Origin of the sequence: Streptomyces sp. NPDC094147 (genome assembly GCF_044764265.1) — a bacterium.
Lineage (GTDB): Bacteria > Actinomycetota > Actinomycetes > Streptomycetales > Streptomycetaceae > Streptomyces.
The window spans coordinates 112,045-159,077 of the sequence record NZ_JBIWHT010000016.1; the positions used below are offsets into that span (position 1 = coordinate 112,045).

Genomic DNA, 47,033 nt, shown 5'->3' on the forward strand with positions numbered 1-47,033 from the left:
GGGCCGAGCAACCGGCCTTGGAACGCTCGGAGTTGACCAGCGCGAGCACGTCCTGCGCGACGGACGCCTCCCCGCTGTCCGTGCTCGCCACCGTCCGGAGCGCGGGCGGGCTGGGCTTCGGCGGGGCGGGGTGGGAGGACGGCGTGGCGGCGGGCGAGGCGTGCTTCTCCGCCGCCTTGCTGGGTGAACTGCTGGGCGCGGGGCGGGAGTTGGTGGCCGAGGGAGTGGGCGGTACGGGCTTGGTGCCGAAGCCGTCGGCGGCCGTCTCGGTGGTGGTCCCGGCGGCGTCCGCGACGGTACGGGCCGGTTCCTGCCCGGTGCCGGTCATGAAGTGCAGGGCCCCGCCGAGGGCGCCGACCACGGCCAGGGCGGCTATGACGGCGGCGGCCCGGCGCCGCTTGCGCGCTTGCCGGTCCCGCCGCAGGTCACCCCGGGAGCCGGGGGCGCGGCCGGTGCGGGAAGCGCGGTGGGAGCGGGGGGCCGGGGGGGTGGCGGGGGCGTCGGTGGCATGCGCGGCACTCTGCATGCTCTGGCCGTGCAATGTGGCGAAGAGGCCCGCGGTGGCCGCGCCGGCCGCGACCGGGACGAGGGCGAGGCCGACGAGGAGGCCTTCCGCGGGTATGAGCCCGCTCCAGTGCCCGGAGCAGACCGCGCAGGTACGCGCGTGCCGGGCCATTCGCTTGCGCCACAGCGCGGAGGGCACGCCGTCCCAGGAGTGCGCGAGCCCGGAGAGCTCGCCGCAGTGCTGGGCGCCGGCCAGCGCGCGCACCACGACCCGGGCCGTCTCCAGCTGGCCCTTCATCCGCTGGATGCGTACCGCCGCGTGCTCCGGCGACAGGTCGAGCGCCGAGGCGACCTCGCCGCGGGTGAGGACACCGGCCGCCTCCAGCCACCACAGCGAGAGCAGCGCGCGGTCCTCGGTCTCCAGCCAGCGGGTGGCCTCGGTGACCTCCTTGCGCTGTCCGGAGAGCCCGAGCCGCACGATGGTGAGGTCCACGAAGTCGGCGCCGGGGTCGGCGACGTCGTACGCGTCCTGGAGCCCGCCGTCGACCGGGGTGCGGCGGTGGCCCTGCCAGTACCGGCGGATCTCGTTCATGGTGATGGCGACCAGCCAGGACCGGAAGCGCTCCGGGTCGCGCAGGGAGCCGAGGCCGTCGAGCATCCGCAGCAGGCTCTCCTGCACGACGTCGTCGACGTCTGCGTGCCCGTTCAGCGCCCTGCCGACGATGTTGTAGACGAGCGGCAGATACCCGGCGATGAGCTCGTCCCGGGCCCGCTCGTCCCCGGACCGGGCCGCGGTGACCACCGCGGTCGCCTGTTCACCTATCACGCCTCGTCCACTCTCCCCAGCACCGACCGAACCTAACTGACCCGACGCAGTGGAGAACACCCTGGCCGCTGTCGGATAACAGAAATCGGATGACAGAAATCGGATCCAACGGATGAGAGACATCGGACCACAGGAGCCGGACACCGGAAACCGGACAGCGTCCGCTCGGGTCACGCGTCCCCCGTTCCCTCAGCCGGGGGCGTGCCCGACGGCCAGCATGTGAGAGCTGGCCGCCAGCAGCTCGGGGTACGGCTCGGCGAGCCGGGCGGCCGCGAGCGCGGCGCGGAACATCGCCGAGTCCCGCAACGACTCCTTGGTGTGCACCTCGGCCGCCTTCAGCGCACCCCAGGACGGGCCCTCGATCCCGGTCACCGTCACGCCGGTCACGCCGGCCTGGGTGAGTTCCTCGGCCAGGGACTCGGCGGTGTGGAAGTAAGCGGCGGTGAACCCCTTGCGACCGGGTTCGTGGCGCCCCGTCCTGAGGATGTCGAAGACGGCATCGTGGACGCGCTCGACATCGAGCAGCGTGGTGGCGACGTGCTCGAAGAGGGAGGCGTAGCGGCCGATCGCGGCGGCCGCGACGAGGCCGCCCGGCTTCACGACGCGCAGGGCCTCGGCGAGGGCCCGGTCCCGTTCCTCGCGCTCCAGGAGGTGGTAGAGCGGGCCGAGCAGAAGAACGACGTCCTGCGAGTGGCCGGGGGCGGACAGCTTGCGGGCATCGCCGACCTCCGCCGTGACACCGGCGGGCGCCTGGTCCACATGGCGGGGGACCGGATCCACGATGTGGACCGAGTATCCGGCCTCGGTCAGCCACTGGGCGTGGATCCCGGGCCCGCCGCCGACATCGAGAACCCTGGCCGGCGCGGGCGGCAGGTGCCGCCGCAGGATCTCCTGGGTGCGGATCAGCTCCAGTACGCCATCGGCGCTGGACGTCAGGCGTACCGACTCGTCGATGGTCTCGGTGTAGAAGGCCAGGACTTCCGGGGCGACTACGGGGTCTGATGTCATGAGGGCATCCCTACGCCTTGTGCGCGGCGACGTCCCGCGCTCGGGCCATCAGGTCGCGCACGGCGCGGGCCTTCGTGTACGGGGCGAGTCGGTTGCGCAGGGTGTCGAAGTGCTCGTCCCCGCGCGCGGTCGACAGATCCTGGTAGTCGTCGAGGAAGCGGTCCCATGTCGAGCACGCCTGCTCGACGTGCCCGAGCTCGAACTGCCGTTGCGCGAGTACGCCGTTGGCGTGGACCCGGCCCTGCCGCTCCTGCGGAGGCTGCACGCGCAGCGAGTGCTGCATCGCCTTGATCGAGCCCTTCAGGTCCTTGAACTCGTACAGGACGTGGGCGACGTGGAACTGGTAGGCGGCCTGGTCGTATCCGCCGATGGCGTCCCTGTGGTCGTCGGCCCTGGCCAGCGCGGCCTCGGCCTCCCGCAACCGGTTCATGGCCTGCCGCTTGTCGCCGACCATCGAGGCAGCGTGGGCCTGCTGGCCCCGCAGGAACGCGGTCAGGCGGGGCCCGGCCGAAGGGGCCGCCTCGGCGGCGCTGTCGGCGTATTCCAGGGCCTTGGAGCCGTAGCGCAGGTTCGAGGCCTGGAGGCTCATTCCGCGCAGGGTGCGGCAGTACGTGACGTGGTCCTCGGCCTCGCGGGCCAGGTCGAGGGCGCGCAGGTAGTAGGTCTGACCGGTGCCGTGCTCGCGCTCGTACATCGCCATCCACCCGGTCAGGTAGGTGAGGTCGGAGGCGGCCGAGAGCAGGTCGGCGTGGACCTTCCCGGTGGCCGAGGCCTTCAGGTAAGGGCCGACGGTGTTCACGAGGAACGCCGCTGCCATCGGGCGGGCGTGACCGGCGCCGAGCTCGTCGAGAATGTCGGCGATCTTCTCCGTCATCCTGCGGACGGTGGCAACTTGCCCTTGGCCGATACGAGTTGTCGGCCGGGCAGGGGTTTTCTCCGTGGCTTTCGCAGGCGTCGCCGCTGCGAATGCGGGGACGGTCAACGCGGCCGAGTACAGGCCACCGGCGAGAACGCCCCTGCGGGACGGGTTCATATCGGCCGTTCCCAGATCCACCAGGTCTTCGACCGTGTCACCCTCGGTCGCTCCCCGCACGCTCGGAACGGGCGTCAGTCCAGCCTCGGCGTGCGTGACCGGCCGTTTCAGTTTGCGCGCCAGGACCTCGACAATGACCGCCCTGACCTGCGGTTTCGGCTGCGTGCCGGCAAGCCAGTGCGTCACCGCCGAATGGTCGTATCGCAGGTCGAGCCCGGCTGCGACGCCCGCGTGATTCACCGCATTCGCGAACTGGGACTGCGTGTATTTCGCCTGTTCGAGCAGGCTCGACAGGCCGGTATTCGGTGTCTTGGGGCTGATCCTCGCCATCTCAACTCCCAACCAACTGCCGGGGTTTCCCAGGTTTCACATTCCCGGAGAGCTTCAACGGTACCCGTGGGCCTGCCATCGGGGGTTACCTCTTCACATCACCCCCGCTGGAAGGGGTGAATCAGGAAGGGGCGCAGTCAGTGAGGAGCGTGAGCACGATAGACGCGAGGCAGTTGACAGCCACCGAGCGGGAGTTGGCCGCGCTGGACTGCGACCGGGTGCTGGTCGCGTTCCAGTTCAAGCCGAGCCCGCTGGAGATCGGCCGGTTGACCGTGACGGTCCGGAACCACGGTGAGCACATGCACGCCTTGGTGCAGGCCCTGCCGGTGAACGACCGGCCCCGGCGGTCGGACGCGGCGCTGCGCGACTGGGCCGACCTGCTGGCACAGGGCCCCCAGCCCGTCCCGCTGGGCGCGTGGACCTATCTCCGGGCCCTGGCCCGGACGGTGCGGGTGTTCCTGGAAGTCCTGGACGTCATCGACGCCGCGAAGGGCCGCGGCCGGTGACCGGCGCGGAGGAGTCGTGGCCGGCCAGTTCGGGCCGTCGGTCCCCTGGTCCGGCACCTGCGCCTGGAGTGTGACCACCCAACTGCTCCCCGGAGGTCACCGGGGGGGGCATCCAAAGGCGCCCCCGCGCGGAGCGCCCCAGTGAGAAGGGAAGACGCCATGGCTGGAAAGCACGGCGGCGAGACGGATGACAAGCCGTGGACGCCCCCGCCGGAGCCGCCGAGTCCTGACGGGCAGCGGCCGAAGCAGGCGACGACGTGAGCCACCGTGAAGTGTGTCGCCGAGCGCTCGCGGCCAAGGGCGTGTTCAGTGAGCCCTGGCTCATGGACGCATTCGACGCGGTCGACCGGGAGAGTTTCGTTCCCGTCCGGGCCTGGGTGCCCGAGCTGGACGGAAGGGGCCGGTACCGATTCGTCGACCGGGATGCCGACCGGGAGGCGTGGCGGCGGGCCGTGTGGGACCACCACCGGTCCGTCATCACGCAGATGGACGACGGGAAGACCCTGCCGACCGGACCGGCCTCGGGCGACTTCAGCTCGTCGGTGTCCGCCCCGGACATCGTCTTCGAGAAGCTGGGGCACCTCGAACTCGGCCCGCGCCACACGGTTCTCGACGTCGGGTACGGGTCCGGCTGCCACACCGCGTACCTGTGTGAGCGCGTGGGCGGCGAGCGGGTCACCGGGGTCGAGATCGATCACGATCTCGCGGACTGGGGCGCCGCGAACCTCAAACGGGCCGGGTACGCCCCGCATCTCGTCTGCGGGGACGGTCTCCTCGGGGTGCCCGAGCGGGCTCCGTTCGACCGGATCATCAACACCGCATCGCTGCGCACGGTGCCGCGCGCGTGGATTGAACAGGTCGGCGAAGGCGGCCTGATCCTCACGCCGTTCGGCACTGCCTATGAGAACGCCGGACTGCTGAAACTCCGTGTCGGACGCGGCAGAGCAGAGGGACGGTTCGTGGGCGCGGCGTCGTACATGTGGATTCGCGGTGAACGCCCCGGACGGGCGCTGAACGTGCCCGATGAGTCCGGTCGCAGGTCATCACCGATCGACCCGTACGAAGTGCTGCGAGGGCCCTACGTGCAGGACTTCGCGATCGGCCTTCAGATGCCCGACGTGTCGTACTCCCATCGCGGTGAAGGAAACGACCGGAAGGTCCAGTTCGTGGACCAGTCCGGTACGTCCGTCGCGATCGTCCGGTACGCCGACTGGTGGGAGGAGGATGCCGTGCGGCTCTGGGGTCCGCGTGACTTGTGGGGCGAAGTGGTGCGGTCGTTCACCTGGTACCAGAGGCAACGGCGGCCGGACATCACGCGGTTCGGCGTGACCGTCGACGCGGAGGGGCAGCGTTTCTGGCTGGATGAGCCGAGCCGGCCGGTCGCTTCGTGACCTGCGAGCGACGCAACGGGCCCCCGCGCACGCGTCATGGTGGGGGCCCGCGGGCGCCAGGCCATATCGGGCAGGCCGAGCTGCGTGTGGCCCACGGAGGTCGCCACTCACCCCAGCCGCCCACCCCGGCACGAGACGGCGCGCAGGGCCGAGGCAACCCCGCCACCCAGCGCCGCAGGTGTATCGTGCGCACCACCTCCCTCACGAAATGCACCGTTTTGTACGAAGAATCGAGTGCCCCCGGGACCGGCTCCCCCGGGGTCGGCCGCCGCGCCGTCCTGGCCGGCCTCCCCCTGGCCGTGGCCCTGACGGCATGCGACCCCGCCCCCCGGCGCGAACGGCGCCCCGCCAAGGGTGCGCCCCCCGGCCCCGCCCGTCAGCCGGGCATCACCGAACCGCAGCAGCCGCACGCGCTGGTGGTCTCCTACGACCTGACGCCGGGCACCCGCGGCCCCGCGGGCCGGGACGCGGTGCGCCGCCTCCTCGCCCGCTGGACCGAGCTTCTCGCCGGAGCCGGAGCCGGAGCCGGAGCCGGAGCCGGAGCCGGAGCCGGAACCGGCCCCACCGTGACCGTCGGAATCGGTCCCGCCCTCCCGCCGCGGCTCGGCGCCGGTGCCCCCGAGGGGCTGCGCGAACTGCCCGCTTTCCCCGGCGAGCACCTGGACGCGGCGGCGGGCGGCGGTGAGCTCGGCGTACAGATCTGCGCGCAGGAACCGCGGGAGTGCGAGCGGATGGCCGCGCTGCTCGCGGGCGCGGGCGCCGGAGTGCTGCGGCCCCGCTGGCGCCAGGCCGGTTTCCTGCCGCCGCAGCGCCCCGGCCCGCACTCGGGCCTGTTCACCCCGGTACGGGACGGCGAGACCCCGCGCGACCTCCTCGGGTTCAAGAACGGCACGTCCAACCCCACCCCGGTGGACAGTGAGCGCTGGGTGTGGCTGGGCGGCCGGAACCCGTACGCGGACGGCACCTTCCTCGTCGTACGCCGGGTGCGGCTGCGCGCCGAGGAGTTCGGCCGGCTGCCGGTGTCCCGGCAGGAGCAGATCATCGGGCGGCGCAAGAACGGCGGCGAGCCGCTCAGCGGCGGTACCGAGTACGACGAGGTCGACCTGCACGCGAAGACGCCGGAGGGCGGCGACGTCCTGCCCGCCGACGCGCACGTACGGCTCGCGCATCCCCGGCTCGACGGCGGTGCGCGGATGCTGCGGCGCGGCTACTCCTACGAGAGCAGCCCCCTTGACCGGGGGCTGCTCTTCCTGGCGTACATGAAGGATCCCGCGCTCTTCGTCCGCGTACAGCAGCGCCTTGCGGCGGGCGATGCCCTCAACTCCTTCGCCGAGCACTACGGTTCGGCCCTCTTCTATGTGCTGCCGGGCGCCCTCCCGGGCCGGCCGCTCGGCAGCACCGTGCTCTGAGCGTCCCTCGGGTGGCCGGTCGCATAAGTTCCCCGCGCCCCTGGAGTGCGACCCATCAGGCCGTCTCGGGCGTCAGCCCCTCCCCCGGGAAGTGGCAAGCCACCTCCCGTCGCTCGCCCGGTACGGCGGTCCGCAGCAGCGGGGTCTCCGTGCGGCAGATCGCCTCGGCTCGGGGGCAGCGTGGGTGGAAGGCGCAGCCGGGTGGGGGTGCGGCCGGGCTCGGGGGGTCGCCGAGCAGGGTGATCCGCTCCCGGCTCCGCTCGGCCACCGGGTCCGGCAGCGGTACGGCGGAGAGCAGCGCCCGGGTGTAGGGGTGGGCCGGGGCCGCGTAGACGCGCTCCTTGGTGCCGATCTCCACGATGCGGCCGAGATACATCACGGCGACCCGGTCGCAGACCCGCTTCACCACGGACAGGTCGTGCGCGATGAAGAGGTAGGCGAGGCCGAGTTCCTTCTGGAGGCGCTCCATCAGGTTGACGATCTGGGCCTGTACGGAGACGTCGAGGGCGGAGACCGGCTCGTCCGCGACGACCAGCTTCGGGTTGAGGGCGAGCGCGCGGGCGATGCCGATGCGCTGGGCCTGGCCGCCGGAGAACTCGTGCGGATAGCGGTCGATGTGCTCGGGGATGAGCCCCACGAGGTCCATCAGCTCGACCGCGCGGGCCCGCGCGTCGGCGGCCGAACTCCCGTGGGCCAGCAGGGGATCGGAGATGATCCGGGCCACCGTCTGGCGCGGGTTGAGGGAGGAGTGCGGGTCCTGGAAGACCATTTGGAGGTCCTTGCGGACCGGCCTCAGTTCGCGCCGGCCCAGGCGGCTGATGTCGCGGCCGTCGTACGCGATCGTGCCCGAGGTCGGTTCCAGGAGCCGCACGATCATGCGGCCGGTGGTCGACTTGCCGCAGCCGGACTCCCCGACCAGGCCGAGGGTCTCGCCCGCCGCCACGTCGAAGCTGACGCCGCCGACGGCCCGCACGGGTGCGGAGCGGCTGCGGCGGCCGGGGAAGGACATCGTCAAGTCCCGTACGGAGAGCAGGGGTTGGGCACTCGTGGTCATGAGGCGACGCCTTCGTGCGCGGGGAGGTGGCAGGCGACCGGATGGCCAAAGGGGCCGCCGAGCAGCGGCCGCTCGCTGGTGCAGCGCTCCCGCACCTCGGCGGACGCGGCGGCCGCCCGGGGGCAGCGGGGCGCGAACGCGCAGCCGGGGGCGGGGGTCAGCAGGGACGGGGGGCTGCCGGGGATCGCCCGCAGCGGTTCCTCGTCGCTGTCGTCGAGGCGGGGCAGCGAGTCGAGCAGGCCGCGGGTGTACGGATGGGCGGGCACGGCGAACAGCTCGTCCACCGGGGCCTGTTCGGCCGCCCGGCCGCCGTACATCACCAGGACGTCGTGGGCGACCCGGGCGACCACCCCCAGATCGTGGGTGATCATGACGACGGCGAGTCCGCGCTCCTGTTGGAGCCGGGCGAGCAGTTCCAGGATCTGGGCCTGCACGGTGACGTCGAGGGCGGTGGTCGGCTCGTCGGCGATGAGCAGTTCGGGCTCGCAGGCGAGCGCCATGGCGATCATCACGCGCTGGCGCATGCCGCCGGAGAACTGGTGCGGGTACTCGCCGGCCCGCCGCCCCGGCTCGGGAATGCCGACCTCGGCGAGCATCTCCACCGCGCGCCTGCGGGCCTCGGCGCGGCGGGAGTTGAAGTGCACCCGGTGGTGTTCGGCGATCTGCTCGCCGACCGTGTAGTACGGGTGGAGGCTGGACAGCGGGTCCTGGAAGATCATCGCCATGCGGCGGCCGCGCAGCCGGTTCAGCTCGCGTTCGGGCAGGCCCACCAGCTCCTGTCCGTCCAGGCTGATGGAGCCGGTGACCTCGGCGCCGGTGTGCAGGCCGAGGACGGCCATCGAGGTGACGGACTTGCCGGAGCCGGACTCGCCGACGATGCCGAGGGTGCGGCCCCGGTGGACGTCGAAACTGAGCGCGTCGACGGCGCGTACCGGACCGCCTCCGGTCGGGAAGGTGACGCCCAAGTCCCGTACGGACAAAAGGGGTTGATGTCCAGTGACAGCAGCCATCAGAACCTCACTCGCGGGTCGACGACGGCGTAAAGGAGGTCGACGGCCAGGTTGGCGACGACGATGAAGGCGGCGGCGAGCAGGGTCACGCCGAGGATGACGGGCTGGTCGCCGGTGGACAGGGCGTTGTAGAAGAGCCGGCCGATGCCGGGGAGCCCGAAGATGGACTCGGTGATGACGGCGCCCGCGAGCAGCCCGCCCAGGTCCATGCCGAACAGGGTGAGGATCGGCGTCATCGCGGAGCGCAGCCCGTGTTTGACGACGACCGTGCGGCGCGGCAGGCCCTTGGCGCGGGCGGTGCGGATGTAGGGCTCCGCCATCGTCTCGATCATCGAACTGCGGCTCTGGCGCGCGTACATGGCGGCGTACAGGATGGCGAGCGCGATCCAGGGGAGCAGCAGGTTCGAGGCCCAGTGCACGGGGTCGGAGGCGAGGGAGACGTACTGCGGATAGGGGAGCAGACCGGCCACCCGGATCAGTCCGTAGATCAGCATCACCGAGGTGAAGTAGACCGGCAGCGAGGCGGCGGCGACCGCGCCGACCATCAGGGCCCGGTCGGTGAAGGTGTCCTTGCGCAGGGCGGCCACGACCCCGGCGGACAGGCCGAGCAGCAGCCAGAGCACGGCCGCGCCGAGGGCCAGCGAGGCCGAGACCGGCAGCCGGTTCATGAGCAGCGACCAGACGGATTCGCTGTTCTCGTACGAGTAGCCCAGGCACGGGAAGGCGCAGTGCAGCGTGTACTGGCCGGTGCCCATGGTGCGGCCGGTGAAGATCCCGGAGGCGAAGTCCCAGAACTGCCGCCAGACCGGCTGGTCCAGGCCCATGTGGGCGCGGATCGCTTCGAGCCGGTCGGCGCTGCACGACTTGCCGCAGGCCGCGGCGGCCGGGTCGGAGGGCAGGACGTAGAAGATGGTGAAGGTGACGGCGGCGATCGCGATGAGCACCCCGATCACCCCGAGGATCCTGCGGCCGAGGTAGCGGATCACGTGCGGCTCCCCCTCGGGTCGAGGACGTCGCGCAGCGCGTCGCCGAGCAGCGTGAACGCGAGCACCGTCAGGAACAGGCAGCTGCTCGGGATGATGAAGTACATCGGGTCGGTGTCGTAGAAGGAGACGCTCTCGGCGATCATCTGGCCCCAGGACGGGGTGGGCGGGCGGACGCCGACGCCGAGGTAGCTGAGCGCCGCCTCGGTGGCGATCATGCCGGGGACGATGAGCGTGGTGTACGCGATGACGGGCCCGGCGACCCCGGGCAGGATGTCCCGGCTCAGGATGCGCCAGGGGCCCGAGCCGCCGACGCGGGCGGCGTCCACGTACTCGCGGTGTTTGAGCGAGAGGGTCTGGCCGCGCACCACGCGGGCGATGCCGGGCCAGCCGAACAGGCCGATGACGGCGGTCATCAGGAGGATCCGGTTGACGTCCTTGGCCACCGACATCATCGCGATCATGAAGATGAGGGAGGGGAAGGACATGGTGAGGTCCATCAGGCGGGAGAGCACGGTGTCGGTGCGGCCGCCGAAGTAGCCGGCCGCGATCCCGGCCGCGGTGCCCGCGACCACGACGATCGCGGTGGCGGTGAGGGCGATGAGCAGGGAGACCTGGGCGCCGTACACGACGCGGGCGAACAGGTCGCGTCCGGTGACGGGTTCGACGCCGAGCCAGTGCCGGGCGGAGATCCCGCCGAGCGGCCCGAGCGGCTGGCCGCCCAGGTAGGGGTCGACGGCCGTCTTGTCGAAGGCGTCGGGCGACCAGCCGCCGAGCGCGCCGAGCAGCGGGGCGCCCGCCGCCATGAGGAGGAACAGGGCGACGACGGCGAGGGAGATCTTGACGGAGGTGCGGCGGCGCAGTTCCGCGCGGGCGAGCCGCCACGGCCCGCGCCCGGTCGCCGCCGCCGGTGTCCGAGCCGGTGTCTTCACGAGAGTGGTCATGACTGACGGGCCCTCAATTCCCGTTCTTTGACGGGTTCTTGAGCCCGACGGTGGCGTAGTCGAGCTGTCCGCCGAAGGACGTCTGGCCGTAGCCGCCCGCGATGTTGGTGCCGAGCACCAGCGGCCAGCGCCGGACCAGCACCGGGACGGCCGGGGCCTTGGCGAGGATCTCGCCGTCGAGCTGCTGCCAGGTCGCGGCGGCCGCCTTGACGTCGGTCATCGCCGCTATCTCGTCCATCCGCTTCATGGTCGCCTCGTCGCGGAAGAGCGAGTGGTTGCCGGAGTTGCCCCGGTCCTTGATGAAGCGCCCGTCGAAGACGAACGGCAGGAACGTGGAGCCGGACGGGTAGTCCGGGCACCAGCCCGTGTACACGATGTCCGTGCGGTTCTTGGTGTCGCCGATGGTGGCGTAGAACGCCGACGGGTCGACGGTCTCGATGGTGAGCTTGATGCCGGCCTTGGCGAGCGCCTGCTGGATCGCCTCGGCGCGCCCCTTGTCGCCGGTGGAGACGGTCATCTTCGTCGTGAACCCGTCGGGCTTGCCCGCCTCCTTGAGCAGCTCCTTCGCCTTGGCGACGTCGCCGGTCGCGGGGATCTTGAGGGTGTCGGGCTGCTTGCCGCCGAAGAGCGCGGCCGGCATGTACGCGGTGGAGGGGTCGTTGAACGCCGGCCCGCCGGAGGAGGTGAGCACCGCGTCCTTGTCGAGCGCGTACTCCACCGCCTGACGCACCTTCACATCGGTGAACGGGGCCCGCCCGGTGTCCATCTGCACCATGTCCGTGCAGTTGGTGGACTCGGCGAGCAGCCGCGAGCGCACCTCGGCGCTCGGCAGCACCTTGGCCGCGCTCTCCGGGCGCAGCGCCTCCCAGGAGACGCTGGAGGCGTCCGCGCCCTGGCTGGCGATCATCCGGTCGTCGATCTGGGTGGCCTTGAGCCCCATCGTCACCACGATCCGGTCCGGGTACGCCTTGCGCACCGTGTCGGTCGCGGGGTCCCAGTCGGCGTTGCGGACCAGGACCAGCTGCTTGTTCCGCTCGTACGACTCGACCTTGTACGGGCCGGACGAGAACGGTCTGTTGTCGTACTTGGGCCCGGTGTCCCGCGCCTTCGGTACGGGCGCGAACGTCGGCATGACGGTGGCGTTGGGGAACTCCGCGAAGGGTTTGCGGAGTTCGAAGACGATCGTGTGGTCGTCCGGCGTCGTGATGGAGTCGAGGTGCTTGCCGTCGGCGGGGCCCCGGTAGCCCTCGGCGCCCGCGAGGTAGCGGGCCGCGTAGTCGGCGCCGCCGGGCAGGTCGGGGGAGAAGGACCGCTCCACGTTGTACTTGACGTCCTGCGCGGTGATCGGCGTCCCGTCCTCGTACTTGACGCCCTGCTTCAGGTGGAACGTCCAGGTCTTGGCCCCGTTGGACGAGGTGCCGAGGTCGGTCGCGAGGTCGGGCACCAGCTCGGCGCCGCCGGTGCCGGGGGCCGCCTTGTAGGTGACCAGGGTGCGGTAGAGCAGCCGGGTGCCGAAGTCCATGTCGTCCATGACCCAGTTGCGGGCCGGGTCGAGGTGGGTGAAGTCCTGGTCGGACAGGACGGTGAGGGTGCCGCCCTTGACCGGCGTGCCGCCGATGACGTTGCCCACGTTGGCGGCGGCCGGGTTCTTGCCGCCCTCGCCCCCGGCCGCTTGCTGTCCCCCGGAGCAGCCGGCCGTGCCGAGGGCGAGCGTGGCCGCGAGGGCGACGGCGACGGCGGTGGAAGTGCGCTTGTTCATCAGTGGTCACTCCGCGAACGGTTCGGGCAGCCAGGGCGCTGGCTGGAATGTGACCCGTAACATAGTAATGTGAAATTGTACTGGCAAGGGATCGGGAGGAATCGGGGGAGCCTTTTATCTGGACTTGCCCGTAACGGAGTTGGCGGAGGAGGGGTGGAAGAGGGGCGGCGGGGGCTGCACGGAGAGGGAAGCCCGCCTCCCGAAGAAACGTGACATTGTACTCTGGGTCTCCGCTCGGTACGGAGGAACAGCATGGCTCACCTGAAGCAGAGCAAGGTCATCACCACCACCGAGCGGCTGCGCGACCAGGTCGCCCACGCCCTGCGCGCCGCCCTGATCTCCGGCGAGCTCCGCCCCGGCCAGGTCTACTCGGCGCCCGGCCTCGCCGAGGACTTCGGCATCTCCGCGACCCCCGTGCGCGAGGCCATGCTCGACCTCGCCAGGGAAGGCCTGGTGGAGCCGGTCCGCAACAAGGGGTTCCGGGTCACCGAGGTCAACGAGCGGGACCTCGACCAGTACACCGAGATCCGGGCACTGATCGAGGTCCCCATGATCGGCCGGGTCACCCGCACCGCCGACCGCGCCGACCTGGAGGCGCTGCGGCCGGTCGCCGAGGAGATCGTGCGCGCCGCCCGCGACCACGACCTCATCGGCTACCTGGAGGCGGACCGCCGCTTCCACCTGTCGCTGCTCGCGCTCTCCGGCAACGAGCGCCTGGTCGAGACCGTCGGCGATCTGCGCAAGCGCTCCCGCCTGTACGGTCTGACCGCCCTCGACCAGCGCGACGAGCTGATCCCCTCGGCCGAGGAGCACCTCGAACTCCTCGACCTGATGCTGTCCGGCGACGCGCGGGCCGCCGAGAAGTGCATGACCCGCCACCTGGGCCACGTCCGCTCCCTGTGGGCGCGGAGCGAGGCCGCCGACCCGAAGCCGAAGCGGCGGCTGGGCGCGGGCCGCTGAACCGTACGGTCCGCGAAGACCGGGCTCCCCGCGCCTGCGAGGGCCCGGCCTCCGCAAACCTGCGGGTCAGGCCCGCGCCGGGGTCCGCTCGATCGGGATCCACAGCTCGGCGTCCGTCTCCTCGGCGCCGGCCGCCGGCCGGGTGCGCAGGATCTCGGGCCCCGGCCGGTTCTGGTACGGATTGGACGGGAACCACTCCGTGTACACGTCGCGCCACATCTCCTGGAGCGCCCGCGGGAACGGCCCGGTGCTCTCGAAGACGGCCCAGGTGCCCGCGGGCACGACCATCGAGTCGAGGCCGTCGGGCGCGTCCGTGTCCGCCCGCGTCAACGAGGCGTGCCAGTAGTCCAGTTCGGTGCCTTCGGCCCGGCTCGGGTCGAGGTCGTCGCACACCGCGACGATGCCCTCCGGCAGCTGGTCGGACAGCTGGTGGATGCGCCGGGCCGTCTCCGGCCCGATGCCCTGGATGAATGCGGCGATCGCCGGGTTCACCCCCTCGTGCACGAGCGGCACCCGCGCCTTCTTCCCCACCAGCCGGAACTCTTCCTTCTCCACGACCCGGTACCGCATGCTGCTGCTCCCTTCGACGACGAGGCGGAAGGACATCCGGGGCTGGGACCGCAGGGCCGCGCCGGTCCGCCGGGCCTCGCCGGGGCCGACGCCGTGCACGGACTTGAACGCCCGCGCGAACGCCTCCCCGGACGTGTAGCCGTAGCGCACCGCGACATCGAGCAGCGTGCGCTCCCCGGCCAGCACCTCGGCGCCCGCGACGGTCAGCCGCCTGCGCCGCACGTACTCCGACAGCGGCATCCCGGCCAGCGCGGAGAACAGCCGTCGCAGGTGGTACTCCGACGTCATCGCGATGCGGGCGAGCTCGCCCACGTCGATCTCCCGGTCGAGACGGTCCTCGATGTGGTCCATCGCCTGATTGAGCCGCTTGAGCACTCCCGGCCCCCTTCCTTCTTCCTTACGAGCTCCACGCTAGGAGCGGCCCGCCCTGCCCGACCCGACATTCTGTGCCCGCCCCGATCGGGTCCCCGAACGCGCCCGCCGGGGCCGGTGCTGCCTATGTTGGGTGGGCCGCTGGACGCCGCTACGTGAGGGAAAGGCCCGATCCCATGCCCATGGACCCGGAGATCGCCGCCCTGCTGAAACAGTTCGGTGTCGACGGGCCGGGGCCCGACACCCCGCCCTCCGTCGCCGAGATGCGGGCGGGCAACCGCGCTCTCTCGCTCGCCGTGGCGCCCGACCCGCCCGTCGAGGTCGCCTCGGTCCGGGACGACCGGGTGGCCGGGGTGCCGGTGCGGGTCTACCGGCCGGCGGGCGGCGGCACGGCGGCGACCGTCGTGTTCTTCCACGGCGGGGGCTTTGTCGTCGGCGACCTCGACACGCACGACGGGGTGTGCCGAAGGCTCTGCCGCGACCTCGGCGCGGTGGTGGTCGCCGTCGCCTACCGGCTCGCCCCCGAGTTCCCCTTCCCCGCCGCGTTCGACGACTGCGTGGCCGTGACGAGCCATGTGTCCGACAGCATCGCCGACTACGGCGGCGGACGGCTCGCCGTGGCGGGCGACAGCGCGGGAGCGGGCCTGGCCGCCGGGGTGGCACTCGCCTTCCGCGACGAAGGCAGGCCGCTGGCCGCCCAGTTGCTCGCCTACCCGTGCACCGACCTCAGCGGCGACGGCGGACACCCGTCCCGGACCGAGAACGCGACCGGATACCTGCTGACCACCGCCGAGGCCGAGAACGACATCCTGCTCTACCTCGGCGACGACCCCACCGCGGGCGGCCGCGCCCCCGCCTCCCCGCTGCTCGCCGGGAACTTCGCGGGCCTGGCCCCGGCGGTCATCGGCTGCGGCGAGTGCGACCCGCTGCGCGACGAGGGCCTCGCCTACGCGGACGCGCTGAGCGCCGCGGGCGTACCGGTCAGGAAGCACCGGTACCCCGGCCTCATCCACGGCTTCCTCAACTTCGACACCAAGTCGGCGGCGGTCGACGCGGCCGTCACGGAGATGTACCGCGAGTTCCGCGAACTGCTCAACCCTTAGGGGACATACGGGGGTTAGCCCCCGCAGAGCCCCGCAGGGCAGCCGGATGGGCGTGATCGTCCGCGTCGACCAGGCTTGCCCGCATGACGACACACACCCAACGGGCCGCACTCCTCGCCCTCTGCGCCGCGGCCGTCGCCGCGAGCCTCGTGACACCGGCCGCGGCGGCCCCCGCGCCCCCCGCGCTCGACTGGCGCTCCTGCGCACAGCCCGACGGCCCCACCGGGCAGGAGTGCGCCGACCTTCCGGTGCCGGTCGACTACCGCGATCCGCAGGGTCCGCGGCTCACCCTCAAGGTGTCCCGGCTGCGCAGCGACCGGCCCGAGGCGCGGCGCGGCACCCTCCTGATGATCCCGGGCGGCCCCGGCGGCTCCGGGGTGCAGAGCCTGACGCAGAAGGGCGAGAGACTGCGCGGACAGCTGAACGGCGCGTACGACATCGTCTCGCTCGACCCGCGCGGAGTGGGCGGCAGCACCACGGCGAGCTGCCAACTCCCCCCGGATGACCGGAGGTTGGTGAACCTTCGGGGCTGGCCGGACCCGAACGGCCGGATAGCCGACAACGTCGCGCGGGCCCGCCGCACCGCCGAGGCGTGCGCCCGCAACGGCGGCGCCGTGCTGCGCAGCTTCACCACCGCCAACGAGGTGCGCGACCTCGACCGCTTCCGCGAGGCGCTCGGCGAGCGGAAGCTGTCGGCCTGGGGCGTGTCGTACGGGACGTACGTGGGCGCTCAGTACGCGCAGAAGTACCCGGACCGCACCGACCGCTGGGTGCTCGACAGCAGTGGCGACCCCGACCCGTCGCGCGTCGCGCGGGGCTGGCTGGCGAACATGTCGCAGGCCGCCGACGACCGCTTCCCCGACTTCGCGGCCTGGGCCTCGGACCCGGCGCGGGGCGAGCTGCGCCTGGCCCAACAGGCGCAGGACGTAAGGCCGTTGATGCTGGACCTGGCGGCCCGGCTCGACCGTGCGCCCAAGGAGTCGGCCACGCCGGGCGTCCCGCTCACCGGCAATCTGCTGCGCCAGGCCCTCCAGAACGCGCTGGAGTCCGACGAGGCCTTCCCGGAGCTGGCCCACCTCGTGAAGGCGGCCCAGGACCCCGGCGGGAAGCCGGTGCTGCCCGGGGCGCTGGCCGCCCCGCTCCCGGACCAGGGCGCGGCGGTCGCGGTCGCCGTCATCTGCAACGACGTGGCCTGGCCGGACTCGGTCCCGGCGTACGAGAAGGCGGTGGCCGCCGACCGGGCCCGGCACCCGCTGACGGCCGGGATGCCGGCGAACATCACGCCCTGCTCGTTCTGGAAGGACGGGCCCGTCGAGAAGCCCGCCCGGATCACCTCGGACGGCCCCTCCGACATCCTGATGATCCAGAACCTGCGGGACCCGGAGACGCCGTACTTCGGCGCCCTCAAGATGCGCCGTGCCCTCGGCGAGCGGGCCCGCCTGGTCACCGTCGACCACGGCGGCCACGGCGTCTACCTGGCCAGCGGCAACGCCTGCGGCGACCGTACGGTCACCGCGTTCCTGACGACGGGCGAGCGGCCGCGGCACGACACGTACTGCGCGGACTGATCAGGAGACTCCGGTCGCCTTCAGTCCCGGCGCTCGTGCGGGCCGGTGTTCCAGATGGACCAGCACTCCTCCAGGTCCATGGAGGCGGCGCCGGGCCGGGTTTCGAGGTGGGCGGCGGAGATCGCCGCGTGTAAGTGGTCGAGTTCGTGCAGGTAGGCCTCGGCGAAGAGGCCGGGCTCCGGCTCCGGCGGGGCGGGGGCCGCCTTCGGGCCGGGTCCGGCGCCGGTGAACAGCACGGAGAGGCAGATCGAGACCAGCCAGGCCAGGCCGGTGACCGCGGCGACGGAGGCTTCGAGGGTCATGTCGCGGCCGCCCCGCGGCCGCTCGCTGCCCGTGGTCCGGCTGGGCGCGTATCGGACCCGGCGGTCCCGAGGAGCGGGCGGGGGCCGACCCGGGCGGTCATGGCGGGGGAGGCGGACATGATCTGCTCCTTGAGGGGCTGGCCGGGCGCGGGTCTCGCAGGACAACCGCGGCGCCCTGCCGCAGGGCGGCACCCGCCCGGTTGATCATTCCGTCCGCCGCCGGGGCCCAGCTATCCCCGGAATAGGTGGTTCACCGCTCATACTCCTGACGCCCACCGGCCCGGGGGCGGATCGCGCCGGGAGGGGCTCAGCGAGCGGTGTCGTCCCTCTGGGCCTCGGCGGCGCGGCGGTACTCGGCGTTGATGCGCTGGGCCTCTTCGAGCTGGTCCTCCAGGATCACGATGCGGCACGCGGCCTCGACGGGCGTTCCCTGGTCGACGAGTTCACGGGCGCGGGCGGCGATCCGGAGCTGGTAGCGGGAGTAGCGGCGGTGCCCGCCCTCGGAGCGGAGCGGCGTGATCAGCCGGGCCTCACCGATGGCCCGCAGGAAGCCGGGGGTGGTGCCGAGCATTTCGGCGGCCCGGCCCATCGTGTAGGCGGGGTAGTCGTCGTCGTCCAGTCGGCCACTGAGCGGAGTGTCTGCTGTCATGTCACCTCTTTGTGCAACGCGTCGAGGGGCCCCCGCGCCGTACGGCACCAGGGCCCCGCGGGAAATTCAACACCATGGGCCCGCCCTGTGGCTGCGCCGACCTTCGGTACCGGGCCACGACAGACGACGAGGGCCCTTCCGGTGTGCGCCGGAAGGGCCCTCGTCGTGCGGTGCGTGCGGACTGCCGCCCGCCCTCTTCGCGGTTACGCGACCGCGGGCGCGCCGAGCAGCGCCGAGGCGGTCTCGACCGGGGTCAGGGCGGGGGCGGGTGCCGCCTCGCCGATCGCGCCGCACTTGAAGCCGAGCAGGGTCATGGCCCGTACGACTTCCTGGGCGCTGAAGTCGCGCCGGTCCTGCCGGGTGATGACCGAGCCCACCTGCTTGACGGGGTAGTGGCGGCGGCCGATGAGTACGGACTCACCCACGATGGGCTCGGGCTTGACGCCCTTCATGGACTCGACCACCCCGCTCTTGGTGAGGTCGAACGGGAAGCGGGCGATGACACAGCGCATGGTGCCTCACAGGGAGAGAGAACGGTCGACGGGGGAGGCCGGTTCGGCGGCGGCCGAGGAGCCGGGCTGTCGGTGGTACGTGAACTGCCTTACGCAGCCGTATTGTTGACGCCGGACGGCCGCTGGGCGGTGCCGGGCGCCGACTGGCCGGAGCGCCGGTCCCGGGCCGTACGGCCGCGGCGCCCGCGGGACGGGGCGGAAGGGGTGCGCCGGGGGCGTTCCACCACCGGCTCGCTGATGGTGACCGGGATGCCCGACGGCGTCCGGGCGCCCGTGATGCGGCTCAACTCGGCGTCTCCGGACCGTACTTGGGCGGTCTGCGGGACGATGCCGGCGGTGGCCATCAGGCGGCTCATCTCGCGGCGCTGGCCCGGCAGGACCAGGGTGACGACGCTGCCGGACTCGCCGGCGCGGGCGGTGCGGCCGCCGCGGTGCAGATAGTCCTTGTGGTCGCTGGGCGGGTCCACGTTGACGACCAGATCGAGGTTGTCGACGTGGATGCCGCGGGCGGCGACGTTGGTGGCCACGAGGACCGTCACATGACCGGTCTTGAACTGGGCCAGGGTCCGGGTGCGCTGCGGCTGGGACTTGCCGCCGTGCAGCGCGGCGGCCCGGACGCCGCTGTGGAGCAGGTGCTCGGTCAGGCGGTCGACGGCGTGCTTGGTGTCCAGGAACATGATCACCCGGCCGTCGCGGGCCGCGATCTCGGTGGTCGCCCGGTTCTTGTCGGCGCCGTGCACGTGGAGTACGTGGTGCTCCATCGTGGTGACCGCGCCCGCCGACGGGTCGACGGAGTGCACCACCGGGTCGGCCAGATAGCGGCGGACCAGCAGGTCGACGTTGCGGTCCAGGGTCGCCGAGAACAGCATCCGCTGCCCCTCGGGACGCACCTGGTCGAGCAGCGCGGTCACCTGCGGCATGAAGCCCATGTCGGCCATCTGGTCGGCCTCGTCGAGGACGGTGACGGAGACCTCGTCCAGCCGGCAGTCGCCCCGGTCGATGAGGTCCTTGAGACGCCCAGGGGTCGCGACGACGATCTCCACACCGGAGCGCAGCGCACCGGACTGCTTGCCGATCGACATGCCCCCGACCACCGTGGCCAGGCGCAGCCGCACGGAGCGGGCGTACGGCATGAGCGCCGCGGTGACCTGCTGGGCGAGCTCGCGGGTGGGGACGAGGACCAGCGCCAGGGGCTGTCGGGGCTCGGCCCGCCGGCCGGCCGTGCGGGCGAGCAGCGCGAGGCCGAAGGCGAGGGTCTTGCCCGAGCCGGTGCGGCCGCGGCCCAGGACGTCGCGGCCCGCCAGCGAGTTCGGCAGGGTGGCGCCCTGGATCGGGAACGGCACGGTCACGCCTTCCCGGCCAAGCGCGGCCAGCAGCTGGGCCGGCAGGGCGAGATCGGCGAACGCCTCGACGGCGGGGAGCGCGGGGGTGGTCGTCACCGGCAGCGCGAACTCCCCCTGCGGGGCGGGACGCCGACCGTGTCCACCGGGGCGGCCTCCGCCGCCCGAGCGGCCGGAGGAGGCCGCCCCGCCGAAGCGGCTGCCGCCCCTCGGGGCGCCGGTATTTCCGGAACGGGTACGGGAGAAGCGGTCATTGGAACGGGTGCGGTTCACGGGGAACCTTCCTTGATGCGGCACGTATCAAGGAATTCCCGGAAAGCGAATGGCACAGGGAATAGCGAGAACGAGCCGGGCGGATGCGAGGGCGGATCGGGCCGCGACGAAATGTTCGGGGCGCGCCGCCGCGTCGCTGAAAACGTATGCCCTGAAACGCAACGAGCTGGGGCCCGCACCCCATGGTGCGGGCCCCAGCTACGAAGTACGCGTCGGCTGTGACGTACGCGTCGGTGTCAGGCGGGAACGATGTTCTCGGCCGTCGGGCCCTTCTGGCCCTGCGCGATGTCGAAGTTCACCTTCTGGCCTTCCTGGAGCTCACGGAAGCCCTGGGCGGCGATGTTCGAGTAGTGGGCGAACACGTCGGGGCCGCCACCGTCCTGCTCGATGAAGCCGAAGCCCTTTTCAGCGTTGAACCACTTCACGGTACCAGCAGCCATGTCGATCTCCTTCGGGGCATTTCCCGGAGCCCGCACCGTGCGAACTCCGCGTCACTGCGATGATTACCCCGCCGGATCGGGCCCGGACATACAAAAGTGCGCTCACCGGCACGGATGGCGGGCAAGGGCACTTGAAGTTTTGGGAACCACAACTGCAACTGATATCGACAGTAGCACGCCACGATCGCCGGGGCCCGGTCAATAATTCCACTCCGCCCGTCACATGAAAAACCCTCACGGCGCCTTGCGTTAATTTCTCTCTTCGCGACCACAGATATGCGCCGCGAGGCTCCGGCCGGCCGGGCGCGGCCGAGCGGGCGGGCGCCCGGTGGGTGCCGCACGGGCTCCCGTTGACGATCGGCTGCCCGGCCGGTTGACCAAGGTTGTCGATCCGTCGCCGAGTCGACCGCGTTTTATCGCCGGTCGGACCGACTCGCGTCCATAGCATCGCCGGGCAGCAAGCAAGGAGACGGTCATCGGGCGGGAGTGGGAACTCGGGCCGGGCCGTCGCGTCCCGGAGGATATATGTCATCGGCTCAGTCCCTCAGCCTCTCGTCGCTGCGCCCTTTGCTGCCGCCCGCGGTGCCCCCGCGCCACTTGAGTGCCGCCTGGCGGCCGCTCGACCGCATCGTGCAGGAAACGATGCGCGCGGGGAGTCTCCGGGAGGCGCGCGCGGTCGTCGAAGAGCGCTGGAACGTCCCGCTCGCCGGGTGGGTGCCGAGCGCCTTCCTGCTCTCCGGGCGCCAGGCGGACGCGGTCGGGCTCCGGCTCGCGGCCATCAGCGTCAACTGCGGCTGGTGCGACGTCCTGACGGGCGGGGCAGAGCGCGCGGTCCCGGTTCCGGATCACTTCGCCCTCGTATGGCGGGCGGTGGCCAACCGGCTGGGCACGAGCGAGTTCGGCGCGGTGTCGCTGCTCGCCGGCGGCAATCACAGCCCCGAGGCCGTGTCGGCGGACGGCTGGCGGCCGGTGCTTCAGTGGTCCGACACGGAGCGGCCCAGCCGCCTCGACCTGCTGCTTGCGACGGCGGCCCGGATCGACGGACTGACCGCCCCGATTCTGTGGGAGAGCCATCTGCTGGCCCAGTCGGTCCTGCGGCCGTGGCCGGTGGTGCGGGCCCTGGACCGGATCACACGGATACAGGCGGCGGTGCAGGATCTGCTCGCCGGCCGGCTCGCCGCCGTGCCCTACCGGCCCGCTCCGGCGGCCAGTCAGCAGGCCGCGCGCACCCTGGTCGCCGAGCTGCCGCTGGCCCCGTACGGTGTGCCACCCCGCCTGTTCACCCCTGCTCAGCAGGGAGTGGACGCGCTGCTCGGGATGCCGTCGATCGGCGGCAGCTGGTACGGGCGGCGGCCGCGGCGGCATCTGTCCGATGCCCAGATGGTGGCGCTGCGCCCGCTCGACCGGGTGGGGGACGAGGTGCGCAAGCTGGTCGGCCGTGACGAGCAGGTCGCCCAGGCCTACCGGGCGGCGCTGATCCAGGTCCGGCAGAGCCACCTCGCCTATCGGCGCCTCATCGACGCGGTCACGGGGCCCGTGGCCGCGTTGCCCACGCGGCCGGCCGGTGTCGGGCGGTGCGATGAACAGGCGTAGCCGTTTCGGGGGGCGGCCTTGGCGCGGCGGCCTGACGAGGGCCGGGTGGTGCCGGTCGTGGCGGCCGGCGGGGCTCCTGCGGTTCGCCGCGGCGGCGGTCTCCGCGGCTCTGCTGGGGTGGGCGGCGTGGGGGCCGGGAGGCCCCGCGCATGAGCCCGTGCACAACACCCCTTACGTCCTCAAGGGTCCGCCTGCCGCACCGCCCGAGTCGGCCGCCGCGTCCGAGTCCAGTGCTGTGGAGGCGGCGCTGTCCCGCAGGATCCCCGCGGAGCAACAGCTCGCCCTGGGCGGCGAGTTCACGGCGGTGGACGGGCACGAGGCCCCCGGGAAGAGGAACGGGGCGGGCCGGACGCTGCGGTACCGGGTGGACTTCGAGAACGGGCTCGCCGAGCTCGGCTTCGACCCGCTTCTCTTCGCTTCGTTCGTCCAGCGGACCCTGAACGACCCGCGCGGCTGGCCCGATGAACAGGAAGGCGTCCTGTCCTTCGAGCGGGTCCCGGGCGGGGACGCCGATTTCGTCGTCACGCTCGCCAGTACGGGGACGGTGAACGCGTGGTGTGCGAAGTCCGGGCTGGATACCGGGGAGCAGACGGTGTCCTGCGACGCGTACGGCACGGAGCGCGTGATGATCAACGCGTACCGCTGGGCGCAGGGCGCGCCCACCTACGGGGACGACATGCTCGGCTACCGGCGGATGCTGGTGAACCACGAGGTCGGGCACCGGCTCGGCCACAACCACACGACGTGCGATGAGGACGGGGCGCCCGCACCCGTGATGATGCAGCAGACCAAGTCCCTGAGCACCGGCGCGGCCACCTGTCTGCCGAATCCGTGGCCGCATCCATGAATGGCCGCGTCTCCAGCGGGGCGGGCGACCGCGGTGGAGACGGGCCGGGCGCCCGGCCCGTCACTGGAAGAGCGGCTTGAGTTCCGCGTCGATGTCGAAGTGCTCGTGCTCGGAGCCGACCGGAACGAGCGCCCTCATCTGCCGGCACCAGCTGTCGATGTCGTCGACGCCCGCCGAGAGCAGCGCGTGGCCCGAGTCGGAGAAGAGGCTCATGTACACGCGAGGGCCGTCGTTGTGCCGCAGCGTCCACACCTGCACATCGCCCTCGCCGGTGAAAACGAAACGGCCCTCCATCAGCAGATCGCGGGCGAATGTCCAGGTGACGGTCGTTCCGTCGAGCGGGCGGAAGGTGATCGACATTTCGAAGGGGCGATCGCGCCGGTAGTACAGGAGGGCGAGCACGGGCTCCTTTTCGCGGCCGTTCTCCAGGAGCATGAATATGCTGCTCGTGATGACTGATTTCACGCTGAACATCTCCGGGTGCTGTGCGCTGCGGATGGAATTCGACTGCGAGAAGATTAGACCGGCTGCCCGCCGTCGCCGCGTGATCTGCGGGAATTGATTCCCTTTTCCGGGCAAGAGTGAACTTTCGTGAAGCGGTGATTGTCCGGCGATTGCCCGAAAATTGTCGAGTGGTTGGCCGCCTGTCGGAGATTGTGGAGAGATGACACAAGAGAGCCGAGGTTTTCCGGAACGGGACGGGTATCCCGGGTATCCGGAACGGGCCGCCGAGGGCGGACGTGTACGGGACTTCGGGGCGGACCGGACGCAGGAGATACCCGTGGCCGTCCGCCGCCCGACGGGCGGCGCGGGCCCTCAGGGGGGCACGGCCGCCGCCGCGACGGCCGATCAGCCGCACGACGGGCCCCGGTCCGGCGCCCGTCCGCCCCGCCCGCCGCACCTTCGGGAGCGCGAGGCCCGGGTGGTCCCCGGGCGGATCGCGGTCGCCCTGGCAGCGGCGGCGACGATCGGCTGCCTCGTGCTGGGAGCCCTGTCCGCGGGGTGGTTCGTGCCGGAGCTCACCGGCCGCGCGGACATCCAGCTCTCCGCACCGGCGGCCTCGGCGCTGCGCGCGGCGGCCTCGCTGTGCCTGGCCCTCGTGTGCTTCGCGGTCCTGGGCCTGACCTGGGGCGGGGACGGCACGGCCACGGTGCTCAGCCGGCGCCGCGGTTACCGGGGTACGTTCCGCGGCACGCGGCTCGTCTGGGTGCCGCCGTGGCTGCGCCGCCGCCGGGTCGACGTACGGCTGCGGCACTGGCGTACCGAGGGGATCCGGGCCGTGGACGGCGACGGCATCGCGCTCAGCGTGGTGATCCTGGTCGTCTGGCGGGTCCGGGACACCGCGCGGGCGGTCTTCGGCGTGGCGGACCATGAGAAGTACCTCACCGCCGTGGTGGAAGCGGCCGTCGTCAAGGTCCTGGCGACCATGCCGCGCCACGCGTTCGGCACCGAGGGGCCGTCGCTGCGCGACAGCGAATGGCTCTCCGCCCGGCTCACCACCGAGGTCGCCGCCGGGTGCCGTGCGGTGGGCCTCGACGTCTACTCCGTACAGCCGTCGCGGGTCGACTACGCGCCCGACATGGCCACCGCCATGCGCCGCCAGCAGATCTTCGCGCTCGACGCGCGGCTGCGGGAAGCCGTGGCGGACAACCTGGTGGACACCGTCAACGACACCGTCGAGCGGCTGGCCGAGCGGGACATGGTGCACCTGGACGAGCGCCAGCGCGGCAAGTTGATCTGCGATCTCGCGGTGGCGTTCTACGCGGCCCGGGGCTCCGCACCCCTCCTGGCGAAGGAGCCGCCGGGCGACCCGGGCGGCGCTCCCCGGCCGTAGGGGCCGAGGCGAAGGGCGTTCACCTTCGGCGGCGCCCGCGTTGACGTTCGGCCCGGTCCCCGGATCCAGCATCGACAGGGTTGTCGATGCTGAGAAGAGGGTGACTGCCCGATGTCACTGCCCGCGTTCCGTGAACTGCCCGCTCCGGCCGACTGTGTGTGTCCGGGCTGTGTGGCGGCGGCCCACACCCAGATGCCGCCGCGGCCCGCCGGCCGTCGTTCCGCCCGCGCCCATGCGTCCCGGCTGGCGACGGTGACCGTCCTCGCGGGTGTCGCGTTCGCGGGTGTGGGGGCGGCCCACGCCCAGGCCGCCGAGGCGCGCACGGTGGCCGCCGATGATTCCCAGGAATACGGCGCCGCCCGCGCGGACCAGGGCGTGACCCGCGAGCGGATCCTCGCCCGCGCCCAGAGCTGGGTCGACGCGGGCGTCCCGTACAGCATGAACGGGTTCCACGACGGCTACCGCACCGACTGCTCCGGCTTCGTCTCGATGGCCTGGGCCCTCGGCGACAGCCACTGGACCGGCGACCTGCACGAGTACGGGGTGCGCATCACCAAGGAGGAGCTGCGGCCGGGCGACATGCTGCTGCACCACAACGACGACAACCCGGAGCGGGGTTCACATGTGGTGCTCTTCGCGGGCTGGGCGAATGACGAGCACACGCGCTACGAGGTGATGGAGGAGACCCCGAGCTACGGCGCGGTCAAGCGGACGATTCCGTACGCGTACAGCTCGAACGGCTCCTCGTACGTGCCCTACCGCTACAAGGGGCTTCAGAGCGACGGCGGCGGCAACGGCGGTGCTGGGGACGGCAGTTCGCAGGACCAGGGCGGTGGCGACGCCTTCCCGGGCGCGGGCCGCTTCGGTCCCGGAGCGCGCAACGCGTACGTCACCCGGCTCGGCACCATGCTCGTCGGCCGCGGCGGGGAACGCTTCTACGAGGAGGGCCCCGGCCCGCGCTGGGGCTCCGCCGACGGCGCCGCCACCCGTGCCTTCCAGCAGGCGCAGGGATGGTCGGGGCCGGACGCCGACGGCATCCCCGGATCGGCGACCTGGCGGATGCTCGTCAACGGCGGTGGCCATGACATCGGCGGCGAGGGCGGCTCCGGCGGCGACGGGCACGCCGCCGGATTCCCCGGCGCGCAGCACTTCGGTCCCGGGCAGAGCAACCGGTACGTGACGCTGCTCGGGGAGCGGCTGGCGCAGAAGGGCTTCGGCCAGTCGTACACCGAGGGGCCCGGCCCGACCTGGAGCGAGGCCGACCGGCAGGCGGTGGAGGCGTTCCAGCGGGCGCAGGGCTGGACCGGCTCCGAAGCCGACGGCTACCCGGGCGCGCACACCTGGCGCCTGCTGTTCTCCTGAGGCGCCGGTTCCCCGGTGCGCCTGAGGCACCCGAGACCTGACCCGGTTTCCCGAGGCGCCTGAGACGCCGGTCACTGCCATATTGGGGCATCCCACATAAGGTATGCACCAATTAGGGTGAATGTACATTTTTGATCAAGGATCTCCGTGACCGCCGACTCCTGCCCGGACGCCTTCGAGCGCTGGTATTCCACGCTGATGGCCCCGGCGGGACGGACCCGGTGGATACGCGCCGACCTGCTGATCGTCGGGCTCGTCGCCGTCGGGGCGGTGCACAGCGCCTTCAAGACGACGGCGGGTCTGGTGCACGGAATCCTGCCGAGCCTGGCGATCGCGGTCGTGATCACGGCGGGGTTCCTGTGGCGGCGGCAGGTGCCGCTGCCGGTGGCCCTGCTGACCATGGGGGGCCTGGCCCTCACCGGCGCCCGCCTCCCCGTCTTCTTCGCCCTCTACGGCCTGGCCCGCTACCAGCGCCGCCACCGCCCGGCCGTCATCGCGCTCTGCTGTACGGCGTTCGTACCGCTGATGGTGCTGCTGCCCGGCCACCTCGGCGACTCCTGGCTCGAAGACTTCCTGATCGCGGTCGTCTACGTCCTGCTCCCGGTGGTCTTCGGCCTGGTGGCGACGGCGTACGAGCGGAGCATCACGGCGCTGCGCGAGGAGCGCGAGCGCCGGGTCGCGCAGACCCGGGCGGAGGAGCGGGTCCGCCTCGCCCGCGAGATGCACGACGTCCTCGGCCACCGCATCGCGATCATCGCCATGCACGCCGGAGCGATCGAATTCGTCCCCGGCGCGAAGCCCGAGAGCAGGCAGCTGGCGCGGGCCGTCGGCGACACCGCGCGGGCCGCCATGCGGGACCTGCGCCAAGTCCTCGGCGCGCTCCGGGACGGCGGCGACTCGGTGATCGCCGGGCACTGCCTGAGCGATCTGGACGCCCTGGTAGCGGAGGCCCGCTCATCGGGCCTGGACATCACTTTCACCTCGGGCGCGGCCGGAACCGTACCGCCCGAGATCGCGCTGACCGCCTACCGCACCGTCCAGGAGGCCCTCACCAACGCGGTGAAGCACGCGCCGGGGGCGGAGACCGAGGTGTGGGTCGCCGTGGCCGGTGAAGCGCTCGAAGTACGGGTGCGCAACGCGCCGGTACACCCCTCCCGGACGCGTGGCGCGGCGGACGGGGGCGGTGGCTTCGGCATGCTGGGACTGCGTGAGCGGGTGTCCCTGCTGGGCGGCGAATTCCACGCCGGCCCGACGCCGGAGGGCGGCTGGCAGGTTTCGACGACGGTGCCCATGCTCCGGCCGGGCGCAGACCAAGGGAGTAAGTCATGATCCGTGTGCTCGTGACGGACGACGAGCCGCTCGTACGGTTCGGGCTGCGCATGCTGCTCGACGCGGCGGAAGACATCGTTGTCGTCGGCGAGGCCTGCGACGGGACGGCGGCGCTCACCCTCACCCGCGAACGGGCGCCCGACCTCGTCCTGACGGATCTGCGGATGCCCGGCATGGACGGCATCACCGCCACCAAACTGCTGCTCGCGCTCCCCAACCCGCCCGCCGTCCTGGTGCTGACCACGTTCGACACCGAGGAGGGCGTGATCGACGCCCTCCAGGCGGGCGCAGCCGGCTATCTGCTCAAGGACGCCCCGCCCGAGCAGGTCGTCGGCGCGGTGCGCCTGGTCGCCTCGGGCGGCACGGTGCTCGCCTCGGCCTCGGCGGCCCGCCTCCTTGAGGCGTCCCGGGGGCGGGGCGCCGCGGAGGCGCGGATCCCGCTGGAGCAGCGGCGCCGGGTGGAGTCACTCGACGACCAGCAGCGCGAGATCCTGTGCCACCTCGGGAGCGGCATGTCCAACGCGGAGATCGCCCGGCGGATGTATCTGACGGAGGGCACGGTCAAGGCGTACGTGTCGCGCCTGCTCGCCACCCTGAAGGTCGACAACCGCACCCAGGCCGCGATCCTGGCCCACCGGTCGGGGCTCCTCGAAGAGGCGTGAGCCGAGCCGCACCGCAAGGCGATGACATTCAGCCGCGCGGACGTCGCCCTCCGCCGCCGCCCGAGCAACTTCCGGACCGCACAAGAACGGTGAACTCCGCACGGGGCATTTCACGCCCAATAGGCGGGGCCCGAGACGCCGCCACCGCCACCGTCAACGCCACCGCCACCGTCCGGACGCCCGCGAACGGCTCTCACCGCGACGGTCGCGGTCGCCGTGCTCGCCCTGAAGATCCAGTACACGGTCGCTTCGTCCCGCGACGACCGGCGCGGCGGCGACAGCTCCCAGCACGTGGCCGCCGCCCTGCGCGCCGCACTGGAGCACGGAAGGTTCCCCGAATTCCGGGCCGCACTCATGGCCTCGGGCCCCGCCACGTACACGCCGCACTTCCTGCGGCAGAACGCGGACACCGTACCCGGGCTCAATGAACGCGGCTTCCAGGACGACCTGCGCAAGGGCACCTACGCGGAGTGGGCGACCAACTCCCAACGGGCATACGCAGATTCGGGCAAGTCCACGCCCCCGACGGTGCTGGTCGACGGCGCCGTCGTACACCCGGACGCGGTCAATTACGACGTGGACGCCTTCACCGCCTTCCTCGCCGAATCCGGCATTTCCTGACGGTCTCACCTCACCCGCGATCAACTTTCGGCAATGGCGGACGTTGTCAAAGCGCGGAACTCAATCGCCTTTTGGCTGGGATCCGCTGCATAGCGTTCTTGCTGCAACACCGATTCCGCCTCTATGGCATCGCCGATAACCAAAGGAATTCCTTAGTCATGACGACGTCCCTCACCCCGCCCACCCACCAGGTTCCCGCTCAGGGCGACGGCCGGAAGAAGAGCCGCAAGAAGCAGTGGACCGCGGCGGTCGCGCTGCTGGCCGGTGCCGGTCTGCTGTCCGCGGGCGGCTACGCCGCGGTGCAGTCGGACCTCCTGGTGAAGTCGGGCGTGTTCTCCGTGGACGCCGCCCCGATGGCGGACGCCATGGACCTGAAGGTCGACAACGCCGAGGAGTTCGCGAAGAAGGTCACCTTCAAGGACATGACGAAGGGCTCCACGGTCTCGCACGACTTCACGCTCCGGAACAAGGGCAACCGCGAGGACATCAAGCAGGTGGCCCTCAAGTCCGCCACCGCCAAGAGCAACGGCCAGCCCGTCTCCGACGCCCTCGGCATGGCCCTGAACGTCAAGATCACGAAGAAGGGTTCCCACACGACGCTGTACAAGGGCGACCTGTACGGCCTCATGCACGGCGGCAAGGGCCGGGTTCTCGACGTGGATCTGCCCAAGGGCGGCAAGAAGGCTGCGGAGTTCACCATCACCGTGTCCTTCGCCGACAACCTGGGTGACGCGGAGCTCGCAGAGGCCTCGGGCAAGTCCCTCGACTCCATCGACTTCACCTTCCGCGGCACCGGCAAGTAACCGGCGCCGTACCGCTGTTCGGGTGGCCCAGGAATCAGGTCCGTCACTTCCTGGGCCACCTGCGCCGGGTGGCATCCTCCCCGCATGTCTCGGCCCGGCTCCCGGGACCGCGTAACGAACTGTTGTGAAGGGCTTCTGCACCGTGCTGTCGTTTGGTCGTTGGGGGTTCCGGGGGCGGGGGCGGCATCGTGCCAGGGGCGCCGGGTCGACCAAGTGGATTGGCCGGACCGGGCGTTGGGCGGGCACGGTGGCCACGCTGGCGCTCGTGGCGGTGGTCGGCGTGGGCGCGTACGGCTGGTTCGTCCATGGGATGCGTTACGTGCCGGTGCTGACGGGGTCGATGAGTCCGGGCACGCCGGCGGGCTCGCTGGCGGTGACGGCGCCCCTGGACCCGGCGGATCTTGAGGTCGGGCAGATCATCGCGCTCCGCCCTCCCGCGCCCTTCGCCCCGGAGGACGGCAAGCCGGTGCTGCACCGGGTCTGGAAGCTGGATACCCAGCCGGACGGTCACCGGTCTCTGCAGACCAAGGGGGACGCCAACGCGGCCGAGGACTCCTGGGTGTTGAAGGTCCCGCCGCGTGGCTCGGCCTCGTACGCGGAGGTTGTCTACTCAGTGCCCCGGCTGGGCGCAGTGACCCAACTCCTTTCTGCGGTCGGCCCGTGGGGGCTGGCGGCCGCGCTCGGCGGCCTGATGCTGATGGCTCACGGCCTGCGTCAGCTGTCGTCGTTCCGCCGCCGCCCCTGACGCGGTCGCGGTGCCTGCCGCCACCTCTCTGTTTCTGACTTCTCTGTTCCTGCTGCCGCGCCCCTTTCCCAGTCCGTTCTCGGGACCTGGCGGCCGGGCGTTCGGCCAAGACAAGAAAGAACTCACTTACTCATGACGCTCATTCGCCGTCCGCGTCCGCGTGTGCTGGCCGCCGTACTCGTTGCCGCGGCCGTCCCCGTACTGGCCGCCGGTGGCGCGGCCGCCGCCGAGCATGAGGGTTCGGCTCCTGCCGAGCGGATCGATGTCCGGCAGGGCCCGGGTGCGTTCTGGACCGCCGACACCCCGCACATGGTGCCGGGCACCACCGAACTCCGCTACCTGGACGTGGTGTCCACGTTCCCCCGGGCGGTGACCCTCACGTCCCGTCTGTCGGGGGAGGGGGAGCTGGCCGGAGCGGGGGGCCTGCGTACGGCGGTCGAGGTGTGCGGCGTTTCGTGGGCCGCGGACGGATCCTGTGCGGGCAACTACCGCACTCTGCTGCCGGACACACCTCTGGCCAACCCCGGCAGCCTCCCGGTCGAGTCGCTGGCGGCACACGGCACGCAGCATCTGAAGGTCCGCATAGCGGTCCCCAAGGACCTGCCCCAGCGCCTGTACGGATCCAGCGGCCGTGTGGTCTTCGGCGCCACGGCGTCCGACACCGGGTCGGGCAACAGTGGTGGCGGGGACCATGGGGGCGGCACACAGGGTGGCGGAAGCCAGGGTGGCACTGGCAATGGCGGCGGAGGTCAGGGCGGCGCCGCGCAGGGTGGCAGCACCCAGGGTGGCGGCTCCGCACACGGCGGTACCGGCCAAGTCCCCCACACCCAGGGCATGTTGTCGCACACCGGCACCACACTGCTGCCCATGGCGCTCCTGTCGGCAGGCGCGCTGATCGCCGGCCTCGCCGCCATCGTCGCCCGCCGCCACGCCGCTCGTAACTGAGGTCGGCTGCCGGACGGCCCCCAGGGCTGGAGTTGCGGCACCTGAGACCCCGCACGTCGTAGTGCCCCACCGTGAAGGCGGGGCACTACGGCACCGTGCCCGCTGAGCCACTGGTTTTGCGTGGTGGTCACGAGTGGCCGACCCTGCAGGTCCCGGGCCGCGGGCGAGACGGTCTCCCTGCTGGACGTCGGCGGCTACTTCGCCCACACCCTGGCCGACGTCCACAGCCGTTCCACCGGCCGCCTTGCCGGGGTGATCGAGGACACCGAGAACGGGCACCGTCGCTACGAGAATCTCGACAAAGTGCCCTGCCCCGTCATCTCGGTTACCCGGTCCCCGCTGAAGGACCCCGAGGACTTCCTCGTCGGCCAGTCCGTGGTCTTCTCCACCGAGGCCGTCATGCGCGGCCGCGGTGACATCCTCCACGGCCGCCCGGCCCTCGTGATCGGCTTCGGCAAGCTCGGCTCCTCGATCGCCCGGCTCCTGCAAGCCAAGGGAGTGCAGTTCACGCCTTCTTCCCACGGACAGTCCGCCGGGTCCGGGATGGCCGGCACGGCCATGGCGGCGAGCAGCGCGGCGAGCCCCCCTCGTTCGCCCCCTCCGACTGCACAGGGGGAGCCATGTTCAGAACGTTCATGACGTCCATGAGGCATCTCGACAGGCGAGTGACGTTGAGGGCGTCCCCCGATGCCGCCGCCGAGTCCAAGGTTTGGGCGAGGACGAGAATCGTCGCTTCGTACCCCGCGAGTCGCGGGTCTGCCTTCTTGCCCTGCCGACGCGCCCGGAGCGCCTCGCCCACCCGCCGTTCCGCGCGCCCGGGAACACGTCGGGCTATGTCCCGCTCGGCAACTCGTGTGCGCTTAGTAGATGTCATATGGGACGTTTGCCCTGGTCAGGTAGTTTCTAGGTCCTATTGGGCGCGGAAAACCTGTTCTGGTCGGGGAGAGAGAACAGGGGGGCGCGGGATGTCCATGTTGCCCAAGATCTAAAAAATCAAGCGGTGAGCGGCGCGCCACGGTTCTATGCAACAACGCGCATAGTCGCGTTCACGCATAGACCGACGCCGGTAGTCCCTCGTACTGTCATGCCAACAGCCCGAAGTGGGCTGCCGACCATGGGAGTTCAGCTATGGCACGCGAGGAACTGGCCCGTCTCACAGGTGGCGGCAACGGGGAGTGCAACAAGAACGACTGCCCCAACGTCTACCGGAAAGCCTCCGGCTCGTTGGTCGTCCAGGGCGACGTATCCGACGCCTTCAAGCCCCCGAGCGGAGAGGGCCTTGTCGAGATCCCGGAGAGCGTCCTGAGGGAGGCTGTTCGTGCTCTTGGATGGTGAGGCGTGGAGTGCCAAGTTCAAGACCTTTGAGCGGGAAGCATGGCGCTTGGAGACCCTGCCCGAGTACCGCGTCCCGCAAGAGGATCAGGAGATCCGAGACTTCCTGGCGGGTGAGCGCATCGACCCTCACGCCTACTCGAATGAGTACACCGAAGACTTGAAGAGGGTCAGCAGAGAGGGGAAGTCCAAGGGGCGAGTCCACGTCGTGACCCGGCCGCTCTCGGACTATCTCCGCTTTGAGTTCATGTACTACGAGCCGCACGCGTGGGCTGGCGAGGACATTCGTATCCTCGATGTGACCGAGCGCGCCAACCCCCTTAAGGGCGTCGGAGACTTCTGGATGTTCGACCGCTCTCAGGTCGTGCTCATGCACTACGAGGCGGATGGCACTCAGATCAGCCGAGAGGTCTACGAGGGCGACGTGGGCCCGTTCCTTGAGTACCAGCGCATAGCGCTTGCAGAGTCGGTCCCGTTTCAGGAGTACGTGCAAGGTGACCTACGAGCCTGAGCAGCTTGACCAGTCGGGGCGACAGCTGGCGGCGATGCTTAGGCAGCTACGGAGGCAAGCCGGGCTCTCCGGAGTCCGGCTTGCCTCGCGTTGCAACATGTCTCAGTCCAAGATCAGCCGCATCGAGAGCAACAAGGCCCGACCCTCGCTCGTGGACGTGGAGCAGATTCTTCGTGGGTTGCAAGCGTCACCCGACGTGGCTGCTGAAGTCATGGCGCTGGCCCGTATCGCTCAGACCGAGTGGCAGGGTGACAGAACGCTGCACCGCAAGGGCCTGGACAAGAAACAGGTCCAGCTTGCCGGGCTGGAGGCGTCGTCGACCACCTTCCGGTACTTTCTGCTTTCCATGATCACGGGGCTTCTGGCCACCCCTGAATACGTCCGGGTAAGCCTGTCCGATGCGCCACCCGAGCAGCAGGCCAAGGCCGTCGGCATGAAGCTGGAGCGGCAACAGATCCTCTTCGACCGGTCCAAGCGCTTCACGTTTCTCCTGACAGAACAGGCGGTCAGGTACCCCCTGGTGCCGCCGGACCAGATGGCCATGCAGATCGATCGGCTCTCTTCCCTCACGCACCAGGAGAACATCAGGCTCGGCGTGATTCCCTTGGGTGTGCGCTTCGCCAGTGGAGCCCTGAACACCTTCACGGTCTACGACGACACGCTGGCGACGGCCGAACTCGATCTAGGCGCCATGGTGTTCAGAGACCCACGCGACATCCGCGACATGATCGACCGCTTCGCTCGATACGAGGACCATGCGCTCTTCGGGGACGCAGCACGCGAGCAACTCGCCAGGTGGGCCGCGTACTGCCGGGGTGATCTTTAGTCCACAACGCGCATATCTGTTGGGCGGTGTCGACTGCCGGATGACGATTGTCCCCAGGCTTCGAGGTCAGCGAGGGGACATGAGCGATCCAGTCAGGTACTCACAGGCGCCGGTCGAGCTGCCGTTGGACGACGGCTGGCTGTACGGCTACGTCAAGCCGCAGGGGTGCGGTGTGTGCGAAGCGCTCGACCAGCAGGTGCGTGCGGCCATCCAGCGCGGTCAGCACAGGGCCGCCTATGAGGCGGCCGAAGAGATCAGGGCGCACGGCGATGGGCACGATCGTGCGCGGACTCCGGCGGCGGGGACGGTGATGGACTGATGGAGATGCAGGAGTGGCGTAGCGGGTGGGACAGAGCGGCTGAGGTCACAGAGGGGGTCCGGCAGGCCCTCGGCGAACTCGGGGCGCCGGAAGGCGCCACGGCCCGTCTGCGCCCTGTCGTGAGCGGCAGGGGCACGCCTTGGGTCGACGTAGGCATGATTCCGGCATCGCTGGCCGAGGCGCTGGCGGAAGCCGTGCGCGCCGGGGTCCTCGAACGTTCAGCCCAGTCTCCGAACCCGTAGGCGGTGCGGCCGGTACGGTGCGCCAGACCGCCAGGCCGCCACATCCAGAAGTGGCGGCCTGGCGGTCTGCGGTGCTCTTCGGGGTCAGTCGCTCTGTTCCTCGATCGAAAATGGGCTTGCGAGATCCCGCCGACGCCGTGCGCGTCGCCACCTCCTTCTGGAGCTCCGTGAACCGCCGCGATTTCCTCGCCCAGACCGGATCCGGTTTCGCCGTCTCTGCGTTCGCCGCGCCCGTAACCCGCTGGCTGGTCAGCCCGGCCGACGAGACCGCCAGCCACAGCGGCGGACAGCAGGTCGGCCGCACCGACCTGGAGGAGCTGCGCGACGCCGCCGACCACGCGCGGCACTGGGACTCCAAGTACGGCGGCGGGAACTGGAAGGCCAACTCCGTCACCGACTGTCTGGAGCACCGCGCGGCCCCGCTCCTGCAAGGCTCCTTCAGCGACGACATCGGCCGCGAACTGTTCTCCGTCACCGCCGAGTTGTCCCGCCTCGCCGGGTGGACCGCCTTCGACGTCGGCCAGCACGACGCTGCCCAACGCCACTTCATCCAGGCCCTCCGCCTCGCCCGCGCCGGCGGCGATGTCCAGCTCGGCTGCTACGTCCTGACCGCCATGGCCATGCAAGCCCTGCTCCGCGGCTTCGCCGGCGAGGCCATCGACATGGCCCAGGGTGCCTACGAACGTGCCAAGCGCGACGCCGTACCGCGCGTACTGGCCTTCACCAAGCTCATCGAGGCAAGGGCTCACGCCAGGGCGCACGACCTCAGGGCCGCCTCCGGCGCCCTGGGCGCCTCTGAGACCCTCCTCGGGCAGGCCCGCCAGGAGAGCGGCGACGAGCCCGGCTGGATCGACTTCTACCACCACACCCGGCTGTCCGCCGACGCCGTCGAGGTCTTCCGCGACCTGAAGAACCCAAAGGCTGCCCTGGCCTGGAACCAACAGGCCACCGCCATGCCATCCGGAGTCTTCACCCGCTCCGTCGGCATGCGCCTGGCCATCGTTGGCACTGCCCACCTCCAAGCCCGCGACCTTGACCACGGCCTGGAGCTCGGCCACCGCTCCGTCGACATCCTCACCCGCGTCCAGTCCACCCGCGCCCTGGACTACGTCCGCGAATTCAACACTGCCCTCGCGCCCTGGCGCCGTGAACCGGCCGTACGCGAATTTCAGCACCGCATCCGCAAGGAACTCGGAGTCGCGGCATGAACTGGGTTCTGACAAGGAGGAGTTGAACAGGACAGTGGCTGCTGTCGACGCGGTGGCGTGGGTCCCGAGTCCGAGATGGACCGCGTAACGGGTAGCCGTCGGCGGCCACGATTGGTCACTGTGCAACCTCCGCTTCAGCGTGGTGAACAGTGATTTGGCGAGGATGTTGTCCCGGCAACGGCCCGAGTGTCCGACATACAGCTTGATGTCGAACTCGGCTGTGCGGTTGGTGTATCGAGCCGACATCCGCAGACCGAAGGAGTCAAGACCGGGCCCTTCAACCAACTGCGCTTGCACCACACGGACGTTGGCGACACCGAGGGGGAGGGCCTGGCCGAGGACAGCCGTGAGGTGCTGGAACTGGCCCATGGGCCTGCCGACCCGTCCAGCATGGCGGAGTCATGGCCCTGCTCCAGCCGTACGCGCAGACCCTCGGCCGCACCGACGGCTACCGGGTCTCCGACATCCTCGGCGAACACACCACCCGCCCGGCGCCCGGCACACCGGACCGGACACCCGTACGCGTATGGACCCACCTGACCCAATGCGCCGCCCCGGCCGCCTGCCTTCCCATCGGACTGGCCGCGTACTACGCGGGCCTACGCCGTCAGGCCCGCGCGGCCTGACAGTGTGCCGCTGACGATGGGCACACCGATGCGATGTTCAACCTCGGTGTCCTGCTGAGGGAGTTGGGCGAGGCGGAGGACGCCGCCACCTGGTGGACCCGCGTTGCGGAACAGGGCACGTCCGCGACATGACCAACCTCGCCAACTTGCCGGAGCGGCTGGGCGATCGGGAGGGGCGCGGCCGAGCTGCCGAATAGGGGTGCCGCTGGGACGGTCGGGCGTCACGGCGCCCCACCGGATGTGGTGCTTGGCGAGCAGGTCGTCGAGGGAGGCCGCGCCGGCCTCACGCATCGCCGCACGCGTACCGGAGCTCGCCTCAGCCGACGGGAGGTCTGGTGCCGCACGTTTATCGCGTTGTGGGTCCCGGGGGGCCGCCATAAGGTCACCGGCATGCCTTTACGTCTACGTATGCGTCAAGCACTGCTGGAAGCGATGCGCGCCCGCGACAAGGCCGCGGTGAGCGCCCTGCGCGCAACGCTTGCCGCGCTGGACAACGCCGAGGCGGTGCCCGTGGACGAAGCCGCGCTCCGCGGCGCGCCCCTTGAGGAGTCGCCGGTCGGTGTCGGCGTCACCGAAGCGGCGCGGCGTGAGCTGAGCGAGCGCGGTGTGGTGGACATCGTGCGCGCCGAGGCCGCCGAACGGCTGGAGGCCGCAGCGCAGTTGACCGCACCCGTACACGCCGGCCGAGCCGCCCGGCTCCGCGCGGAGGCCGCCGTCCTGCTCGGCTTCCTCGGCGCTCCTGGCGCCGCGTAGGACACGGCGTCGCGTCGCAGTGCCGGGAATGAGTGCGGCCACCGCGTGATCACCGGAGGTGTGGACTCCTGAAGATCGGGGGGCGCGGGCCGGGCCTCCCACCCCCTTGGTGGGGCGAAATCCGGGGCCCCCGGCGCGGCGAGGGCGCCGCGCCGGGGGCGGAGGCGTGCACCTCAGGGCTGGTAGATCGACTTGAACTTGACGTTGCTTGGGAGCCTCTGGCCGGCCTCCACCTTCGTCTTCACGCCGAGGCACTCCTCCTCACTGAAGACGTAGAGATAGCTGGCGGTGTGGTTGCTGGGTGCCCAGGCGAACTGCAGAGGCTTGTTCTCGACCTCGGGGATTTCGATGCACACCGTCTCGGGCATCGTCAGGTTGTCGGGGTACGTTCCGCTCTTCGCCTGCTTCGGAAAGAGCGGGTCGCCGTACTTGTAGGCGAGGTAGCCGTTGTCCGCATGGGCCGACGTAGGCAGAGCCACCATCAGAGCGAGAGCTCCGAGCGCGGCGCCGAGAGTGTGGCGTAGGCGCATCCAGGGATTTCCTTCTGCTCGGCGGCAGCCGACCGACGGTCGGCCGTCCGCCGTGAGCATGGCCGGCAACCCCATTCCGTACGCCGCCGTCCCGAAGGCGCTCGGTGGTGATCCAGGGGGCGCGCGAGAGGGACTTCAGCACCTTCTGTGGCCAACTACGCGCTCCGTCACAGAGGTTGCTCGAACGAGGGCGGTACGTCAGCCGGTGTAACAGAGTTACAGGCGGTCCGCCTGGGCCGGCCACTCTGCGGAAGTGTGACGTCCCACGCACGAGGTGGCGGTCGTCGCACACAACCCTCCGTTCGAGGACGGCTTCTTGAAGACGGCTTCCCGCAGCCGGAGTTCGAGCGGCTGGGACTCGGCGACATCCAGGTGCCGGGCCTGTGTTCCGCATGATGATCCCGGCACCGCCTTCCGCCTGTTGAGGAGACGGTTGGCTGCCGCCGTGGGATGTGGCGGCGCGCATGGGGTGCGCTGCGGGGGCGCACGATGTGGTCGGCGACTACTCAGCGCCACTCTTTCGAGGAATTGCCGGTATTCGCGTCACTCAGCGTGGGCACATGCCCGATGAGTGTGCGGACACATGCAGGTGAGGAGTGACGATGGCCCACAGTGAGCCGCAGACCCTGACTGATCCTGGGGTGAGGGTCTTACCCTTCGGGGCGAGCAGTGAAAGGCTCCTTCAGCGCGGGGATCACGCGCTGTTCGGAGTGAGCACGGGCAACAGCTACTTCAGCCGCCGGCATCTGGCCGGCGTGATGGCGTGGGCGGTGGAGCGCTTCGCCGCCGTGGACGTGGTGCACGCGGATGTCGCTCTGGAGTCGATGCTCGAAGCCTTCGGCTACGAACCTCTCGCCGCGCGCAGGAGCATCGCCAAGCAGTTACGCGGCGTGCGGCGGCGCATCGACGGGGCTCTCGAAGACATCGGCGCGGCGGCACAGCGCGTACGGGCTCGGCCGTTGTCCGATTTCCTGGACCAGTCCGGTTACCGCGAGGTGCAGGCGCGGACGCGGGCCGCGCTGCGGACCGACGTGCAGTTACGGTCGGTCCGGGATGCCATGGCGTACCAGTTCCTCACCAAGCGGCTGAAGCCGAACGATCTGCCCACTCCCGCTCAGGTCCAGGCGGCGCTCGCCTATGTGGACGCCGAGCTGCCGTTCTTCGTCGACACGCCGCGGATCCTGGGTGTCGCTTCGTCCGTCCACTGCTATCACACCGTTCTTGCGCTGGGCCGCCTGCTGTTCGGTGAGCGCCCGATGGGGCTGCGCCCGGCCGGCAACCAGGGCTACGTCCTCGTCGCGTGCCGCGACTGACCTGCGCAGGGCCCCTGTCGAGCCGTAGAAGAAAGCAGGTTTTTTTGCCATGGCATCCCCCACCACCAAAGCCTCCGTGCCGCCTTACTCCGGCGTCGAGTGGCCCCTGTCCCGGCGCGGTGACGTCGTGCCCGCCGAGTGCGCGCGGCTGCGTGAGCAGAGCCCCGTCGCGCGGATCCGGACCCTCACGGGCGACGACGCCTGGCTGGTCACCAGCTACGCCCTGGCCCGGCAAGTCCTGGAGGACGAACGCTTCAGCCTGCGCGACACGGCGGCTCCCGATGTACCACGTCAGTACGCGTTGACGATTCCCCCGGAGGTCGTCAACACCATGGGCAACGTCAACAGCGCCGGGCTCCACCAGGAAGTACTGCGTGCCTTCGGACCCCGATCCGGGCCGGCGTCCGCAGAGTGGATGTCCGCGCGGGCGCACGAACTGGTCGATGCCCTGGTCGAGGAGGGGCCGCCGGTCGATCTGCGGCAGCGGTTCGCCGAGCCGTATTCTGCCGCGCTGGTCTGCAAGGTGCTCGGCCTGCCGTACGAGGACGGGCTGCGGCTCATGTCCGGCCTGGACCTCGGCTTCGTCACCAGCCCCGTCGTGTACGACGGCTGCACCGCCAACTGGGACAAGGACTACGCCTTCGTGCTCCGGCACGTGCGCGCCGACCGTGACGCCCAGCGGGGCCTGATCCGGCGGCTGTGCGAGCTCCGCGACGATCCGGAGCGCGACGGCGGCGACCTGACCGACGGGATGCTCGCCGCCACGGTCACGTCGCTCTTCGGTGCCGGCGCCATGAGTACGTATGTGTTCCTGCTGCACGCCGTGCTGACACTGATCCGGCACCCGGAGGCGATGGACCACCTGCGTGAGCGGCCCGAGGCGATGCCTCGCGCGGTGGAGGAGCTGCTGCGGTCGACGCTGTCGATCGGCGACGGCCTGCCCCGGATCGCCCGGACCGACGTCCAGGTCGGTGACGTCCTGGTACGGGCCGGCGAACTGGTGCTGGTCTGTGTGGAGGGAGCGAACTTCGACCCCGAGCAGTTCCCGGATGCCGAGCGGTTCGACCTCGACCGCTTGCCCAACACGCACCTGTCGTTCGGGGCGGGCCGCCACTTCTGCCCCGCTTCCGCGATCTCCCGTGTCCATGCCGAGGAAGCCCTCACCGTCCTCCTCGATCGCCTCCCCCGGCTGCGTCTCGCGCTGCCCGCCGACCAGTTGGTCTGGCGCACGGGCAACATCAAGCGAGTCCCCGAGAGGCTGCCGGTCCTGTGGTGACCTCACCGGAAGGCGCCGCCATGGCACGCCTCTTCGGCAGTCCCGGTCCCCAGCGGGCTGAGGCGGAGGCCGCCGAGTGTGTGGTGGGCGAAGGGGCGACCGGCCACCCCTTCGCCCCACGCGTACGCGACGCCGTCGCCGACTCCGCCGGGCAGGAGGCGTGAATGCCCGCGACCACGGACCGGCGCCCTGTCTGCCCGGCGCTGCGTCCCCGCGGCGGCGAGTCAGTGGCGGAGGGCGTCGAGGGTGCGGCCCGCCTCCACCAGGAGCGGTACCGCCCCGTTCGTGAAGCAGGTGAGGTCGCCGTCCCTCAGCTCCGCGGGGCACTCGGCGGCGCTGGAGGAGGCCGTGGGGTACAGGCCGTTGCTGTGCAGGTCGAGGAGGATGACCCGGAGCCTGCGCGCCAGCTGGGCGATGACCTCCCGGCGGGTCCTGAGTGCGCGGTGCGTGGCGAAGAACGAGTCGTAGAGCCGCGAGGTGTCCTCCGTGGGGGCGCCGAGTGCGGCGGCTCCGTCCCCGGCGCGCAGCAGGGAGTCGCCGTCCGGGATCAGCTTTGCCGCGATGGCCATGTGTACCTGGTGGTTGAGCCTGCCTGCACGGTTCAACTCGGCTATGGCATCCGGTGCTTCGGTCTGCCGGTAGCGTGCGCGCAGGGAGCGCAGCCGTGGCGGGATCGCGGCGTAGTCGCGCGCCCAGCGCCCGCTGAACGAGCGGTGCTGGAGCATCATCGCGGGCCGGATGAGGCGCTCGTAGAGCTCGCGGGTGGGCGAGCCGGTGTAGACGAGCAGTACGGAGTAGGCGTGGATCAGGCTGGTCGCGCGGGCCGCCGCGCTCTCCACGCCGTCGTTCACGACGAGTTCGAGTTCGTCGTCGATCAACTGCCACAGCGCGAACACGGCTTGGTGGCCGGTGATCCAGCGGAACCAGTACAGCTCCTCCGGGGTCGCCGGGGGTGGCAGCGGGCGGCTGAACGCCGTCTCGCGCAGCACATCGGCGTGGGGCACCCGGATGTGTTCGGCCCTGCCCCGCGTCCTGGTGCCGGGGTACGGCAGCACGATCGACTCCAGGGCGTAGGGGTAGGTGCCGAAGCCGGAGTCTTGGTCGGCCTGTTCAACGAGGGTGGTGGTCATGGCAGTTCGCCTTCCGGCGGTGATGAGGGTCCTCGCCTTCCGGCTCGGCTGGGGGAGGCTGAGGAGGCGGTCGTGTGGTGCGGCGGTGGGGCGGCTGGCGTCGCACCCTGCGGCCCGACGGAGAGTACGGGGCGATTCCATTACCCTTCGGGGATTCGCGTCCCGCCGAACGTTGACCGGCCGGGAAACGCGATGAAGACGCGGCACGGACCGCGCCGAGGCGTCGCCCCGGCCCGCCGTCAGGGTCCGGAAGGCGGAACACCTTCGTGAACCGCGTACTCGGCGCAAATTCACGATCGGCAATCGCGTGCGCGACCAATGGCATTGATCTGCCGACTAGTTGACGAGATTTTTCTTGCCGGACGGACCGATTCGCGTCCATGGCATCGCCGGGCAGCAAGCAAGGTGACGGCCGTCGGGTGGGAGTGGGAACCCGGGCCGGGCCATCCACTCCTGGAGGACACATGTCATCCCCTCATCCCTCAGCCTCTCGTCGCCGCGTCCCTTGTTGCCGCCGACGGTTCCCCCTCGCCATCTGAATGCCGCATGGCGGCCGCTCGATTGCATCGCGCGGGAACGATCCGTGCGGGGAGCCTCCAGGAGGCGCGTGCGGTTGTCGAGGAGCGCTGGAACGTGCCGGTTGCGGGATGGGTGCCGAGCGCCTTCCCGCTCACCGGTCGCCGGGCGGATGCCGTCGGGCTCCGGCTCGCGGCCATCAGCGTCACGTGCGGCTGGTACGGCGTCCTGCCCGGCGGGGGAGGGCACGCGACCTCGGTACCGGATCATTTCGCCCCCGTATGGAGAGCGGTGGCGAACCGGCTGGGCACGAGCGAGTTCGGCGCGGCAATCGGCCGCGCGAGCTCACGGATGGCACGCGCCCCGAAATTGGTCTAGACAACAAACAAACCCCAGGTCGCTGACCTGGGGTTTCTCTATGGAGCGAGTGACGGGAATCGAACCCGCGCTCTAAGCTTGGGAAGCTTATGTTCTACCATTAAACTACACTCGCGTGATCGTTTCCCAGGGGATTCCCCAGGGGAAGTGGATCGTCGCTCACTCTACCCCATGCCCGGCCCTCGGTGAATTCAGCGAGGGCCTTCGTGCTGTCGGGGGTCGGGATCCGCGTGTGGGCGGGGGGAGTTGGGGCGTACGGTGAAGGGCGTGTGCGTGGTCGGAGCGCCGCGTGCGAGGCCGTTCTGTTCATCCCCTAATGTGGTGGTTTCTCCGTCCACGCTTGTTGGGGAAGGGACTTGAGCGACTTGATGGACTCGTTGGAGCGGACCGTCGTCCGTTGCGCCGGAGGGCATGTCTTCACCACGGAATCGTTCCCGATGCAGCAGCTCGGTGCCGGGCGGATCGGGCCCGGCCGGCTGATCCGGTGTCCGCGCTGCGCACGCCTGCGGCACGCCGTTCCGGTGCTGCCCGATCAGCGGTAGCGCGGTCCGGTAGCCCCGCCCCTGCCGGATTGGCGGTGGCGGGGTCCGGCGGCCCCGCCTTCCGGTCGGCGGCAGCGGGCTCCCGTACGCCCGCCCCCCGATCGGCGGCGGTAGCCGGACCCGGTAAGCCCGGCCGGGCGGGGCGGGCCGGCCGGTCGGCACCACCCCGCCCCCGCCCCCCCCGCAGCCATACGCGGCAGAAGCAGCCCCCTCCCCGGCCGCCCGGGACGGAACCGTGCCCCGGGTCGCCGATTGGGGGCGGGGCGGGCGCTCTGCGTATCCTCGGGGCGTGCTTCTCTCAGACAAGGACATCCGGGCCGAGATCGACGCCGGGCGGGTACGGATCGATCCCTACGACGAATCCATGGTGCAGCCGTCGAGCATCGACGTACGCCTCGACCGCTTCTTCCGGGTGTTCGAGAACCACCGCTACCCCCACATCGACCCGGCCGTCGAGCAGGCCGACCTCACGCGGCTCGTCGAGCCGGACGGGGACGAGGCGTTCATCCTCCACCCCGGAGAGTTCGTCCTCGCCTCGACCTACGAGGTCATCTCCCTGCCCGACGACCTCGCCAGCAGGCTCGAAGGCAAGAGCTCGCTCGGGCGGCTCGGCCTCGTCACGCACTCCACCGCCGGGTTCATCGACCCCGGGTTCTCCGGGCACGTCACCCTTGAGCTCTCCAACGTCGCCACGCTGCCGATCAAGCTGTGGCCGGGGATGAAGATCGGGCAGCTGTGCCTGTTCCGGCTCAGCTCGTCCGCCGAGGAGCCGTACGGGTCCGACCGGTACGGCTCCCGCTACCAGGGCCAGCGCGGGCCGACCGCCTCGCGGTCCTTCCTCAACTTCCATCGGACCCAGGTGTGACCATGAACGACCAGAACGACGTGCGCGAGAACCTCACCTACGAGAAGTTCGGCGGTGCCATCCGCGAGCTCGCGCAGACCATCGCCGACGACGGGTACGAGCCCGACATCGTGGTCTCCATCGCGCGGGGCGGCGTCTTCGTCGCCGGCGGGCTCGCCTACGCCCTGGACTGCAAGAACATCCACCTGGTGAACGTGGAGTTCTACACGGGTGTGGGGACCACGCTCGAAATGCCGGTCATGCTCGCGCCCGTGCCCAACGCCATCGACTTCTCCGGCAAGAAGGTGCTGATCACGGACGACGTGGCCGACACCGGCAAGACGCTGAAGCTGGTGTACGACTTCTGCCTCGACCACGTCGCCGAGGTCCGCAGCGCCGTCATCTACGAGAAGTCCCACTCCCTCGTGAAGTGCGAGTACGTCTGGAAGCGTACCGATGAGTGGATCAACTTCCCGTGGAGCGTAGAACCCCCCGTCGTGCGGCGCGAGGGCCAGGTGCTGGACGCCTGACGTCCCCCTGCGTGATCCGCACGACCCGTCGTACCACCCCTCGTACGACCCGTATGACCTGTACGGCGAAGGGCCCCGGTTCTCGATGAACCGGGGCCCTTTTTCCATGCCTACGTCTAGATCGTGCCCAGTTTGAGCAGCGACAGCAGCGCGATCAGCTGGATCGCGGAGGCGCCGAGCGCCTTCGGCCAGGGCAGATCGTGGGACTTGCTCACCATCGAGGTGAACAGCGCGCCGGCCGCCAGCCAGGTCGTCCAGCCGAGGATCTGGACCACGCCGTTGTTGCCGCCCAGGAACAGGGCCAGGAGCAGTCGCGGGGCGTCCGTCAGGCACATGATCAGCATGGAGAGGCCCACCGTCGGCTGCCAGGCGCCGTCGCCGCCGAGCTGGCGGGCCATCGTGTGGGTCACCGCGCCGAGGATCAGCCCGCCGATGACGAACACCACGCCGGTGACGAGGACCACCGGGAGCACCTTGGACAGGGCCGTGTTGATGACGTCCTGGCGGGCCTTGTCGAAGCCGAAGATCGCAAGCAGGCCGTAGAGGAACGTGACGATCAGCGCCGGGCCCCACACGGGGTGGTCCCGCATCTGCCAGAACGTCGGGCCCGGCCGCATCACGATGCCGGACAGGAGCTCCTTCCAGTGCAGCCGGGGGCCGCTCGGCGGCGCCGTGACCGCGCCCGCCCGATAGGTCGAGCCGTCGCCGTACGGATCCTCGCCGATGCTGAACGCCTGGGTGTGGCCAGGGTTGTCCGCGTACGGGTCCTGGGCGGGGGCGTAGCCCTGCGGCTGGCCCTGGCCCTGGTAGTACGGGTCGCCGAAGTACTCCGGCTCGTCCCGCCGCGGCTGGGGCGCCTGCCGGTACTGCTGCTGCCCCGGTCCGTAGCCCTGCTGGTTCCCCTGCCCCTGTCCGTACCCGTACTGCGGCTGCTGCTGGGCTCCCGGCCACTGTTGTGCCGGGGCCTGCTGCTGCCCTTGCTGTTGCGGTTGCCGCGGGGGGCGGTTGTCCCGGCCGCCGCGTCCGATCCTGAATCCAGCCACGATTCGAACGTACCTGTTCCGCCGGTACGCCAACCGGGGGGCGGCGGGAACCGGACGCCTTTGCGGCTGAGCTGTGACATCCCCTAAGGGGCGGATAGGGGACGGGTAGGGGGCGGACGCGCCCCGCAGGTCCAGTTCAGGGCCGTTTTGGTTGAATCCGGGGCGATTTACACGGTCGCGGCTCAAGTACGAGCCGACCGTTACATTGCCTACGTATTACCCAAACATGGCACTCGTAACTTTGTCGATGTCGCCGCCGCAAAGAGCCACAGACACGACATACAAGACGAGCTTCACGCTTCTAGACGTTACGAGGAAGAGCACCCATGCGCGCCACCCGCCGTACCCTCCGCACCGCCGCCATCGCCACCGGAGCCATCGCCGCTCTCGCCCTCCCGGCCGGTGCCGCCTTCGCCGACTCGCCCACCGCCCCGTCCGAGCCGCAGACGCAGCCCCAGGTGCTCCCCGGCACCGAGGACCCGAAGCAGGACAAGCAGGACCCGAAGCAGGACCCGAAGCCCGAGGTCCTGCCCGGCAAGGACGACGACACGAAGAAGGACGAGTCCAAGAAGGATGAGTCCAAGAAGGACGACACCAAGAAGGAGCTCCGCTCCTTCGTGAAGTCCGTCAAGCTCGCCGACGGTTCGGTGGCCAAGGTCTTCAAGCTCGGCCAGAACCACTACGAGGCCGAGATCTGGGCCAACGGCAGCAAGCTCGACACCCTCGTCGCCAAGGGCGCCTCCGCCACCGGCCAGAACAACGGCCTGTACGTCGTGCTGAACCCGGACGGCACCGTCACCTCCTGGGTCGAGGGCGGCAAGAAGAACGACGGCAAGAGGGACGACGTCAAGAAGAAGGACGAGAGGAAGCGCGACAACAAGCAGGGCGACAAGTCGTCCGACGTCGTCTCCTCCGTCAAGATCACCATGCCCGACGGCCGTATCGCCAAGCTGATCAAGGCCACCAAGAACAACGGCCCGCGCGTCGAGATCTCCATGCCGAACGGCAACTTCCTCGGCTCGATCGACCTGAAGAACCCGTCGGTCCTCAACGACGGCTGGACCTACAAGATCGTCAACGCCGGGAACGGCGTGTACAAGTTCGTCGTCATCGACGGCAAGAACGGCGGCAACAGCTGGGTCTACGACTTCGACGGCAAGCTGATCGAGAAGTACACCGTCCAGAAGGACGGCAAGAAGAAGCAGGACAGGACCGCCACCGGTGTCGTCCCGAAGGGCGGCGTCAAGGCCGGTGCCGAGGGCGTCTCCAACGCCTCCTCCGACCAGGCGCCGATGATCGCGGCCGGCGGCGGTCTGGCCGCCGCGGGTGCCGCGGGCCTCGGCTTCGCGATGCTGCGCCGCCGCGGCGGCCAGGGCTGACGCCCCGCGTACGTACGGAAGCGGGGGGGGGCCCCCCCCCCCGGCCCCCCCCCCCCCGGGGGGGGGGGGGCCCCCCCCGCGGCGGCCCCCCAGTGTTCGCCCAAAATGGGGGGGGGCCCCGGGGCGGGCAACCCCCCGGTCCGGGGGA

At 70.7% G+C, this 47,033-nt stretch carries 47 protein-coding genes, 1 tRNA gene and 1 pseudogene (1 of these 49 running past the window's edge); 30 read left to right on the plus strand and 19 right to left on the minus strand.

Translation table 11 applies throughout. From position 1 onward, the window contains the following. The 3 genes from ACIQ8J_RS23115 to ACIQ8J_RS23125 form a co-directional block, all read right to left on the minus strand. Positions 1 to 1,330: the 5' portion of a sigma-70 family RNA polymerase sigma factor gene (locus ACIQ8J_RS23115; RefSeq protein WP_403272675.1), read on the minus strand. The gene continues 317 nt to the left of window position 1, outside the view; only the first 1,330 of its 1,647 coding nucleotides appear in the window; the start codon lies at positions 1,328 to 1,330; its stop codon lies off the left edge, out of view. Positions 1,331 to 1,519: 189 nt separating this feature from the next. Continuing rightward, a complete protein-coding gene (locus ACIQ8J_RS23120) occupies positions 1,520 to 2,338 on the minus strand; it encodes a class I SAM-dependent methyltransferase (RefSeq protein WP_403272677.1) in 819 nt (272 codons plus the stop codon). A 10-nt stretch (positions 2,339 to 2,348) separates the two neighbouring features. Continuing rightward, positions 2,349 to 3,701, minus strand: coding sequence for a hypothetical protein (locus ACIQ8J_RS23125; protein ID WP_403272679.1), 1,353 nt, complete (start codon positions 3,699 to 3,701; stop codon positions 2,349 to 2,351). Between the two features lie 149 nt (positions 3,702 to 3,850). Between ACIQ8J_RS23125 and ACIQ8J_RS23130 the strand changes: the two genes are divergently transcribed. From ACIQ8J_RS23130 to ACIQ8J_RS23140, 3 genes are all read left to right on the plus strand, one after another. Further along, positions 3,851 to 4,207: a DUF6415 family natural product biosynthesis protein gene (locus ACIQ8J_RS23130; protein WP_403272681.1), complete on the plus strand. Its 357-nt coding sequence runs from the start codon at positions 3,851 to 3,853 to the stop codon at positions 4,205 to 4,207. 257 nt (positions 4,208 to 4,464) lie between these two features. After that, entirely contained in the window at positions 4,465 to 5,598 is a 1,134-nt protein-coding gene (locus ACIQ8J_RS23135; RefSeq protein ID WP_403272682.1) for a protein-L-isoaspartate O-methyltransferase, read from the plus strand. Between the two features lie 185 nt (positions 5,599 to 5,783). Beyond that, the gene (locus ACIQ8J_RS23140; protein ID WP_403272684.1) at positions 5,784 to 7,007 is read left to right on the plus strand and encodes a Dyp-type peroxidase; all 1,224 of its coding nucleotides are present in this window, start codon (positions 5,784 to 5,786) and stop codon (positions 7,005 to 7,007) included. Positions 7,008 to 7,062: 55 nt separating this feature from the next. On the opposite strand, the gene ACIQ8J_RS23145 is transcribed toward ACIQ8J_RS23140, so the two are convergent. From ACIQ8J_RS23145 to ACIQ8J_RS23165, 5 genes are read right to left on the minus strand one after another with little or no spacing between them, the layout of a single operon-like run. Beyond that, positions 7,063 to 8,061, minus strand: a complete 999-nt coding sequence (locus ACIQ8J_RS23145; protein WP_403272686.1) for an ABC transporter ATP-binding protein — start codon at positions 8,059 to 8,061, stop codon at positions 7,063 to 7,065. Continuing rightward, entirely contained in the window at positions 8,058 to 9,071 is a 1,014-nt protein-coding gene (locus ACIQ8J_RS23150) for an ABC transporter ATP-binding protein (protein ID WP_403272688.1), read from the minus strand. The genes ACIQ8J_RS23145 and ACIQ8J_RS23150 overlap by 4 nt, the downstream gene beginning before the upstream one ends. Beyond that, on the minus strand, positions 9,071 to 10,057 hold the full coding sequence (locus tag ACIQ8J_RS23155; protein WP_403272689.1) for an ABC transporter permease: 987 nt from the start codon (positions 10,055 to 10,057) through the stop codon (positions 9,071 to 9,073). The genes ACIQ8J_RS23150 and ACIQ8J_RS23155 overlap by 1 nt, the downstream gene beginning before the upstream one ends. Then, entirely contained in the window at positions 10,054 to 10,998 is a 945-nt protein-coding gene (locus ACIQ8J_RS23160; RefSeq protein ID WP_403272690.1) for an ABC transporter permease, read from the minus strand. The genes ACIQ8J_RS23155 and ACIQ8J_RS23160 overlap by 4 nt, the downstream gene beginning before the upstream one ends. A 13-nt stretch (positions 10,999 to 11,011) precedes the next feature. Continuing rightward, entirely contained in the window at positions 11,012 to 12,757 is a 1,746-nt protein-coding gene (locus ACIQ8J_RS23165; RefSeq protein ID WP_403272691.1) for an ABC transporter substrate-binding protein, read from the minus strand. Between the two features lie 252 nt (positions 12,758 to 13,009). On the opposite strand from ACIQ8J_RS23165, the gene ACIQ8J_RS23170 reads away from it, so the two are divergent. Then, positions 13,010 to 13,717 (plus strand): GntR family transcriptional regulator, encoded by a 708-nt coding sequence (locus ACIQ8J_RS23170; RefSeq protein WP_403272692.1) that lies wholly within the window; start codon positions 13,010 to 13,012, stop codon positions 13,715 to 13,717. 66 nt (positions 13,718 to 13,783) lie between these two features. Here the strand turns inward: ACIQ8J_RS23170 and ACIQ8J_RS23175 are convergent, their stop codons facing one another. Continuing rightward, positions 13,784 to 14,662 carry a GyrI-like domain-containing protein gene (locus ACIQ8J_RS23175; RefSeq protein WP_403272693.1) on the minus strand — a complete coding sequence of 293 codons (879 nt, stop codon included), beginning with the start codon at positions 14,660 to 14,662 and terminating at the stop codon, positions 13,784 to 13,786. A 173-nt stretch (positions 14,663 to 14,835) separates the two neighbouring features. Between ACIQ8J_RS23175 and ACIQ8J_RS23180 the strand changes: the two genes are divergently transcribed. Together ACIQ8J_RS23180 and ACIQ8J_RS23185 are read left to right on the plus strand one after the other, a co-directional pair. Beyond that, positions 14,836 to 15,762, plus strand: coding sequence for an alpha/beta hydrolase (locus ACIQ8J_RS23180; protein ID WP_403272694.1), 927 nt, complete (start codon positions 14,836 to 14,838; stop codon positions 15,760 to 15,762). 83 nt (positions 15,763 to 15,845) lie between these two features. Continuing rightward, complete coding sequence (locus tag ACIQ8J_RS23185; protein ID WP_403272696.1) at positions 15,846 to 17,330, plus strand: alpha/beta hydrolase; 1,485 nt, start codon at positions 15,846 to 15,848, stop codon at positions 17,328 to 17,330. A 20-nt stretch (positions 17,331 to 17,350) separates the two neighbouring features. On the opposite strand, the gene ACIQ8J_RS23190 is transcribed toward ACIQ8J_RS23185, so the two are convergent. From ACIQ8J_RS23190 to ACIQ8J_RS23210, 5 genes are all read right to left on the minus strand, one after another. After that, positions 17,351 to 17,632 (minus strand): hypothetical protein, encoded by a 282-nt coding sequence (locus tag ACIQ8J_RS23190; protein WP_403272698.1) that lies wholly within the window; start codon positions 17,630 to 17,632, stop codon positions 17,351 to 17,353. Positions 17,633 to 17,939: 307 nt separating this feature from the next. Then, entirely contained in the window at positions 17,940 to 18,281 is a 342-nt protein-coding gene (locus ACIQ8J_RS23195; protein WP_403272700.1) for a MerR family transcriptional regulator, read from the minus strand. 203 nt (positions 18,282 to 18,484) lie between these two features. Further along, positions 18,485 to 18,793 carry an SCO5918 family protein gene (locus ACIQ8J_RS23200; RefSeq protein WP_403272701.1) on the minus strand — a complete coding sequence of 103 codons (309 nt, stop codon included), beginning with the start codon at positions 18,791 to 18,793 and terminating at the stop codon, positions 18,485 to 18,487. Between the two features lie 89 nt (positions 18,794 to 18,882). Beyond that, positions 18,883 to 20,406 (minus strand): DEAD/DEAH box helicase, encoded by a 1,524-nt coding sequence (locus ACIQ8J_RS23205; protein WP_403272703.1) that lies wholly within the window; start codon positions 20,404 to 20,406, stop codon positions 18,883 to 18,885. Between the two features lie 236 nt (positions 20,407 to 20,642). After that, entirely contained in the window at positions 20,643 to 20,846 is a 204-nt protein-coding gene (locus tag ACIQ8J_RS23210; RefSeq protein ID WP_031141049.1) for a cold-shock protein, read from the minus strand. 525 nt (positions 20,847 to 21,371) lie between these two features. Between ACIQ8J_RS23210 and ACIQ8J_RS23215 the strand changes: the two genes are divergently transcribed. Both ACIQ8J_RS23215 and ACIQ8J_RS23220 read left to right on the plus strand, forming a co-directional pair. After that, positions 21,372 to 22,439, plus strand: a complete 1,068-nt coding sequence (locus ACIQ8J_RS23215; RefSeq protein ID WP_403272704.1) for a hypothetical protein — start codon at positions 21,372 to 21,374, stop codon at positions 22,437 to 22,439. Between the two features lie 157 nt (positions 22,440 to 22,596). Then, positions 22,597 to 23,286: a DUF3152 domain-containing protein gene (locus ACIQ8J_RS23220; RefSeq protein WP_403272706.1), complete on the plus strand. Its 690-nt coding sequence runs from the start codon at positions 22,597 to 22,599 to the stop codon at positions 23,284 to 23,286. 60 nt (positions 23,287 to 23,346) lie between these two features. On the opposite strand, the gene ACIQ8J_RS23225 is transcribed toward ACIQ8J_RS23220, so the two are convergent. Continuing rightward, positions 23,347 to 23,751, minus strand: a complete 405-nt coding sequence (locus ACIQ8J_RS23225; RefSeq protein WP_403272707.1) for an SsgA family sporulation/cell division regulator — start codon at positions 23,749 to 23,751, stop codon at positions 23,347 to 23,349. A gap of 316 nt (positions 23,752 to 24,067) precedes the next feature. On the opposite strand from ACIQ8J_RS23225, the gene ACIQ8J_RS23230 reads away from it, so the two are divergent. From ACIQ8J_RS23230 to ACIQ8J_RS23305, 16 genes and pseudogenes are all read left to right on the plus strand, one after another. Then, on the plus strand, positions 24,068 to 25,120 hold the full coding sequence (locus tag ACIQ8J_RS23230) for an SPFH domain-containing protein (protein ID WP_403272709.1): 1,053 nt from the start codon (positions 24,068 to 24,070) through the stop codon (positions 25,118 to 25,120). Positions 25,121 to 25,231: 111 nt separating this feature from the next. Continuing rightward, positions 25,232 to 26,482: a peptidoglycan-binding protein gene (locus tag ACIQ8J_RS23235; RefSeq protein WP_403272711.1), complete on the plus strand. Its 1,251-nt coding sequence runs from the start codon at positions 25,232 to 25,234 to the stop codon at positions 26,480 to 26,482. A 147-nt stretch (positions 26,483 to 26,629) separates the two neighbouring features. Beyond that, positions 26,630 to 27,811: a sensor histidine kinase gene (locus tag ACIQ8J_RS23240; RefSeq protein WP_403272712.1), complete on the plus strand. Its 1,182-nt coding sequence runs from the start codon at positions 26,630 to 26,632 to the stop codon at positions 27,809 to 27,811. Continuing rightward, on the plus strand, positions 27,808 to 28,473 hold the full coding sequence (locus ACIQ8J_RS23245) for a response regulator (RefSeq protein WP_403272713.1): 666 nt from the start codon (positions 27,808 to 27,810) through the stop codon (positions 28,471 to 28,473). Before ACIQ8J_RS23240 ends, ACIQ8J_RS23245 begins: the two co-directional genes overlap by 4 nt. 216 nt (positions 28,474 to 28,689) lie before the next feature. Further along, positions 28,690 to 29,094: a DsbA family protein gene (locus ACIQ8J_RS23250; RefSeq protein WP_403272714.1), complete on the plus strand. Its 405-nt coding sequence runs from the start codon at positions 28,690 to 28,692 to the stop codon at positions 29,092 to 29,094. A gap of 158 nt (positions 29,095 to 29,252) precedes the next feature. After that, positions 29,253 to 29,897, plus strand: coding sequence for a hypothetical protein (locus ACIQ8J_RS23255; protein ID WP_403272715.1), 645 nt, complete (start codon positions 29,253 to 29,255; stop codon positions 29,895 to 29,897). A gap of 247 nt (positions 29,898 to 30,144) precedes the next feature. Beyond that, positions 30,145 to 30,642 carry a hypothetical protein gene (locus tag ACIQ8J_RS23260; protein WP_403272716.1) on the plus strand — a complete coding sequence of 166 codons (498 nt, stop codon included), beginning with the start codon at positions 30,145 to 30,147 and terminating at the stop codon, positions 30,640 to 30,642. A 132-nt stretch (positions 30,643 to 30,774) separates the two neighbouring features. After that, on the plus strand, positions 30,775 to 31,587 hold the full coding sequence (locus tag ACIQ8J_RS23265; protein ID WP_403272717.1) for a hypothetical protein: 813 nt from the start codon (positions 30,775 to 30,777) through the stop codon (positions 31,585 to 31,587). A gap of 150 nt (positions 31,588 to 31,737) precedes the next feature. Further along, positions 31,738 to 32,097, plus strand: a pseudogene (locus ACIQ8J_RS23270) (adenosylhomocysteinase); the annotation flags it as partial. 618 nt (positions 32,098 to 32,715) lie between these two features. After that, complete coding sequence (locus ACIQ8J_RS23275) at positions 32,716 to 32,922, plus strand: hypothetical protein (RefSeq protein WP_403272718.1); 207 nt, start codon at positions 32,716 to 32,718, stop codon at positions 32,920 to 32,922. Further along, complete coding sequence (locus ACIQ8J_RS23280; RefSeq protein ID WP_403272719.1) at positions 32,906 to 33,430, plus strand: DUF6879 family protein; 525 nt, start codon at positions 32,906 to 32,908, stop codon at positions 33,428 to 33,430. Before ACIQ8J_RS23275 ends, ACIQ8J_RS23280 begins: the two co-directional genes overlap by 17 nt. Further along, on the plus strand, positions 33,414 to 34,256 hold the full coding sequence (locus tag ACIQ8J_RS23285; RefSeq protein ID WP_403272720.1) for a helix-turn-helix domain-containing protein: 843 nt from the start codon (positions 33,414 to 33,416) through the stop codon (positions 34,254 to 34,256). Before ACIQ8J_RS23280 ends, ACIQ8J_RS23285 begins: the two co-directional genes overlap by 17 nt. A gap of 79 nt (positions 34,257 to 34,335) precedes the next feature. Further along, positions 34,336 to 34,575, plus strand: coding sequence for a hypothetical protein (locus ACIQ8J_RS23290; protein WP_403272721.1), 240 nt, complete (start codon positions 34,336 to 34,338; stop codon positions 34,573 to 34,575). 352 nt (positions 34,576 to 34,927) lie between these two features. After that, positions 34,928 to 36,025 carry a sporulation protein gene (locus ACIQ8J_RS23295; protein ID WP_403272722.1) on the plus strand — a complete coding sequence of 366 codons (1,098 nt, stop codon included), beginning with the start codon at positions 34,928 to 34,930 and terminating at the stop codon, positions 36,023 to 36,025. A gap of 401 nt (positions 36,026 to 36,426) precedes the next feature. Next, entirely contained in the window at positions 36,427 to 36,651 is a 225-nt protein-coding gene (locus ACIQ8J_RS23300) for a hypothetical protein (protein WP_403272723.1), read from the plus strand. 432 nt (positions 36,652 to 37,083) lie between these two features. Further along, the gene (locus tag ACIQ8J_RS23305; protein ID WP_403272823.1) at positions 37,084 to 37,404 is read left to right on the plus strand and encodes a hypothetical protein; all 321 of its coding nucleotides are present in this window, start codon (positions 37,084 to 37,086) and stop codon (positions 37,402 to 37,404) included. A gap of 173 nt (positions 37,405 to 37,577) precedes the next feature. On the opposite strand, the gene ACIQ8J_RS23310 is transcribed toward ACIQ8J_RS23305, so the two are convergent. Then, complete coding sequence (locus tag ACIQ8J_RS23310; protein WP_403272725.1) at positions 37,578 to 37,934, minus strand: hypothetical protein; 357 nt, start codon at positions 37,932 to 37,934, stop codon at positions 37,578 to 37,580. 602 nt (positions 37,935 to 38,536) lie between these two features. Between ACIQ8J_RS23310 and ACIQ8J_RS23315 the strand changes: the two genes are divergently transcribed. Genes ACIQ8J_RS23315 through ACIQ8J_RS23325 form a run of 3 tightly spaced genes read left to right on the plus strand, consistent with a single transcriptional unit; the run spans position 38,537 to position 40,687 of the window. Next, on the plus strand, positions 38,537 to 39,247 hold the full coding sequence (locus tag ACIQ8J_RS23315; protein ID WP_403272726.1) for a tRNA-dependent cyclodipeptide synthase: 711 nt from the start codon (positions 38,537 to 38,539) through the stop codon (positions 39,245 to 39,247). Positions 39,248 to 39,296: 49 nt separating this feature from the next. Next, positions 39,297 to 40,523 carry a cytochrome P450 gene (locus ACIQ8J_RS23320; RefSeq protein WP_403272727.1) on the plus strand — a complete coding sequence of 409 codons (1,227 nt, stop codon included), beginning with the start codon at positions 39,297 to 39,299 and terminating at the stop codon, positions 40,521 to 40,523. A 20-nt stretch (positions 40,524 to 40,543) separates the two neighbouring features. Then, positions 40,544 to 40,687: a hypothetical protein gene (locus ACIQ8J_RS23325; protein ID WP_403272728.1), complete on the plus strand. Its 144-nt coding sequence runs from the start codon at positions 40,544 to 40,546 to the stop codon at positions 40,685 to 40,687. Between the two features lie 60 nt (positions 40,688 to 40,747). On the opposite strand, the gene ACIQ8J_RS23330 is transcribed toward ACIQ8J_RS23325, so the two are convergent. Together ACIQ8J_RS23330 and ACIQ8J_RS23335 are read right to left on the minus strand one after the other, a co-directional pair. Then, positions 40,748 to 41,653, minus strand: a complete 906-nt coding sequence (locus ACIQ8J_RS23330; protein ID WP_403272730.1) for an L-tyrosine 3-hydroxylase — start codon at positions 41,651 to 41,653, stop codon at positions 40,748 to 40,750. A 935-nt stretch (positions 41,654 to 42,588) separates the two neighbouring features. Further along, a tRNA-Gly gene (locus tag ACIQ8J_RS23335) sits at positions 42,589 to 42,662 on the minus strand. A 716-nt stretch (positions 42,663 to 43,378) separates the two neighbouring features. On the opposite strand from ACIQ8J_RS23335, the gene dcd reads away from it, so the two are divergent. Next, positions 43,379 to 43,954, plus strand: a complete 576-nt coding sequence (gene dcd / locus ACIQ8J_RS23340; protein ID WP_403272732.1) for a dCTP deaminase — start codon at positions 43,379 to 43,381, stop codon at positions 43,952 to 43,954. A 2-nt stretch (positions 43,955 to 43,956) separates the two neighbouring features. Further along, positions 43,957 to 44,463, plus strand: a complete 507-nt coding sequence (locus ACIQ8J_RS23345; RefSeq protein WP_199826980.1) for a phosphoribosyltransferase — start codon at positions 43,957 to 43,959, stop codon at positions 44,461 to 44,463. A 116-nt stretch (positions 44,464 to 44,579) separates the two neighbouring features. On the opposite strand, the gene ACIQ8J_RS23350 is transcribed toward ACIQ8J_RS23345, so the two are convergent. After that, positions 44,580 to 45,506: a Yip1 family protein gene (locus ACIQ8J_RS23350; RefSeq protein ID WP_403272733.1), complete on the minus strand. Its 927-nt coding sequence runs from the start codon at positions 45,504 to 45,506 to the stop codon at positions 44,580 to 44,582. Positions 45,507 to 45,832: 326 nt separating this feature from the next. Here ACIQ8J_RS23350 and ACIQ8J_RS23355 point away from each other — a divergent pair, with 326 nt between their 5' ends. Further along, positions 45,833 to 46,885: a hypothetical protein gene (locus ACIQ8J_RS23355; protein ID WP_403272734.1), complete on the plus strand. Its 1,053-nt coding sequence runs from the start codon at positions 45,833 to 45,835 to the stop codon at positions 46,883 to 46,885. The last annotated feature ends 148 nt before the right edge of the window (positions 46,886 to 47,033 follow it).

Excerpts from the sequence above, each read along its gene's own strand:
- ACIQ8J_RS23320 (WP_403272727.1), top strand. The coding sequence starts at position 39,297 with ATGGCATCCCCCACCACCAAAGCCTCCGTGCCGCCTTACTCCGGCGTC.
- ACIQ8J_RS23355 (WP_403272734.1), top strand. The coding sequence starts at position 45,833 with ATGCGCGCCACCCGCCGTACCCTCCGCACCGCCGCCATCGCCACCGGA.
- ACIQ8J_RS23120 (WP_403272677.1), bottom strand. The coding sequence starts at position 2,338 with ATGACATCAGACCCCGTAGTCGCCCCGGAAGTCCTGGCCTTCTACACC.
- ACIQ8J_RS23245 (WP_403272713.1), top strand. The coding sequence starts at position 27,808 with ATGATCCGTGTGCTCGTGACGGACGACGAGCCGCTCGTACGGTTCGGG.
- ACIQ8J_RS23235 (WP_403272711.1), top strand. The coding sequence starts at position 25,232 with ATGTCACTGCCCGCGTTCCGTGAACTGCCCGCTCCGGCCGACTGTGTG.
- ACIQ8J_RS23210 (WP_031141049.1), bottom strand. The coding sequence starts at position 20,846 with ATGGCTGCTGGTACCGTGAAGTGGTTCAACGCTGAAAAGGGCTTCGGC.
- ACIQ8J_RS23185 (WP_403272696.1), top strand. The coding sequence starts at position 15,846 with ATGACGACACACACCCAACGGGCCGCACTCCTCGCCCTCTGCGCCGCG.
- ACIQ8J_RS23200 (WP_403272701.1), bottom strand. The coding sequence starts at position 18,793 with ATGCGCTGTGTCATCGCCCGCTTCCCGTTCGACCTCACCAAGAGCGGG.
- ACIQ8J_RS23255 (WP_403272715.1), top strand. The coding sequence starts at position 29,253 with ATGACGACGTCCCTCACCCCGCCCACCCACCAGGTTCCCGCTCAGGGC.
- ACIQ8J_RS23290 (WP_403272721.1), top strand. The coding sequence starts at position 34,336 with ATGAGCGATCCAGTCAGGTACTCACAGGCGCCGGTCGAGCTGCCGTTG.
- ACIQ8J_RS23180 (WP_403272694.1), top strand. The coding sequence starts at position 14,836 with ATGCCCATGGACCCGGAGATCGCCGCCCTGCTGAAACAGTTCGGTGTC.
- ACIQ8J_RS23215 (WP_403272704.1), top strand. The coding sequence starts at position 21,372 with ATGTCATCGGCTCAGTCCCTCAGCCTCTCGTCGCTGCGCCCTTTGCTG.
- ACIQ8J_RS23315 (WP_403272726.1), top strand. The coding sequence starts at position 38,537 with ATGGCCCACAGTGAGCCGCAGACCCTGACTGATCCTGGGGTGAGGGTC.
- ACIQ8J_RS23165 (WP_403272691.1), bottom strand. The coding sequence starts at position 12,757 with ATGAACAAGCGCACTTCCACCGCCGTCGCCGTCGCCCTCGCGGCCACG.
- ACIQ8J_RS23195 (WP_403272700.1), bottom strand. The coding sequence starts at position 18,281 with ATGACAGCAGACACTCCGCTCAGTGGCCGACTGGACGACGACGACTAC.
- ACIQ8J_RS23170 (WP_403272692.1), top strand. The coding sequence starts at position 13,010 with ATGGCTCACCTGAAGCAGAGCAAGGTCATCACCACCACCGAGCGGCTG.
- ACIQ8J_RS23265 (WP_403272717.1), top strand. The coding sequence starts at position 30,775 with ATGACGCTCATTCGCCGTCCGCGTCCGCGTGTGCTGGCCGCCGTACTC.
- ACIQ8J_RS23125 (WP_403272679.1), bottom strand. The coding sequence starts at position 3,701 with ATGGCGAGGATCAGCCCCAAGACACCGAATACCGGCCTGTCGAGCCTG.
- ACIQ8J_RS23295 (WP_403272722.1), top strand. The coding sequence starts at position 34,928 with ATGGGCTTGCGAGATCCCGCCGACGCCGTGCGCGTCGCCACCTCCTTC.
- ACIQ8J_RS23305 (WP_403272823.1), top strand. The coding sequence starts at position 37,084 with ATGCGCGCCCGCGACAAGGCCGCGGTGAGCGCCCTGCGCGCAACGCTT.
- ACIQ8J_RS23160 (WP_403272690.1), bottom strand. The coding sequence starts at position 10,998 with ATGACCACTCTCGTGAAGACACCGGCTCGGACACCGGCGGCGGCGACC.
- ACIQ8J_RS23300 (WP_403272723.1), top strand. The coding sequence starts at position 36,427 with ATGGCCCTGCTCCAGCCGTACGCGCAGACCCTCGGCCGCACCGACGGC.
- ACIQ8J_RS23325 (WP_403272728.1), top strand. The coding sequence starts at position 40,544 with ATGGCACGCCTCTTCGGCAGTCCCGGTCCCCAGCGGGCTGAGGCGGAG.
- ACIQ8J_RS23275 (WP_403272718.1), top strand. The coding sequence starts at position 32,716 with ATGGCACGCGAGGAACTGGCCCGTCTCACAGGTGGCGGCAACGGGGAG.
- ACIQ8J_RS23345 (WP_199826980.1), top strand. The coding sequence starts at position 43,957 with ATGAACGACCAGAACGACGTGCGCGAGAACCTCACCTACGAGAAGTTC.
- ACIQ8J_RS23145 (WP_403272686.1), bottom strand. The coding sequence starts at position 8,061 with ATGACCACGAGTGCCCAACCCCTGCTCTCCGTACGGGACTTGACGATG.
- ACIQ8J_RS23310 (WP_403272725.1), bottom strand. The coding sequence starts at position 37,934 with ATGCGCCTACGCCACACTCTCGGCGCCGCGCTCGGAGCTCTCGCTCTG.
- ACIQ8J_RS23330 (WP_403272730.1), bottom strand. The coding sequence starts at position 41,653 with ATGACCACCACCCTCGTTGAACAGGCCGACCAAGACTCCGGCTTCGGC.
- ACIQ8J_RS23190 (WP_403272698.1), bottom strand. The coding sequence starts at position 17,632 with ATGACCCTCGAAGCCTCCGTCGCCGCGGTCACCGGCCTGGCCTGGCTG.
- ACIQ8J_RS23150 (WP_403272688.1), bottom strand. The coding sequence starts at position 9,071 with ATGGCTGCTGTCACTGGACATCAACCCCTTTTGTCCGTACGGGACTTG.